The sequence below is a fragment of the Caballeronia calidae genome, assembly GCF_900044055.2.
Lineage (GTDB): Bacteria > Pseudomonadota > Gammaproteobacteria > Burkholderiales > Burkholderiaceae > Caballeronia > Caballeronia calidae.
This window is the reverse complement of sequence record NZ_FCOX02000002.1, coordinates 57672-113816: the sequence shown is the minus strand read 5'-3', so window position 1 is coordinate 113816 and position 56145 is coordinate 57672. Positions and strand designations below refer to the sequence as shown.

The following is a 56145-nucleotide window of genomic DNA, read 5'->3' as shown; positions in this document are numbered from 1 at the left end:
CGAACGGAACAGGCGCGATCATTGCTCAGCCAGCACGAATAAAACACACAGGAGATGACATGCCCGAAAGCCGCCACCCGGACGCCTGCAGGATCGGCGTCGCCTTCATCGAAGCGCAACTGACGGCGCTCGTCGCCTACGCGAGCCTGCTGTCCGACTGGATCGATCGCGGTGCGCCGCCGCCCGATTTTGCAAAGGCGCAGCCGCTATTGGCGCGCAAGCGTTCGCATCCGGAAGCGCACATGCATAGCGAAGCCGGCACGCCGATGAAAGCACCGCCACCCGAAGGCGACTTATCCTGGCCTTCGTTCGATACGGCCGAACAACGCATCGCGTTCGCGTTGATCGTCCCGAGCACGAATGCGATTCTCGCGGTCGCGGAATACTTCGACATTCATCGTTTCTCGGCCTCGCGTGCGCCGGAAGTCCAGTTCCTCATGCGCGTGCGCGATGCGGCCGTGAATGGCAACGTGTTTCACATCGCCGCCGACGAATACATGCCGCACGCCGCTTACGCAGGCCTGATCGTCGATCACACGCTTGACGGCACGCTGCTCTTCAGCGATGGCGTCAAGCCCGGCTTCATGGAATTCGGCGATACGGTCGGCCTGCTGCGCTATCTCGTGAAGCTCCTCACGAGCATGCAATCGGTGATCAGCGCGGGCGACGCGGGATAGACGACTCAGCGCGCGTCGCTCGCGGCGCGCTCCTGTCCGGGCGTCTTCGCGAAGAACTGCTTGTAGCAGCGGCCGAGATGCGATGCGCTCGCGAAACCGCATTGCATCGCGACATCGAGCAGCGAAAGCGACGACTCGCGAATCAGCTTTTGCGCGGCCTTTAGCCGCAGTTCGAGATAGAACTGCGATGGCCGCACGTTGAAATGCCTGATCCACATACGCTCGAAGGTGCGCGGCGAGATGCCTGCGAGCGAGGCGACGGTTTTCATCGGAATGGGGCGCTCGATGTTCTGTTCCATCAGCGTGACCGCATGCACGATGCGTCTGTCCTCCACGCCGTAGCGCCATTGAATCGCCATCTTCTGGCTTTCCTGCGCGGTTCGCATGCGCGTATGGATGAACTGATCGGCGACTTCGGCTGCGAGCTGATGCCCATGCTGACGCGCGATCAGATCCAGCATCATGTCGATGGCGGCAGTGCCGCCGCTGCATGTCATGCGATCGCCTTCGATGCAATAGAGATCGCGGCTTACGTCGAGCGATGGAAACTCGTCGGCGAGTTCCTTCAGCGCTTCCCAGTGAATCGTGCAGCGGCGTTTGTCGAGCAGGCCGGCGCGCGCGAGGATCATCGTGCCGAGGCTGATGCCGCCGAGCGTCGATCCCTGTGCCGCATAGCGCCGCAGGAATTCGAAGACCTGCGCGTTGCGATAGTTCGACACGCCGATGCTCGCGACGACGAACACATGACTCAGTTCCGGCGACGACGTGATTGCGAAGTCGGGCAGCAGCGCGAAACCCGAGCTGGACGAGACCGGCTCGCCATCGGCGCTGATCAGATGCCAGCTATAGAGTTCCTTGCCGCTCACGCGGTTGGCCGCCCGCAAGGGCTCGGTGACGGAGCTGAGCGCCATCATCGAGAAATGCGGGACGAGGAAGAAGCCCATGCGCTGGGGCTTGGTTTGTTCGTCGCCGACGGAAGCGGAGGTGCGCCCGGTTTTGATCGGGCGCGTGGCTGGCGGAATGTCGTTCGCGTTCATGGATCAGGCGTGAGCCTCGAGCACGAGGTCGAGCAGCGGGGTCACGTTCGCGTCTTCGGCGTCGAGTGCATCGATGGTGCGCGCCAGTTCACGCGCCATGTTCGCGCCACAGGCGGCGTCGGCGAAGGCGTGGAATTTGGCGCGTATCGCGTTTGCATCGAGTGGCAAGGCGGGATCGCCCAGCGCCTGCGTGGGGCCGGAATCGAAATGCCTTCCGTCGAACAAATCGATGCTCACTTCGGCGAAGCGCTGATCCGGAAAGCGCGTGGTGTAGTCCGCGCATTCCTCGGTACGGATGAGATGACTCAGGCGCAGGACTTCCGCATCGCGAAGGGCGTCGCCGTAGAGCGCATCGAAACGCACCGCGCCGTGCTTCAACGCAACCGCCACCGGAAACAGCAGACTGTATTGCGCCTCTTCGGTCGATACGGGCGTGGCGTGCGCCAGGCGCGTCGCATGATGAAACGTGCGCACGTTCACCGCGCGAATCTGCTCGCTCGTGAAGCCGTGCTTCGATCTGAGCGCGAGCGCCGCGTCGATGGCGGGATGCGCCCATCGGCAGACGGGTTGCGGTTTGAAGTATTGCTCCATGATGCGCCAGCGTTCGCCGAGATCGCTCCAGATGCCGCGGGTTGCTTCCTGTTCGATGGTCACGGCCGGCGCGCCCGTGAAGCCGCGCTGCGCGAGAAAAGCCGCGGAGAGGCCCGCCATGCAGCCCCAGCCGGAACCGTCCTTCACCATCGTCGGGTGATCGATGCAGCGCATCATCTGACTGCGCGGCCCGTGATACTCCGCGATGCCGAGCGCCTCGCGCGTCTGCCGCATATCGAGCGGCAGAATGCGCGCGGCGAGCGCTGCGGCGGCCAGGGCATTCCATGCGCCCGACGTATGATAATCGCAGGCGCTCGCGTGCAACGCAATGCCCGCCCGCGTGCCGAGTTCATAACCGAGCACCATGCAAGCGAGAAATTCGCGGCCGGTCATCTTGGGCCGTATGTCGGCGAGCGCGAGCAGCGCGGGCAGCACGGTCACGCCGACATGACCCTTGGTTTGCGCATGACCGTCGTGGCCATCGCAACTGTCGATCATCATCGCGCCCGCGAGACCGGCACCGATCGGGCTGGCGGCGCGGCCATCGAAAAGAATGCGCGAGCGCAGCGCGCCCGGTGCGAAGAACTCCGCAGCATGATCGCTCGCGATGCGCGACAACGCCGTCTCTCTTCCCGCAAGCGCAACGCCGAGCAGATCCAGCACGCAGAGCTTCGCCTGTTCGATGATCTTCGAAGGCAGCACATCGAACGTCAATTCATGAATGAACGCGATGGCGGATGTGCCCATCCATCAGTCTCCCGTATAGACCGGCGCGCGGCGCTCGAACGTGGCGGCGATGGCCTCGCGATGATCCGCCGTGCGATGCGCGATGCCCTGAAATGCCGCCGACATCTCCAGCAGGCTCGGCAAGTCCATGCGCTGACCTTCGCGCACGAGGCGCTTCGACATGCGCAGGATATCGGGCGCATTGCTCGCGATTTCACGTGCGAGCGTGAGCGCGGTGTCCATCAGCTCGGCATCGGGAACGACGCGCGACACGAGTCCCCATTCCTCGGCGCGTTTCGCATCGATTGCGCGGCCGGTGAAGATCATCTCGTTCGCGCGCGATAGCCCGACAGCACGCGGCAAGAGCCATGCGCCGCCATCGCCGGGAATGATGCCGACCTTCGCGAAGCTCTCGGCAAACAGCGCGCTTTCCCCCGCGATGCGGATATCGCACATCAATGCGAGATCGCATCCGGCACCGTGCGCAGGACCGTTGACGGCGGCGATGACCGGCACATCGAGTTCGTGAAACGCGCGCGGAATGCGCTGAATGCCACGCCGATAGTTCTCGCGAATATGCGCGGACGTGCCGGAAAACGTGCCGACTTCATCGCGCATATGCTTGATGTTGCCGCCCGACGAGAACGCTGGACCCGCGCCCGTCAGCACGATCGCGCGCACGGACATGTCGCCTTGCGCACGCTCCAGGCACGCGATGATTGCATCGACAACTTCTTTCTCGGTGATGGCGTTGCGCGTCTCGGGACGATTCAGCGTCATCGTGACGATATGGCCGTCCTGCTCGTACAGTACGGGTTCGCTCATTGCGAGGCTCCTGAAAGCATGCTTTGATAAACGGGTCCGGCGAGTACGTGACGCAGCACCTTGCCGCTCGGATTCAGCGGCAGCTTCTCGACGAAGAAGATTTTCTTGGGCCGCTTGTAGGGCGCGAGATCGTCGCCGGATTTGCAGAACGCGACTACGTCATCTTCCGTCAACGTCGACACGCTGCGCACGATGAAGGCCGTCACCGCTTGTCCCCACTTGTCATCGGGCACGCCGATCACGGCGGCTTCCTGCACGCCGGGGCAGTGATACAGCACTTCTTCGATTTCGCGCGGATAGATGTTCTCGCCGCCCGACACGATCATGTCGTCGGCGCGGCCCTGAAAGTGGAAATAACCTGCTTCGTCGATGCTGAATAGATCGCCGGTATAGAGCCAGCCCGACTTGAACTTCTTGTCGGTCTCGACCGGATTGTTCCAGTAGCCCGATGCGAGTTGCGGTCCCTTCACGATCAACTGGCCGACTTCACCTGCCGCGACGGTTTCGTTCGGCGTCACGACACGCTCGGAATCGTTGCGGATCACGCGGCATGTGCTGATGAGCGTGGGCTTGCCGCACGAGCCGAGATAGGTGAGCGCATCGCGTGGATGAAGAAGGAGCGTGAGGCTGGCTTCGGTCATGCCATAACCGTTGAAGATGTTCGGGCAGAACTCGTCGATCACGCGCTGCATCGTCTTCGCGGGAATCGCGGCGCCGCCGGTCGTGATCATGCGCAGGCTGTGCGTGTCGATCGACGCGAAGTCCGGATGGAACAGCATGTCCTGAATCTGCGTGGGCACGGCGAAGAGCGTCGTGATGCCGTAATGCGCGATAGCCTGCAGCGTCGCAAGTGGCTCGTAGCGCGGCAGTATCACGTTATGCGCGCCGACCATGAGATGCGGCACGAAGTACGCCTGCATGCCGCCGACGTGATACAGCGGCGCGATATGCAAGGCGGCATCGGTGCTCGTGAGGCTGTATTCCATCACGCAGTTCGTCGCGATGGACACATCGTTGCCGTGCGTGTGGATCGCGCCTTTCGGGCGGCCGGTGGTGCCGGACGTGTAGACGAGGGCGGAAATGTCGTCTGGCTGAAGACGCGGCAGCGGGGCATCCAGCGGCCCGGCGCCTTCGATCAACGCTTCGAACGCATAGTGATTCGACGGCATCTCCACGCCGTTGTTCATGCAAACATACGTGCGCAGGTCCGGCAACGTCTGCTCGATCTTCGCGACGACGGGCAGCATCGAGTCGTCGTAGATCAATGCGCGCGCGCCCGCGTCGCGCAGAATGAACGCAGCTTCGTTGGCGGAGAGGCGGAAGTTCATCGGCACCGCAATCGCGCCGAGCAACTGGCACGCCATATAGGCGGTCGGCGTCGCATCGGAGGTCTTCTGCAGGATCGCGACCCGATCCATCTGGCGCACGCCGAGATCGAAGAGCGCCTGTGCGAGACGGCGCACGCGCGCGCTCCATTGCGCATACGTGAGTGAAACGGCGCCGCAGGTCAGCGCGGGACGGTCCGGATACCTGGCAACCGTGTTTTCGAAAAGCGACGTGATCGTGAGCATGATGCGTGATGTTGCTCTCTAGAGAGTGATCCGGATGTCGGGAAGATCGCGGCCCGCGATCAGATACTTGGCGACCTCTGACGTACCGCCGACGATGGTGAGCGCCCGTGCATCGCGATAGAGCTGCTCGGCGCGGCCGTATTCCTTGGTGATGCCGTCGCCGCCGAGAATCTGCACGGTTTCATTCGCGCAATAGTTCGCGGTTTCGGTCGCGACGAGCTTCGCCATCGCGGCTTCCTTCATCAGCGCTTTGCCGTCGGCGCCGGCGTCATACATCTTCGTCGCGCGATAGGTGATGAGTTCCGATGCATCGATGCGCCAGCTCATCTGCGCGATCTTGTCCCAGATGAGTTGCTTGCAGCCGAGCGGCTGACCGAAGGATTGGCGTGTTTGCGCGTGCGCCGTCGCGATATCGAAGGCGCTGCGCGCGACGCCGAGACCCGAGCCGCCGAGAATCGCGCGCTCGAAGTTGAACATGCCGCGCATGATGCGAAAGCCGCCGCCTTTTTCGCCGAGAAGGTGATCCGCGCTCACGCGGCAATCGTCGAATCTGACTTCGCCGACGATGCAGCCGCGCCGCCCCATGAACGTATAGTTGCGAGGGAAACTAATCCCACGCGCATGCTTCGGCACCGCGACCGCGGTCATGCCGTCGCCGGTAAGACCATAGACGATATAGACATCCGCGACGGACGCATTGGAGATATAGCGCTTGAACCCGTTGATGACCCACTCGTTGCGCGTCTCGTCGAAGTCGATGCGCGTCTCCATGCCCGCCGAATCGCTGCCGACATTCGGTTCGGTCACGCAGATCGCGCCGATCGCCGTGCCTTCGAGAATCGGCGCGAGATAGGTATCGCGCAGACGCTCGCCCGCATGACGGTGCAGCGGATACGCGCATGACAAGGCCGTCGCGATCGTCGTCTCGAAGGCGTAGTTGATGTACGACGCTTCCTCGGAAAGAATGGTTGCGTGCGTGAGACCGGGATGCTCCAGCTTGCCCTGATACAGATCGGGGAACATCAGCTTCAGATAGCCTGCCGCGCCGAGCGCGCGCACGACATGCTTGACCGCATCCCAATCCTGCCGGTCTTCGATATCGGCGGCGCGCGGCAAAAGCTCGCGTTGCAGGAAGTCGCGGACTTCGGCGCGGAAGGCCCGGTCCGCATCGTTCAAAAGAAAATCACGCATGGTCGATTTTTGTGTTTGCCTGGATTCGCTGCGCATAGATGCGCGCATCGCGCACCGTCGGCAGAAGGAAGCGCGCGCGGCGGATCGCTTCGTAATCGAGCTCGCCGACGACGAGGCATTCCTCTTCGCCTTCCGCTTGCGCGATGGTCTTGCCGAAGGGATCGAGAATGCGCGATCCGCCCCAGAAGGTCATCATGCCCTCGGTGCCGACACGATTCGCCATCACGACAGGCACGCCGTAAGTGAGCGCATGGAAGCGCAGATTGATGTCCCAGCCCGATGGATTATCGAAGCCTTCGCCCACTGCCTCGCGCGCCGAGCTGATCGGTGCGGCGAGCAACGTGACGCCGTCGCACATGAGCCCGTGCAGGATCGCCGGATTCCACAGGTCGTTGCAGATGGGCGTCGCGATGCGCCATTCATCATCGATTGCATAGCTTTCCGGCTTCGGGCCCGCTGCGAAGTAGAGGCCATCGCGCAGCTTGCCGTAGGTGGCCAGCATCGTCTTGCGATGCACGTGAACCAGCTTGCCGTTCGCGACGGTAGCCTGGCTGTTGTGGAACTGACCGCCCGGCGCTTCCTCGATGAAGCCGAACACGACATGCATGCCCGCGCTCGCTTCGGCGAGTTGCCTGATCACGGGATCGTCGCGGGTCATGGCGAGGCGTAAGGCGTCCTTGCCGCCGCTATGACCATGCAGCGATAGTTCCGGAAAGACGAGCAGACGCACGCCGCGCTTCCTTGCATCTGCGATGTGCTGGATATGCCGCGCGAGATTGGCCTGCACGTCGCCGTACGCCGTGTCGGTTTGCGCGGCCGCCACCTTGATCGTGGTCATGAGATCGGTCCTTGGTTGTGCGCGGGCGTGAATCAGATCAGCCCGGACTCTTTGAGGAACTGATTCACGACATCGGAGAACGACTTCTTCTGCACGTCGACGCTCGCGTTGAGGCGTGCCATCGTGGGCGCGTCGAGCTTCGCGGACAGCGCGTTGAGCAGCGGCCCGAGCGTCGGGTTCGCGTCGAGCGTCGCTTTGCGGATCACGGGCGTCAAGGCGTAGGAAGGGAAATAGCCCTTGTCGTCCTTGAGCAAGACGAAGTTGAACGCAGGCACGCGGCCATCGGTGGCGAAGACGAGCGCCACATCGACCTGATGATCCTTCAAGGCCTGATACGTGAGGCCCGTGTCCATGCGCTTGACATCGCCCTGGCTGAACTCGAAGCCGTATTGCTTCTGCAGCGGACGCAGACCGTCGGGCCGCGCATAGAACTCCGAGTTGCACGCGAACGTGAGCGTCTTGCCGCCTTTCATCGCCTTCGCGAGATCGCTCATCGTGACGATGCCGAGCTTCTTCGCTTCGTCCTGATTCATCGCGAACGCATAGGTGTTGTTCGCCTTGGACGGATTCAGCCATACGAGGCCCTTCGCCGCATCGAGTTCCTTGACTTTCTTGTAGGTGTCTTCGGGCGAGAGACGGTCATTGATCTTGTTGTAGGTGATGAGCGACGTGCCGGTATATTCCCAGTACACGTCGACCTGACCGTTCTCCTGGGCCTGACGCAACACGGCGCTGCCCATGCCGTCTTTCTTCGTCACGGTGAAACCTTTGGCTTCGAGGTAACGCGTCGTCATCTCGGCCATCAACTGCTGTTCGGTGAAGTTCTTGCCGCCGACCACAACCGATGCCGCGCTTGCGGACACACTTGCGAGCATCGAAATAAGGATGCCGAACGATACCGCGAATAACTTTTTCATGGTCTCTCTCATGATTGAAAAATCAGGCTTGCGGATTCACGCCGCGTGAAACGAGCATGCGCTGCATCTGACCGATGAACGCATCGGTGAAAATGGCCAGCAGCGCGGTGGGAACGGCGCCCGCGAGCAGCATGCCGAAGTCGTTCAGATCGATGCCCGTGAAGATCAGCTCGCCGAGCCCGCCGCCGCCGATCAGGAACGCGAGCGGCGCCGTGCCGACCGTGATCGCGAGTGCCGTGCGGATGCCCGCGAAGATCACATAGAGCGCATTGGGAAGCTCGACGCGCCAGAGGATCTGCCACGGCGTCATGCCCATGCCGGTGGCGGCTTCGATCAGCGCGGGCGGCACCGCGCGCAAGCCTTCGTACGTGTTCAATGCGATCGGCAGAAGCGTCGCGACCCACAGGCCGAATATCGCCGGCACCGCGCCGATGCCCATCACGCTCATCGCAAGGGCGAGCAGCGCGAGTTTCGGCACGGCCTGCCCGGCATTGAGCGACTGCATGACGATGGCCGCGCCGCGCTTCTGCGAAGGACGGCTCAGATAGATGCCTGCCGGAATCGCCACGATGATGGCGAGTACGCCCGCCACCGCGACCATCATCATCATGTGCAAGCCCTGATAAACGATGTCGCTGCGATACTGGCTGATGCTGTCCCACCAGCTATCCGCATGCGCCTGCGTGCTCGATGCGGCAAGCAGCGCGAGTGACAAGACGCGTTTCATGCGTGCTCTCCTGCGGGAAGCTTCAACATGTCGACGATGCGCTCCTGACTCACATAGCCGACGAAGCGGCCGTCGTCGTCCACGGTCGGCATCCACGATGCGCCGCTCGCGAACATCGTTGAAACGACGGTGCGCAAATCGTCCGTCTGACTCGCGGTGGCCTGCACGGGAATCGCATGCGCCGCGGTGATCGGACCTTCGACCTTGAGCAGACGGTCGATCGTGAGATAGCCGTGCGGCTTGTTCGCTGCATCGACGAGCACGATCTGTCCGACGCCGTGTTTCTCCATCATCGCCTTGGCGCGCGTGCTGTCCTCGCCGACGCGCACGAGGCAGTCGCAGGCGGAGAGCGCATCGTGTGCGCGCAGCAGGCGCAGACGCTTCAGCGCGCGGTCCGTGCCGACGAAGCCCGCGATGAACGGCGTCGCGGGCCGCGCGAGAATGTTGTCGGGCGAATCGAACTGTTCGAGATGACCGTTGCGGAAGATCGCGATCTTGTCGGCCATCTTCACGGCTTCGTCGATATCGTGGCTCACGAACATGATCGTCTTCTTCACCTGCTTCTGGATGCGCAGGAATTCATCCTGGATCAGTTCGCGGTTGATCGGATCGATTGCGCCGAAGGGTTCGTCCATCAGCATGACCGGCGGATCGGTGGCGAGCGCGCGCGCCACGCCCACGCGCTGAGCCTGCCCGCCCGACAGATCCTTCGGGTAGCGCGTGAGATACGTGGCCGGATCGAGCGCGACGATCTCGAGCAACTCCGCCGCGCGGCGGCGCGCCTTCGTCTTGTCCCATCCGAGCAGCGTGGGCACCACGCAGATGTTCTCTTCGACCGTCATGTTCGGAAAGAGGCCGATCTGCTGAATCACGTAACCGATGCGGCGGCGCAACTCGACCACTTCGAATTCATCGGTATCGCGTCCTTCGAGATAGATCTTGCCGGACGTCGGACGCACGAGACGATTGATCATCTTGAGCGTGGTGGTCTTGCCGCATCCCGATGGCCCGAGCAGCACGCAGATCTCGCCCGCGCCGACTTCCATGTTGATGCCGTCGACGACCGCGCTCGCCGCGCCGTCATATCGCTTGGTAAGGTTGGAGAGCTTGATCATGATTTATTGCGCGTGTCCGGTTTGTTTGCGAAAGCCCGTCATGGCGGAGAGGCGCAGCGCGAGGCTGGCGGTGCGCGAAGGCGCGCGAAGTCCTTTCGGCGTGAGCCAGCGCTGCACCCACGAGAGACCGATATCGGCGGCGATGGCGAGCACGCTCACGAGGATCGCGCCCGCGATCAGCTGACGCGGATCCGATTGCGAAATGCCGCGGCTGATGAGCTTGCCGAGACCGCCCGCGCCGATATATGCCGCGATCGCCGCGATGCCCACGTTGATCACCACGGCCATGCGCACGCCGGCCATGATGATCGGCAGCGCGATGGGAATCTCGACCTTGCGCAGGCGCTCGCCGGTCGTCATGCCCATGCCGCGCGCGGCTTCACGCAACGCCGGATCGATGTTGGTGATCGCGGTGTAGGTGTTGCGCACGATCGGCAACTGCGAATAGAGGAAGAGCGCGATGACCGTCGGCAGAAAGCCAATGCCTTGGCCGATCACGGAGAGGACGGGGATCATGAGGCCGAAGAGCGCGACCGAGGGAATCGTCATGATGATCGCGGCGACATACAACACGATCTTCGCGAGGCGTTCGTTGATCGTGATGACGATGCCGAGCGGCACGCCGGTGACGATCGCGAGTCCGACGCCCACGCCGACGATCTCGATGTGCTCGCCGGTCATTCTGGCGATGCTCGCCAGGTTGTCCCAGATGAAGGCAAGGGTTTCCACTATGTCTCCTGAGCTCTTCGTTGAGAGCCATGTTTATGTTTGTGCTGCCATGGCCTAAACGATAGAGCGGAGCGGAGACATAGGGCTAACATCGACCCGACATTGTTTGTCACAAAAGCGGCATGGCGTGCGTGTGATCCTGTTTTGTTCTTTTAAATCAGCGGGCTATGAAAGTAGTCCGACTGTACGCGCTGGTCATTGCAATGCTGCGCCGCGGCGTGCGCGAAGGCTGCGCCACGCGAAGGCGACGAGCGCGGCGGTAACGATCATCGAGAAGAGATAGATGCCGGCGGGGCCCGCGCAACTCATCACGAAGGAAGCGGCAATGGGGCCGATGCTGCCGCCGAGCGCGAACGTCAGCAACAGCCCGGCGCTTGCGGCTACGCGTTGACGTGAAGCGATCCCGTCGTTCGCATGCGCGACCGATACGCCGTAGATCGTGAAGATGAGGCTCACATGGAGATACGCGATCGGCTGAACGAGCGCCGCGCCGTGAAAGACGAAGAGCGCCGTGCTCGCGAGCATCAGCGTCGATGCGATCGCGCAGATCACGCGCTTGCGGTCGAGCCTGTCCGACAGATACGCGACCGGCCATTGCGGCAGCAGGGCCGCGATCAACGCCACGCCCATGAAGTGCGATACCTCTTCGACGCTATAACCCGCGCCGCGCATGTACACGGGATAGAGCGCATAGAACGTGCTGTTGAGCAGGCCCGATGCGAAGCATCCCCATAACGCGAGTGGGGCATCGCGCCAGAGCGTCGGCAATGCGTTGAGCTTCGTTTTCGGCGGCGATTCGAGCGGACCGGCGGGCGCGCTGCGCGTATCGTCATCCGCGACGGACACGCGCGCGAGACTCGCGGGCACGAGCGACAACGCGAAGAGTCCGGCCACGAGACTGAACAACTCGAAGCCATTCGGACTCGCAATGCCGATGAGGAACTGTCCCGCGCCCACGCAGAGATACGTGGTGATGAGATACATCGAGAAGATGCGCCCGCGAAAGGCATTCGGCGCGACGCCGTTGAGCCAGCTCTCCATCACGGCGAAGATGCCGACGAGCGACACGCCCGTCATGAAGCGCAGCGTCATCCAGATGAACGGCTGTGCGCTCACGGCATAGCCGAGTGCGCTGCAAGCGGCGAGGGCCGCGAAGGCCGCGAACGCGCGATGATGCCCGACGCGCGCGATCAACGCCGAGCCGTGCCATGCGCCCAGCATGAAGCCGGTGTAGTAGGCGGCCTGCACGAAGCCGATCGTCGACGAGGGGAAGTTCGCATGCACCATGCGCAACGCGACGAGCGTGCCGAGCAGGCCGTTGCCCATGACGAGCAGTGCGAAGCCGAGCAGCAGACTGGCGATGGATGAAACGATGCGGCCGAAGGGAAGCCCGGCGTCGTCGCGCTGCTCGCGTTCGTTGGCCGGACTCATGTTGCCCAGTTCTTCAGTGCTCACGCTGTCCGCCTCGATGTTTGCGCGCCGGATCGACGGCTCACTATACGGACGGAGAAGCAGAGGCCTGTAGCACGGGAGCGACATCGGCTTGCACGCATGCGGCGTTGTATGGCGCAAATGCCCGGGCGCGGGTTTTGCGCAGCGTTCAGCGACATCATCCGGTCATATAAAAAATGGACGAATCGCTCAACCTTCTGATGAATCGAGTCGCGCGCCAGATCGCGGAGCGTGAGGCGGCGCTCGCATCCGTGCGTGAAAGCGCGACGCGAGCGACCACAAAGCACGACCGCGAACGCATGCTTCTGACGCTTGCGGTGCTCGAAGACGAACTCGCCGGATGGAAACGGATTGCTGCGCGCATCGAACAGGCGGTTCTGGTCGAGCCGCGGAATCATCGGGCCATTCGGATGCCTGCGTTGCGATAGCTGGCGTCATCGACGGGACAGACACGCGAGCGCATTTCGATCAGAATGATCGAACGGCATCAACGACTCGCCGGCCCGATGTGATGCAACTCCGCGCGCAAGAACACATCCTCTCTCTCGTGGCCCACGACGCCGCGATGCTGCACGTCGCGCCGCCACGCGTGCGCTTCGTCAACACATCGGGCGGACCTTGCTACGACGCCTTGTTCAACCGCATCGAGATCGATCGCGCGACGCTTGCATTGCCCGAAGCGTTGCTGCACATCGTCGTCGCGCACGAAGTCGGCCATGCGACGCAACGCAAAGCCATGCTGCTCGATTTCGCGCGGACGGGTCTGTGCATCGCGGCGCTGCTCGCCATTCCATGCTTCATGTTCGCGACCTCGCCCGACGAGGACTTGTGGCGTGTAAGCGTGCCCGGTTTCGGCTTCGTGCTCGCGTTCATCGCGTGCTCGAAGATATGGCGTGCGTACGGCGTGAAACGCGCGGCCGCTTTCGAACTCGATGCGGACGCGAAAGCCGCATCGATCTGCGGTCCTGAATCGGCGCTCGCGGCGCTCGAAGCGACGGCAATGCGCGGACACATCGACGCCGCGCGTCTCGAAGCGATGCGCTCGCGTCTCATGTCCAGCGCGCAATAATTGCCTCGTTCCGGCTTCCTTCGCCCGGCAAATACTGCCGTCTCGCTCCGCGTGTGCAGGGTTTTCACTTAACAGATAAGTGATCGCGCGGTTTATTTTGCCGATCGCTAGAAAGGAAGCGCGCTATTGCCGCGTGACGCCGTTTTCGGCAACGATATTCGCTATAGAATGCCAGCCTTCTAATAGCTTTCGTCGTCGAATCAGTCATGAAGCCGCTCGCCAACGATTCACCTGCGCCGCTCGCGCTCTCGCGAAGCGCACTGCAGACGGAATCGCAGCAGGACGTCATCGATCTCCTGCAAGCGGACCTGAGCGAGAGCCGCGTTCTGCACGAGCTATGTCTTCATCTGCTCGTGAATCAGGACGCCGCCGGCTTTTATCAGCGCACCGTGGACGCCGCGAAGGACCTGCTTCGCGCCGACTTCGGCAGTCTTCAATTGCTCAGCCAGCGCGAGGACGGCAGCGAAGTGCTGCAACTGATCGCGCAACACGGTTTCACGCCGCTCGCGCGCGAACGCTGGCGCGAAGTGAACGCCGATTCGGCGACCAGTTGCGGCGCGGCATGGGCGAGGAGCGAACGTGTCGTGATTCCGGACATCGAGGACAGTGAACTGGTGCGCGGCACGATCGACTACATGATCTTTCGCGAGACCGGCATCCGCGCGATGCAGACCACGCCCTTGCGTTCGCGCAGCGGCGTGCTGCTCGGCATGCTCTCTACACATTGGCGTACCGTGCACGAACCCGATGTGAAGCAACTGCGTCTGCTCGACGTGATCGCGCGTCAGGCCGCCGATCTCGTCGAGCGTGCCGTGCAGGAAGAAGCCTTGCGCGTGAGCGAGTCGCGCTTCAGGGCGCTCGTGACATCGGCGTCGTATTCGGTGTATCGCATGAGCGCCGACTGGACCAGCATGCGCGCGCTCGACGGCCGCGGCTTTCTCGCCGATACCTTGTCCGACAGCGAGGAATGGCTCGACACGTACATTCATTCCGACGATCAGCCGGCCGTGCTGCGCGCGATCGACGCCGCCATATCATCGCAGGGTCTCTTCGAGCTGGAGCATCGCGTGTTGCGCGCCGACGGCTCGTTCGGCTGGACGCTGTCGCGCGCGGTGCCGATCTTCGATAGCGCCGGGCAACTCACGGAATGGTTCGGCGCCGCGAGCGACGTCACCGCGCGCAAGGATGCGGAACGCGCGCTGCGCGAAAGCGAGGCGCGGCTCATCGAAGCGGATCGCATGAAGGACCGCTTTCTCGCGACGCTCGCGCACGAGCTGCGCAATCCGCTCGCGCCGATCCGCAACGGCCTGCAGATTCTGCGCGTGAGCAGGAACGCGGAGCAGGCGGGCAACGTGCTCTCGATGCTCGATCGTCAGGTCGATCACATGGTGCGTCTCGTCGACGATCTGATGGAAGTCGCGCGCGTGACGAGCGGCGCGCTCGAGCTTCAGCGCGATCGCCTCGATCTCGCCGATGCGTTGAAGGCCGCGCTCGAGCTGAGCCGTCCCGCCGTCGAAGCGGGCGGTCATGCGCTGCAAGTGTGCTTCGCGCCGGAGCGCCTCATCGTCGATGGCGATGGCGTGCGCCTCGCGCAAGTGTTCTCGAATCTCATCAACAACGCGGCGAAGTACTCGCCGACACCGGGCCTCATCCAGGTCTCGCTCGGCAGCGAGGGCGGCACGGCGGTCGTGCGTGTCACCGATCACGGCATCGGCATCTCGGCGGGCGATCAGGCGCGGCTCTTCACGCTCTTCGGGCGGCTGCGGCAGTCGGCCGGCATCGGCGATGGCCTGGGCGTCGGGCTCGCGCTCGCGAAGCATCTCGTCGAAATGCATGGCGGTGCGATTTCCGTCGAAAGTGAAGGCGTGGGCTCGGGAAGCGCCTTCGTCGTTTCGCTGCCGCTCGTGACGAACGACGAAGCCGTGATGCCGGACCGCACGCGCGCCGCCGTCAGCGCATGCGACGGCCTGAGGGTCATGGTCATCGACGACAACCGCGACGCCGCCGACAGCCTCGGCTCCGTGCTGAATCTGCTCGGCTGCGAGGCTTCGGTTTTCTACGGCGGCGCGGAGGCTCTGCACGCGATGGATCGGGTCGCGCCCTCGCTCGTGCTGCTCGACATCGGCATGCCGGAGATGGATGGCTATGCGGTTGCGCGCCGGATCCGCGCATCGGCCCTGCATGACACTGTGATGCTCGTCGCGGTGACGGGGTGGGGGCAGGCGGAGGATCGCATGCGCACGGCGCAGGCGGGCTTCGACGATCACCTCGTCAAGCCCGTCGATATCGAGGTGCTCGAGCGCGTGCTGAGTCTCGCGGCGCAGCGTATCGAAGCGGTCTGATCGCGCGTCGGGCGGCGCACATCAAAAGGCACACTTCCGTGCAACCAGAGGAACGCCGGCTCGATCAAGTTCATGTGCTTGCAAGCCGTACGGCCTCGCGGCCCTTCTCCGCATGCGGGCCGCTGAAGCAACAGTATATTGCACAAAAAAATGCAATTCGTCAGTGGCCGTGCATAAGGCCTTGATGCATCGGCGTTTTTGTCGGTTCGCAGTGATGCGCGAGGCGTGCCGGTGCTGCCTGACGTCGACGACAAGTGTCATCGATTCCGTCTACTATCGGGCCTGCTCTCAACTCACCGACGACCCGATGAAAGAAGACGACATCCGCAGGAATGCCTTCGCCATGCCTGTGCACAATCCCGCCTACCCGCGTCCGCCGTTCCGCTTTCTCAATCGCGAATACTTCATCATCTCCTACGAAACCGACCTCGACGCGTTGCGTGCCGTGGTTCCGGAGCCGCTGAAGGTGGATAGCAATCTCGTGCATTACGAATTCATTCGCATGCCGGACTCGTCCGGCTTCGGCGATTACACCGAAAGCGGCCAGGTGATCTCCGTCATCGATCCGGACGGCAACAAGGGCGGCTACACCCACGCGATGTATCTCGACGACGAAGGCCCGATCGCCGGCGGCCGCGAGATCTGGGGCTTTCCGAAGAAGCTCGCGTCGCCGCGTCTTTCCGTCGACGGCAAGGACACGCTGCTCGGCACGCTCGATTACGGCACGCAACGCATCGCGACGGGCACGATGGGCTACAAGTATCGGCCGCTCGATCTCGAAGCCGAGCGCAGGAAGCTCGCCGATACGCCGAACTATCTGCTCAAGGTCTTGCCGCACGTCGACGGAACCGCACGCGTGTGCGAACTGGTTCGCTTCTTCCTGCGCGATGTGTCCGTGACCGGCGCATGGGAAGGCCCCGCCGCGCTGGAGTTGCACGCGCATGCGCTCGCGCCCGTCGCGGATCTGCCGGTGCGCAGGGTCGTGGGTGCGCGGCATGTCATCGCGAATCTCACGCTGGATATCGGTGAAGTCGCCTACGATTATCTCGCCCCCGCCGACGGCCTCAAGCTCGCCGTCAATCAATAAGCTCAACCACTTCGATAACTTCGATAACTTCGACAAAGGAACAGGCACATGGCATTGCAAGGAAAAGTCGCGCTCGTGACGGGCGCCGCGAGCGGCATCGGTGAACAGACGGCGCGCAAGCTCGCGGCCGACGGCGCGGCGGTCGTCATCGCCGATCTGAATCTCGCGAATGCGCAGCAGGTTGCGGACAGCATCGTCGCCGCGGGCGGAAAGGCGATCGCCGTCTCGATGGACGTGACGAGCGAAGACGCCGTGAACGCGGGCATCGAAGACGCGGTCGCGAAGCTCGGCGGCATCGACGTGCTCGTGTCGAACGCGGGTATCCAGATCGTCGCGCCGATCGAGGAATACGCATTCGCCGACTGGAAGAAGATGCTCGCCATCCATCTCGACGGCGCGTTCCTCACGACGAAGGCCGCGATCAAGCACATGTACGCATCGGGCAAGGGCGGCTCGATCATCTACATGGGATCGGTGCATTCGCATGAAGCGTCGAAGCTGAAGTCGGCGTATGTCACGGCGAAGCATGGTCTGCTGGGTCTTGCGCGCGTCGTTGCCAAGGAAGGCGGTCCGCGCGGCGTGCGCGCCAACGTGGTGTGCCCCGGTTTCGTCCGCACGCCGCTCGTCGAGAAGCAGATTCCCGAGCAGGCGAAAGCGCTCGGCATTTCCGAAGCGGATGTCGTGAAGAACGTGATGCTGAAGGAAACGGTCGATGGCGAATTCACCACCGTCGCCGATGTCGCGAATACGGTCGCGTTCCTCGCGGGCTTCGAATCGAATGCGCTGACGGGCCAGTCGATCGTCGTGAGCCACGGCTGGTTCATGCAATAAGCATAAGGAGAACCCATGCGCAGCAGTCGACGCAACACACTCATGCAGGCGAATCAGGTCGCGCTGCCGGACTACGATGACGTTTGCCTCGTGCTGCAAGGCGGCGGCGCGCTGGGTTCGTATCAGGCCGGCGTGTTCGAAGGGCTTGCCGAGGTCGGCATCGATCCGACCTGGACGTCGGGCATATCGATCGGCGCGTTGAATACCGCGATCATCGCGGGCAATGCGCCCGAGAATCGCGTGGCCGCGCTGCGCGGGTTCTGGGACACGATCTGCCAGCCTGCGGATCTCATCGGGCACGTGGGCGCGTTCCTGCCCGCGACCTTCGGCTTCGCCAATCTCGGCCGCAAGTTCTCGAGCATGTGGGCGGCCGCGCGCGCGCTGACCGAAGGGCAAAAGGGCTTCTTCTCGCCGCGCGTGCAGGTGCCGAATTTCGCGCCGGGCACGAAGAGCAAGCGCCCGAGCGAGGTCAGCTACTACGACACGTCTGCCTTGCGCGCGACGCTGCTGCGGTTCGCGGACTTCGACCGCATCAACGATGGCGGCATGCGCGTATCGGTGGGCGCGGTGAATGTTCGCACGGGCAATCTCGTCTACTTCGACAACACGAAGATGCGGCTCACGCCCGAGCATTTCATGGCGTCGGGCGCGTTGCCGCCGGGCTTTCCGGCTGTCGAGATCGATGGCGAGTTCTATTGGGACGGCGGTCTCGTATCGAATACGCCGTTGACGGAGATCATCGGCGATTGCCAGCACAAGGACACGCTCGTGTTTCAGGTGGATTTGTGGAGCGCACGCGGCACGCTGCCCGGCGATTTTCTCGATGTGAACGAGCGCACGAAGGACATCCAGTATTCGAGCAGAACGCGCGCGATCACGGATTTCGCGTCGAGCTATCAGAAGCATGCGCGGCTCATCAAGGAGTTGCTCGAGCATATTCCCGAGAAGACGCGCCGCTCGCATCCGCTGTTGCGCGAGGCGCAGATGATCGCGGATGGCGGCGCGGTGAATGTCGTGCACCTCATCTACAAGAACAAGTTCTTCGAAGGGCACTACAAGGACTACGAGTTCAGCAACGACACGATGGACGAGCACTGGGCGAGCGGGCTGGAAGATATCCGCCGCTCGTTCGGGCATCCGGAGTGGTTCGAGATTCCGAGTCATGATCTCGGGTTCGTCACGCACGATGTGCATCGGTATGAGCCTGCGCCGAAGGCGACGGCGGACATGCCGAAGGCGGTGTCGCAGAAGCTGGATGATGTGGATCTGGTGGAAGGGGTTTGAAGCTGTCGCGGGATTCATTTACTCTGGCTGATCCCGTAAGGACGAATCGAGGCACGTCATGAGCGACTGGAAACCCGCGACCTATCCCTCCATCAGCCCGTATCTCGTCTGCGAGAACGCGGAATCCATCATCGCGTTTCTGCAAAGCGTCTTCGACGCCACATTGGTCCGCCGCTTCGACCGTCCCGATGGCTCGTTGATGCATGCCGAAATACGCATCGACGACAGCATCGTGATGATCGGCGGCGGCGCGACCGATCAGCAATCGGCGGGGCCGCATATCCACGTCTATGTGCGCGACGTTCAAGCCGTCTACGATCGCGCGCTGCAACACGGCGCGCAAAGCGTGCAGGCGCCCACCCGCAAACGCGCCGACGACGACTTTCGCGGCGGCTTCCGCGATGCCGCCGGCACCACTTGGTGGGTCGCGACACAGTAAGCGGCTACCGCTTTTTCCTCTTCGCGCGCATCGCCGGCGCGCCCAGACTCTCGCGCAATGCGTTGGTCAGCGTCTTGAGAAACTGATCGACAGCGGGCGGCAAGCGCCGCTCGCGCATCACCGTCACTTGCAGCAGGCGTTCGTTCAATAAAGGCTCGTCGATGGGCGTGGCGACGAGCGTCGGCGGCCCGGGATCGCCTCCGAGCGCGATCGCGCTGCCGAGCGTGATCGCGCCGGTCAGCGCGGCGAAGTGATGCATCGCGCTCGAGTTGTTGCTCGTCAGAACCGGCTCCAGATGCACGCCGCGCGCCGAGCAGCACCAGTCGATCAACTGGCGCACGGTGGTGCCTCGATCGAGCACGGCAGTGGGGTACTGAAGCACGTCGTCGAGCGTGATGCTCGTCTTGCCTGCCAGCGGATGCGTCGGCGGCAGCAGTGCGCAGACCGGCGCCTTCACGCTGTATTCGACACTCAACGCCGTCGATGTCGACGTCGAGAACGCGAGCCCGACATCGACCTCGCCGCTCGCCACCCAATGCTCGACCTGCCCCGGCGTGCCGGAACGCATCACGAAACGCGTGCCCGGATGCTCGCGATAGTGCGACGCCATCACGCTGGGCAGAAAGCAGCGCGTGAAGCCTTCCGTGCAGCCGATGCGCACGATGCCGCGCCCGAGCGCATGCATCTCCGATATCTCGTCGAGCACCGCGTCGCCATCCATCAGCGCCCGGCGCGCGTGCTGCACGAGCAGTTCGCCCGCTTCGGTCAGGACCATGCCGCGCGGCATGCGTTCGAATAGCGGCGTGCCCGCCTGTTCCTCCAGCTTGGCGATCTGCCGGCTGATCGCCGATACCGCGACATGAAGCGCTTCCGATGCCGCCGCGAGCGACCCGGCGCGCGCGACCTCCACGAAGTATTTGAGTGCGATGCCATGCAACACGATGCTTTCCTCGAGCCTTGCCTTTTTGGCAATGCTAGTCGCAAAATTTGAAATTGTCGCGAATTTTTGGCGTTTTTAGACTGACCGGAATTGCAGTGACCCATTTTCCGGAGACGTCGTGAAAGAACCTCAGAACAGTCGCGAGACCGCCATCGCCATCGCGTGCAAAGCCTTCGATTCGGGCGTGTTTTTCGCGGACCTGCAGCGCCGCGTCGCGTTCCGCACCGAGAGCCAGAACGGCGCGAATCCGGCGCTGAACGCCTATCTCACCGATGAAGTCAGCGACACGCTCGCGCGTCTCGGCTTCACGGCGCGCGTCGTGGAGAATGCCGTCGCGGGCGGGCCGCCGTTTCTGATCGCGGAGCGTCACGAAGCCGACGACCTGCCGACCGTGCTGACCTACGGCCACGGCGACGTCGTGCGCGGCTACGACGAGCAATGGCGTGCGGGCCTGAAGCCGTGGGAGATCGTCGTCGATGAAGACCGCTGGTACGGCCGCGGCACCGCCGACAACAAAGGCCAGCATTCGGTCAACTTCGCCGCGCTCGCGGCCGTGTTGCAGGCGCGCGAGGGCAAGCTCGGCTACAACGTGAAGGTGATCTTCGAGACGGGCGAGGAGATCGGCTCGCCGGGTCTGAACGAAGTCTGCACCGCGCACAAGGACGCGCTCGCGGCGGACGTGTTCATCGCTTCGGATGGTCCGCGCGTATCGGCGGAGCGCCCGACGCTCTTTCTCGGCTCGCGCGGCGGCGTGCCGTTCGAGCTCACGGTGAATCTGCGCGAAGGCGGGCATCACTCGGGCAACTGGGGCGGCGTGCTGCGCAATCCGGCGGTCGTGCTGTCGCATGCGATCGCGAGCCTCGTCGATCGTCACGGGCGCATCGCCGTCGACGGATTGCGGCCGCCGCCCATATCCGATGCCGTGCGGGAAGCGCTCGCCGATATCGAGCTGGGCCGCGACGACAGCTCGCCCGATATCGATCCTACCTGGGGCGAGCCGGGCCTCACGCCGACCGAACGTGTGATCGGCTGGAACGCGCTCGAAGTCCTCGCGATGAAATCCGGCAATGCCGATGCGCCCGTCAACGCGATTCCGCCTTCCGCGAAGGCCGTGTGCCAGTTGCGCTTCGTGGTCGGCACGGATTGGGAGAACGTGCAGGCGCATCTGGAGCGCCACTTCGCGGAACACGGCTTTACGGAAGTCAGCGTGAACGTGACGCGCGCCTCGCCCGCGACGCGCCTCGATCTCGACGATCCCTGGGTTCACTGGGCGCTCGATTCGATGCGCGCGACCACGGGCAAGAAGCCCGCGCTGCTGCCGAACCTCGGCGGCACCGTGCCCAACGATGTCTTCGCGAAGACGCTCGGCCTGCCTACGTTGTGGGTGCCGCATTCGTATCCCGCCTGCAACCAGCACGCGCCGAACGAGCACGTGCTCGCGCCGGTGATGCGCGAATCGCTCGGCCTGATGGCGGGCCTCTGGTGGGATCTCGGCGAGATGGGCGCGGCGATCGTCGCCACGCGCAACGCGCATTAATCCAATGCCATCCATGACACGCTGACATCATGAACAAAAAGCCCCTGAGCCTGACGCAGATCGTGCTTGCGACTTCGGTCGGCAACGCGCTCGAATGGTTCGATATCGCGATTTATGCGTTCTTCGCGGTCTATATCGCGAAGAACTTCTTTCCGGCCGCGAACGAGACGGCTTCCATGCTGCTCACGTTCGGCTCGTTCGGCGCGTCGTATCTGGTGCGCCCGATCGGCGGCATGGTGCTCGGCGCATATGCCGACAAACGCGGACGCAAGGCCGCGCTGATGATGTCGGTCGGCCTGATGATGATCGGCACGGCGATCATCGCGGTGATTCCGTCGTATGCGTCGATCGGTCTGATGGCGCCTGCGGGCGTGTTCATCGCGCGCCTGATTCAGGGCTTCTCGGCAGGCGGCGAGTTCGGTCCGTCGACGGCGATGCTGATCGAGCACGCGCCGAACCGGCGCGGTCTGCTCGCGAGCTGGCAGTTCGCGACGCAAGGCCTCGCCACCTTGCTCGCATCGATCTTCGGCTTCGCGCTGGCCAAGCTGATGCCCGCCGCGGAACTTGCCGCATGGGGCTGGCGGATTCCGTTCTTCTTCGGCTTGCTGATCGGGCCGGCGGGCTTGTTCCTGCGCCGCTATCTCCAGGACGCGGCCGATTACACCGAAGCGCAGCACACCGCGACGCCCGTGCGCGATGTCTTCGCGCGGCAGAAGACCTTGCTGCTGATTTCGATCGGCGCGTTGACGGTATCGACGGCGGTGAACTATCTGCTGCAGTACGTGCCGACGTTCGCGATGCGCGAGCTGCATCTCGATGCGTCGACGGGTTTTGCCGCGAGCACCGTCGCGGGCTTGATGCTGACCTTCGTCACGCCGTTCGCGGGTCATCTCTCGGACAAGATCGGCCGCGTGAAGCAGATGTCGACGGCCGCGTTGCTGCTGTTCGTGACGGGGTATCCGGCGTTCTCGTATGTCGTGTCGCATGTGTCGGTGGCGGCGTTGTTCGTGCTCGTCGCGTGGCTCGCGCTGCTCAAGGCGATCTACTTCGGCGCGCTGCCTGCGTTGATGTCGGAGATCTTTCCCGTGTCGACGCGCGCGACGGGTATGTCGATCGGCTACAACATCGGCGTGACGGTGTTCGGCGGCTTCACGCCGGCGATCATCATCTGGTTGTTGAGCGCGACGGGCAGCAAGGCGGCGCCGAGCTTCTACATGATGTTCACGGCGGTGATCAGCCTCGCGGCGCTGGCGGCGGTGAGCCGGGGAAAGGGCGGGACGAGGGAGATGCGCGTCGCGGCGTGATGCGCTTTTCGGCCGGATTTCCTTGCGGTTCGGGGCTGCGCGACGAGCTTCAGAAAACACAAAGGGCGCCTCGGCGCCCTTTGATGTTTTTGACAGGATCTCAGACGTGCGCGCGCTCGACTTTGGGCGCGCCCTTGGATCGTGCTTGCCACAGGTCGTAAGCGGCCTGCTGCGCCAACCAGAGGTCGGCGCGACCACCGTTCTCCACGCCGAGCCAGCCTTCGATACGAAGGGCCATTTCCGGCGAGATTCCGGCGCGCCCGTTCAATACGCGCGATAGTGCCACGCGCGTAATGCCGAGTTGCGCGGCTGCTTGGGTCACCGTCAAGCCGAGCTCCGGAAGGACATCCTCCCGAAGGGTTTCGCCCGGGTGCGGCGGGTTGAACATTTGAGTCATTGACTTAGCCTCAGTGATAGTCCTGGTAGTCCACGAGGACGACGTCGACGCCTTCGAACCTGAACGTCATTCGCCAGTTTCCGTTCACGCTCACGGAGTAGTGGCCCGCCAGGGAGCCGTCGAGTCCGTGAAGCTTCCAGCCCGGAAGGTTCATGTCCTGTGCCGACTGCGCGATGTTGAGTTGAGCCAGTTGACGTCTTAGTCTCGAAGCGTGATCGGGCCTGATGCCGGCCTTACTTCCGCTGAAAAAGAATTCCTCGAGTCCCTTGTGTCGCCATGACTTGATCATGGTCCTCCCGATACCTGAAAAGTTTTGCCATTTGAGCCACTCCACGGGATGTTGGCGACGTCGGGCCGAAGGCCCTTCGACATGTCTGCCGGCCGTTCGTACGGCGTATAGTGTATAGCGACACTATACGGATTGCGGAGCCGGAAATCAACACGACAGGACCAGGCCGTGCCGTCGGGTTTTGCGCCGTGACGTGAGATTTGCGCGTACAGATACGACAACTTCACTTATCGAGCGGTGATTTTCTTGCACACCCCTGTGAGAAAAAATCGACCGATTTCGGCGTTTCCCCCTATGTCTCGCCTCCCACGCTCGGTAGTCTACTCATCACACCAGTTGACCACACCCGTGCGCTACGCCTGGAGGAGACATGAACGTTGCAGAAACGCAGTCCGTCGAGCAATCGGCGATCAGAAAAGTGTCGTGGCGGCTCGTGCCGTTCGTCGCGCTGATGTTCTTCATCAACTTTCTCGACCGGACCGCGATTTCCTTCGCCGGCCCGAACGGGATGACCAAGGATCTCGGTCTTACCGCCGCGCAGTTCGGTTTCGCGGCGGGCGTGTTCTTCATCGGCTATATCGTGCTGGAAATTCCCAGCAATCTCGCGCTCCACAAGTTTGGCGCGCGCCGCTGGCTCGCGCGCATCATGGTCACGTGGGGCATCGTCGCGCTGCTGTTCACGTGGGTCAGCAGCATGAGCGGGCTCTATACGCTGCGCTTCCTGCTCGGGGTCGCTGAAGCGGGCTTCTTTCCCGGCGCGATTCTCTTCCTCAGCATGTGGGTGCCCGCCAAGCATCGCAGCCATATCCTCGCGTTGTTCTATCTCGCGCAACCGCTCACGATCGTCATCGGCGCGCCGCTCGCCGCGCTGCTGATCGAAGCGCACGGTCTCTTCGGTCTCGCCGGCTGGCGCATCATGTTCTTCGGCGTCGCGATTCCGGCGATTCTCGTCGGCGTGATCGCGTGGTTCTATCTGACCGACAAACCCGCCGACGCCAAATGGCTCACGCCCGCCGAACGCGACTGGCTCACGACGCGTCTCGACGAAGAAGACCGCGCAAAGGGCGCATCGGCGGCGAAGGGCCACGGCAATCCCGTCGCCGCGCTGATGAGCGGCCGCGTGTGGCTCTTCGCGCTGATGTACTTCGGCCTGATCTACGGTCTGTATGCGCTCGCGTTCTTCCTGCCGACGATCATCGGCGGTTTCGAGACGCGCTTCGGCACGCACTTCAACGTGTTCCAGAAGGGCCTCATCACCGCGGTTCCGTATCTGCCCGCGGCCATCGCGCTGTTCCTGTGGAGCCGTGACGCGACGAAACGCGGCGTGCGCTCGTGGCATATCGGCGTGCCGGCGCTGATCGGCGCGGTGAGCGTGCCGCTCGCGCTGCAGATGGGTTCGCCCGCCGCGACCATCGGCGTGATCACCGTGACGGCCTGCGCGATCTTCTCCGCGCTGCCGAACTTCTGGGCGCTGCCGGCGCGCTTCCTGTCCGGCGCGGCTGCCGCTGCGGGCATCGCGCTCATCAACACCGTCGGCAATCTCGCGGGCTTCGTCGCGCCGTACATCACGGGCATGGCGAAGGACATGACGGGCTCGTATCAACTGCCGATGCTGATCGTCGGCGCAATGATGCTGATGTCCGCCGCGCTCGCTTTCGCCATCGGACGCACGAGCCAGGAGCGGACGCCCGAAGCCGTCGCGGCGAACGCACATTGAATATTCAACTCACATCGGAGATATCGACATGAAGGAAAAGATCGCGCTGTTCGGCGCAGGCGGAAAGATGGGCGTGCGCCTCTCGAGCAATCTGTTGAAGTCGGACTATCGTGTCGCGCACGTCGAACCGGGCGCGGCCGGCCAGAAGCGGCTGAAGGATGAACTGGGCATTGAATGCGTTTCCGCCGATGCCGCGCTCGACGGCGCGCAGGTCGTCATCCTCGCCGTGCCCGATACGCTGATCGGCAAGCTGTCGCACGACATCGCGCCGAAGCTCAAACCCGGCACGATGGTCATGACGCTCGACGCCGCCGCGCCTTTCGCGGGCCATCTTCCGGACCGCAAGGACCTGACGTACTTCGTCGCGCATCCGTGCCATCCGGTCATCTTCAACTACGACCTCGACGAAAAATCGCTGCACGATCACTTCGGCGGCGCCCATGCGAAGCAGTCGATCGTCAGCGCGCTGATGCAAGGCCCGGAGGAAGCGTTCGATCTCGGCGAGGCCGTCGCGAAGGTGATCTACGCGCCGATCCTGCGCTCGTATCGCTTGACCGTCGATCAGATGGCGATTCTGGAGCCGGGCCTGTCGGAGACGATCTGCGCGACGCTGCTCTACGTGATGCGCGAAGCGATGGACGAGACCATCAAGCGCGGCGTGCCCGAACAGGCGGCGCGCGACTTCCTGCTCGGCCACATGAACATTCTCGGCGCGGTGATCTTCAACGAGATTCCCGGCGCGTTCTCCGACGCGTGCAACAAGGCCATCGAGTTCGGCAAGCCGCGTCTCATGCGCGACGACTGGAAGAACGTGTTCGATCGCGAGGAAATCGCGGAGAGCATTCGCCGCATCACGTGAGCATCGCGCGGCTCCATCGTTGAAACCGACTTTTGAGGGAATGACTGTGACCGAACGCATCCACGCCACATACTGGCTCGAAACCGGCGTCGACCCGCGCACTGCCGCCGAAACGATCGCGGGCGAGCAGTCGAGCGGCACCTTCATCGCGCTGCCCGGCGAGACGCCCGAACTCAAGGCGCGCTCGGGCGCGCGCGTCGAGCGGCTCGACGTGCTGGGCCATAGCGAGACGCCGAGCCTGACGGGCGGCGCCGCATCGAAGTGTTATACGCAATGCCTGCTGGAACTCTCGTGGCCGATCGAGAACTTCGGGCCATCGCTGCCGAATCTGATGTCGACGATCGCCGGCAATCTGTTCGAACTGCGGCAGGTGTCCGGGCTGCGGCTGACGGGCTTGCGTCTGCCGGCTTCGTTCGCGGCGGCGTATCCCGGCCCGGCGTTCGGCATCGAAGGCACGCGCAAGCTGTCGGGCGTGACGCATGGACCGCTCATCGGCACGATCATCAAGCCGAGCGTCGGGCTTTCGCCGCAGGAGACGGCCGAGCAGGTGAAGGCGCTGGTCGCGGGCGGCATCGACTTCATCAAGGATGACGAACTGCAGGCGGACGGCTCGCATTGTCCGTTCGACGAACGCGTGCGCGCGGTGATGCGCGTCGTGAACGATCACGCCGAACGCACCGGCAAGAAGGTGATGGTCGCGTTCAACGTGACGGGCGATCTCGACCAGATGAAGCGCCGCCACGATCTCGTGCTCGAACAGGGCGGAACGTGCGTGATGGCGGTGCTCAATTCGATCGGTCTCGTCGGCATGACCGAGCTGCGCAAGCATAGCCAGTTGCCGATTCACGCGCATCGCGCGGGCTGGGGTTATCTCACGCGCAGCGAAGCGCTCGGCTGGGATTACGCGCCGTGGCAAATGCTGTGGCGTCTCGCGGGCGCGGACCATCTGCATGTGAACGGCTTGCGCAACAAGTTCAGCGAATCCGACGAAAGCGTGATCGCGGCGGCGCGCGCGGTGCTGACACCCGTGATGGACGCCGCGCCGATGACCGCGATGCCCGTCTTCAGCTCCGGCCAGACCGGCTTGCAGGCGGCGGACACGTATGCGGCCATCGGTTGCGCGGACCTGATCCACACGGCGGGCGGTGGCATCTTCGGTCATCCGGGCGGCGTGGCGGCGGGCGTCGAGGCCTTGCGCGAGGCGTGGGTCGCGGCGATGGAAGGCGTGCCGCTCGCGCGTCATGCCGAACGCAATCCGGCATTGAAGGCTGCGCTGGGGTTCTGGAAATGAGCGGCGGGAACCAGGCTGCATGGCCCGACGGCCTTCTTCTGGCCTATTACGGCGACGACTTCACCGGCTCCACCGACGCGATGGAAGCAATGACCGCCGCCGGCGTGCCGACGCTGCTCTGTCTGCGGCCGCCCACGCCCGAACTGCTCGCGCGCTTTCCGGACGTGCGTTGCGTGGGCCTCGCGGGATCGTCGCGCGGGCGCAGTCCGCAATGGATGGACGACGAGTTGCCGCGCGCCTTCGCGAGCCTTGCCGCGCTGGGCGCGCCGATCCTGCAATACAAGGTCTGCTCGACCTTCGATTCGTCGCCGCAGACGGGGTCGATCGGCCGCGCGATCGATATCGGCGTCACGCACATGCGCGGCGCGTGGTCGCCGATGATCGTCGGCGCGCCGCGTCTCAAGCGCTATCAGGCGTTCGGCAATCTGTTCGCGGCGGTGGAGGGCGAGGGCTATCGGCTGGACCGTCATCCGACGATGTCGCGCCATCCCGTCACGCCGATGAACGAAGCGGACCTGCGCGTGCATCTCGCGCGGCAGACGGAGCGGCGCATCGGCCTGATCGATTTCGTGCAGTTGCGTTCGCCCGATGTTCACGAACGCCTGAACGCGCTGGCGAATGACGATACGCCCGTCGTCATGATCGATGTGCTCGACGAGGACACGCTCGCCGCGGCGGGAAAGCTCGTCTGGGAAGCGCGCGGTGAAGGCGTGTTCACGGCGTCGTCGTCGGGATTGCAATACGCGCTCGCGGCGCACTGGCGCGCGAACGGGCTCGTGCCGCGAACGCCGGGCTTGCCGCAGGCCTCTTCCGTCGATGTGATCGCCGCCGTCAGCGGAAGCTGCTCGCCGGTGACGGCGGGACAGATCCGCTGGGCGCGCGACAACGGCTTCTGCGTCGAGCGCCTGGACTTGCGCCGCGCGCTCGATGCCAGGTCGCGCGAAGCCGAAATCGAACGCGTGGTCGGCATCGCGGCGCGCGCCGTGAGCGAGGGCAGAAGCCCAATCGTGTTCAGCGCCGAAGGCCCCGACGATCCCGCCGTCCTCGGCTTCGACGACATCGCCGCGCAAGCCGCTCTGAATCGCGCCGAAGCCGCGCGGCGCGTCGGCGAAACGCTCGCCGACGTGATGCGCCTGCTGCTCGATCGCACGCCGTTGCGCCGTGTCGTGGTCGCGGGCGGCGACAGCTCGGGCGAAGTGGCGAGCCGGCTCGGCATCACGGCATTGAGCGTCGCGGCGGGCATGGCGCCGGGCGCGCCGCTGTGCCGCGCGTGGTCCGCCGATCCCGCGCGCGACGGCCTTGAAATCGTGCTGAAGGGCGGGCAGATCGGCGGCGCTTCTTTCTTCGGAAACGTGCGCGACGGCGCTTCGTGAGCGGCGCGCTTCGTGATAAGGTCGGCGCAAAGAATCATCGAAGACAGGCAATTCCGATGGCTGACATCATTCAGCGGCGCAAGCTGTATCAGGACGTACTGGACCGGTTGATGGACCGTATCCGCTCGGGCGAGATCGCGCCCGGCGCGCAGTTGCCTTCCGAGCGCGAGCTCATGGAAGCGTACGGCGTGGGCCGTCCCGCGATCCGCGAGGCGTTGCAGAGCCTGGAGCGCTCCGGCATCGTCGAGATCGCGCATGGCGAGCGGGCGCGCGTCGTCGTGCCGACGGCGCAGAGCCTCATCGCGCAGATCGCGATCGGCACGATGCACCTCCTGCGCGCGCAGCCGGACATGCTGGAGCATCTGAAAGCGGCGCGGCTCTTTCTCGAAACCGGCACCGCGCGCATGGCGGCTGAGAAGGCGACGGAGGACGACATCGCGAGGCTCGTGCAGCGCGTCGAAGCGCAGCGTGAAGCCGTGCATGATCGCGATGCGTTCCTCGCCTGCGACATGGCGTTTCATCGCGAGATCGCGCAGATCACGGGCAATCCGATCTATCCGTCGATCGTCGAATCGATTTTCAACTGGGCCTCCGAATACTATCGGCCGATGGTGCGCGCGCCGGGCGCCGAAGCGTTGACGCTCGCGGAGCACGAACGCATCGTCGAGGCGATCGCCGCGCACGACGGCGACGCCGCCGCGGACGCGATGCACGCGCATCTGTCGCGCGCGAGCGCGCTCTACGGCAAGCTCATCACGTCCTGAGCGCCGCGCCGTCCCGCGCGCGCGGGAACGCGGCCATGTCCTTCAGGCTCTCGTTCATCTCTTCGATCAGCCAGCGCTCCAGTTGCGCGACATCGGCATGCGCGCGCAGATGCGGCGCGACCCACAGCACGAGTTCGCGCGGCCCCGGTGCGAAGCCGAACGGCGCGACGAGCTTGCCGGAGACGAGATCGTTCATGACGAGCATCTGCGGCACGAGCGCGATGCCGAGCCCGCACACGGCCGCCTGGATCAGCAGATAGAAGTGATCGTAGCGATCCGCGCTCGCGCCGGCGACGGGCGCGATGTGCATCGCCCGAAACCAGTCCGGCCACGCCTCGGGACGCGTGCGCGTGGACAGCAACTTCGCGCGCGCGAGATCGGCGGGCGCCGCGAGACCGGCCGACTGCGCATACTCGGGCGAGCAGACCGGCCCGATCCATTCGTCGATGAGCTTGCGCGTGATCGCGTCTTTCGGCGGCTCGATCGTGCTCGCGCGGATCGCGACGCTGATCTTGTCGCGCACGAAGTCGATCTGGTCGTAGTTCATGTTGAACTTCAGCTCGGTCTGCGGATAGCGCCGATGAAACCCCGCGATGCGCGGAATCAGCCAGTTCATCATGATGGTCGCCGAGCACGACAGCGTGAGCGGCTCGGGCTTCAGCTGCTCGATGCTCGCGTCGATGAGACCGAACGCGGCCGTGAGTCCTTCGGCGAGGCGCCTGCCCTCGGGCGTCGGTTCCGACGACTGCGCCGAGCGCACGAGCAGCGTCAGGCCGAGCGTATCTTCGAGCGCCTTCACCTGGCGGCTGATCGCGCCATGCGTGACGCACAACTCCTGCGCGGCGAGGGTCATGCTGCGCAGGCGCGCCACGGCTTCGAACGCTCGCAGGGCGTTGAGCGACGGACGCGGCGTCTGCATGATCTTCTCCCTTGGTCGGATCGTTTCTCGTCGCGATACGGGCACGCCGATTGTAGTCCGCCCGCACCGCCCGGCGACGTGTTTGTATCGCACTGTATCGTCATCGCCGGGTGACACACGGCGTTGCATAAACCGTCGTCCGCGAAACATGCCAGATACGTCGTCTGGTTTTAATACCTCCAAGCCCGAACGATTTGCAACCCACGGCGAATCGTCGAAACGGCCTCTCATTACATTCTCTGGAGGTAAATCATGAAAATCATTCAATCGCTCATCGTTGCTGCCGCTGTTGCGCTGCCGGCGCTCTCCTTTGCGCAATCGAATCAGCCGCTCACCCGCGCCGACGTGCGCGCGCAACTCGTCGAACTGCAAAAGGCCGGCTACAACCCGGCGAGCGACCAGACGCAATATCCGCAAAACATCCAGGCCGCGGAGGCGCGGCTGAATGCCGCGAAGGGCATCGGCGCGTATGGCGCTTCGGTGAGCGGCAGCGCCGCGTCCGGCACGCGCGCGCCGGATAACGACGTCATCGGCCTCGGTCCGATTTTTGCGAAATCCTGAACGCGCGGTTCTGGTTGCCCGCGGCGCCCCGGACGGATCGGCCGTCCGGGCGCTCTGCTCAGCGCCGATACGTTTTTGTTAATAACGTGTTGCACCACGAAATCATGGCCATCCAAGCGATACACTCTCGCCTGCAAAAGCTCATTTTTGACGGTATATGACGTGCTGCGAATATGGGAGCGCGGAAAATGGGTATCATCCCCTTCCGCCATGCGCGGATCCCGCCGAGTGTAATAACGTATCGCAGTTTTTTTGAGTGCGACGCCACTGATTTTCGAGGCGCTTATGCCCACAGACGTAGACAACATCACCGACGAGCAAATCGCGTCGATTGCCGATCGCCTGACCGAAGAAGGTCGCAAGGTTTCCCCCGTCACCGTTTGGACGGAGTCGAAAGGCGGCTCGATCGTCGCCATCGCGGCCGGCCTGCAGCGCTGGCGCGAAGCGCGTCAGCCGGGCGTGCCTGAGCAGCAGGCGCCCACGGGACTTCCCGACGACCTCGCCGAAACGCTCGTCAATGTCGCGCGCCGGCTCTGGACGGTCTCGCGCGACGAAACCGAACGGTTCTCCGGCCAGCGGCTTTCCGCGGCGAACCAGCGGCTCGCGACCGCGCTCGCGGAGCGCGACGAGGCCCTCGCCGAATTCGTGAAGACCGGCGACGAAGCCGCGCAGAACCGTCAGCAGATGACGGACGCGCAGAGCGCGCTGCGTGCAGCGGAAGAGTCGGCCGCGCGCCTGCGTGACGAACTCGCGACGGCCACGGCGCGCGCGCAGACCGCCGAGACGCGCGTCGAGGAAGCGGCGCAGCGCGCGGCGACGGAGCAGTCCGAGCTTGCCGCCGTGAAGGCGTTGCTGGAGGAGCAGCGTCACGCGAACGAGGCGTTGAACGCGGCGCTGTCGGGCAAGGATGACGAGATCGCGCGCATCGCGGCGGAGCTGGATCAGGCGCGTCGGCAGCACGAGGAGGCGCACGCGTCGATCGCGGGCATCGCCGGCGAGCGCGATCAGGCGCGCCACGAGCACGCGGAACTGCATGCGCTGATGTCGGGCAAGGACGAAGCGCTCGCGCGCATCGCGGCGGAACTGGATCAGGCGCGTCAGCAGCACGAGCAGGCGCACGCATCGATCGCGGGCAAGGACGAAGCGCTCGCGCGCATCGCGGCGGAACTGGATCAGGCGCGTCAGCAGCACGAGCAGACGCACGCATCGATCGCGGGCAAGGACGAAGCGCTCGCGCGCATCGCAGAGGAGCGGGACCGCGCGCGTCAGGATCACGCGGAATTGCAGGCGCTGATATCGGGCAAGGACGATGAACTCGCGCGCATCGCCGGCGAGCGCGACGAGGCGCGACAGCAGCACGAGGCGTCGAGCCTGGCGGCGCAGGACAAGTCGGCGGAAGCCGAGCGCTGGTCGCAGGATGCGAGCGCCGCGCAGTCGCGCGCGCAGGCCGCCGAAGCGCAGGTGAGCGAAAGCCTCGCGCGCGTGGCCGCGCTGGAAGTCGAACTGAACGACGCGCGCGGCGCACTGGAGATCGAGCGCGAAAATGCGGCGGCGCGCAGCGCGGAAGTCTCGGCGCAGCGCGATCACGTGGAACGCGTCGGCGGCGAACTGGACGAAGCCTACAAGCAGATCAGCACGCTGAGGGAAGAAAAGGCCGAGCAAGGCGCCGAACTCGCGCGCGTATCGAACGATGTCAACGCATTGCGCGAACGTGCCGAGTCCGCGGAGAGAAACGCGACCGATCTCGCGAAGCGTCTCGTCGAGAAAGAGCAGGGCGAAGCGTCGGAAGTCGCTTCGCTGCAGCGTCAGATCTCCGCGCAGGCCAAGGCGCATTCGAAGGCCTACGACGACCTGCGCGCCAACGCCGAGCAATGGGTCACGTATGCGAAGGACTTGCGCCAGCGCCTCGACGTGGCCAACGAGAAGAACCTCTTCATCGACGCCCGCAGCACCGGCGAAGTCGCGCTGATGCGCAGGCTCGCGGTCGAACTGGAGCGCCTGAAGCCGGATCACGAACTGGTGTTCCGCGAGGCGCAGCAGAAGGTGATCGGCGACAAGATGGCGCAGCAGCTCGCGCAGAAGGGCTATCGCTACGATCCGGCCACCGCGGTGATGTCGAAGATCGAAACGTGACGCGCGTGTGACGTTGCTTATCTGAGCATGGATACGCAGACCATCACCGTGACGATCGATCGCGACTGGCGCGAGCTCTATGACGCCATCTGGCGTCCGGAAGTCTTTCCGACGTGGGCGTCGGGGCTCGCGCGATCGACGCTCGAAGACATGGGCGATCACTGGCGCGCGCACGGTCCCGAAGGCGAGGTGACGATCCGCTTCACGGACCACAACGCGTTCGGCATCATGGATCATCGCGTATATCTGCCCGACGGCGCGGAAGTCTACGTTCCATTGCGCGTCTATCAGAACGGCGCGGGCGCCGACGTTGCGCTCACGCTGTTCCGTCAACCCGGCATGACCGACGAAAAATTCGCCGCCGATGCCGACTGGGTCCGCCGCGACCTCGCCATGCTCGCCGCGCGACACGCAAAGCGCTGATCGCCGCTCACGGCGTCCACCGATACATCAGGATCTTCGCCCGCGGCCAGTGCGCTCATCGAAAGGATCAGGGGTTTCACTGCCCGCGTCCTGCTTGAAAGGCCGACGGCATGCGCGAAAAGCGTGCCGGGCGGACAAGCGTCCCGCACCACGGCGCCCGCATGATGGACGAGCGCGGACCGGCCAAGGTTTCCGACACCTTGAAAGCGGAGCGCGGCGGGACTAGGCTTGGCGAGGGTCCGTCAAGCGCGTTCGGACCGTTCATCCGCGCGAGGCCGACATGACCGCGAACGCTGCGCCATTCGATACCGAGCTGACCCGCGTGCTCGGCTGCCGTTATCCGATCATCTCCGCTGGAATGGGCGGGCCCGCGCGTGCCGAGCTCGCGTCGGCCGTGTCGAATGCGGGAGGCTTCGGCCTGCTCGGCATGGTGCGCGAATCGCCGGAGACGATCGCGAACGAAGTCGCCGCAGTGCGTGCCGCGACGGATGGGCCGTTCGGCGTGAATCTGATTCCCGCGGGCACGAAGCCCGATCTGCTGGCCGCCGAGCTCGACGCGTGCCTCGAATTGCGCGTTCCGGCGATGTGTTTCTTCTGGGACGTGTACCCCGATATCGTCGCGCGCGTGAAGGACAGCGGCGCGCTCGTGCTGTATCAGGTCGGCTCGCTCGAAGACGCGCTGCGCGCGGAAAAGGCGGGCGCCGATGTGATCGTCGCGCAGGGCGTGGAGGCGGGCGGGCACGTGCGCGGCTCGACCGGCATCATGACGCTGCTGCCCGAAATCGCCGCGCACACGCGCGTGCCGGTCGCGGCGTCGGGCGGCATCGCGACGGGCGCGGGACTGGTCGCGGCGCTCGCGCTCGGTGCGAGCGGCATTCATTGCGGCACCGTCTTTCTCACGACGCACGAATCGTACGCGCACGAGTATCACAAGCAGCGCGTGATCGATGCGCGCGCGGGCGACACCGTCCACACCGATATCTACGCGATCAACTGGCCCGCAGGTTCGCCGGTGCGTGTGCTCGCCAACAGCGTGACGGATGCGTCGAGCGGTCATCGCTTCGGCAACGATCCGTATGCGCTGCCGCGCGAGATCGTCGCGCACGACGAATGGGGCGCGGTCGAGAAGTACAGCACGGTTTCGCCGCTGCGCTCGACCACGGGCGATCTGGAAAAGATGGCGCTCTTCGCGGGGGAATCGTCGGCGCTGGTGAGCGAGCGGATGTCGGCGGGCGAAGTGGTCGAGCGTCTGATGCGCGAAGCCCACGAAACACTCGACGATCTGCTGGCGAGACACTTGCCCTGACACGCGCATTCCTTTCGGTAGAGCGCCGACAAGCTATCATGTGCGCTTTCCAAACATGCCGCACGAGCTGGAGAACCATATGGCTGGACCTCAGGAAAGCGTCAGCATGGCGGTGTTCTGCGATTTCGAGAACGTCGCGCTCGGCGTTCGCGATGCGAAGTACGAGAAGTTCGACATCAAACCCGTGCTGGAACGCCTGTTGCTGAAGGGAAGCATCGTCGTCAAGAAAGCCTATTGCGACTGGGACCGCTACAAGGGCTTCAAAGCGGCGATGCACGAGGCCAGCTTCGAGATGATCGAGATTCCTCACGTGCGTCAGTCGGGCAAGAATTCGGCGGATATCCGCCTCGTCGTCGATGCGCTCGATCTCTGCTATACCAAGTCGCACGTCGATACGTTCGTCATCATCAGCGGAGACTCCGACTTCTCGCCGCTCGTGTCGAAGCTGCGCGAGAACGCGAAGAAGGTGATCGGCGTGGGCGTGAAGCAATCGACGTCCGATCTGCTCGTCGCGAACTGCGATGAATTCATTTTCTACGACGACCTCGTGCGCGAGCAGCAGCGCGCCATGGCGAAGCGCGAGCAGCGCGAGTCGAAACGCGCGTCCGAGGAAGAGCGGCAGCCCAGGCAGGAGACGGAGTCGCGCAAGTCGCAGGCCATCGCGATCGCGGTCGAAACCTTCGAGGCGCTCGCATCGGAGCGCGGCGAAAGCGGCAAGATCTGGGCATCCGTATTGAAGAGCGCGATCAAGCGGCGCAAGCCGGGCTTCAGCGAAACGCAATACGGCTTCCGCGCGTTCGGCAATCTGCTCGACGAAGCGCAATCGCGCGGCCTGCTGGAAGTCGGCCGCGACGATAAATCCGGCGCGTTCGTGTTCCGCTCCGCGCAGGTCGCGGCGGTGGATGTCAGGCCAGCCGATGCGGTCGTCGCAAGAGAACACGAGGCGACGGGGAACGCAAGCCGTCGCGGCAAGCGCGGTGCACGCAAGCAGGCGCCGATGCCCGCGCCGGAACCCGTAGCCGTCGAAGAAGCGTCGGCGATCGTCGAGCCGCAACTGCCCGAGCCGCACATGCACATGCACGAGCCGCACGCCGAGGCGGAAGCGGAAGTCGCGCCCGCTCCCGCGCCTGCGCGGAAACGAGCCGCCGCGCCGCGTCGCGCGCGCAAGACGGCGGCGAAGCCCAGCGCGCCCGATGTGCAGCAGGAAGCCGTCGTCGAAGCCGAAGCGGTCAAGCCGGTGCGCAAGTCGTCGCGCGGCGGCCGTTCGCGCAAGACTGTCGATAAGACGAGCGAGCAGTAAGCAACGCGAGCCGCGTCGAGCGCGCAGGCCGGTGCCGTTCAACCCGGACCGTGCTCCGCCGTCACCGCGGCGGCGTCCCGCGCGTGCGCAGCCGCATGTTCTTCGGCACGCCAGCGTTGCCGCGAGCGATACATCGTCGCGACCGCGATGCGTGCCATCTTCACCCAGCCCGAATGCCGCGGGTCCGCGAGCATGCTGAGCGCACGCGCGTAATCGAGCGTGAGGCCCGGCGTCCAGGCCATCGTCGCGGCGCGCTTTCTCACTTGCGCCGCGACCCACAGCTCGGGCGTCGCCATGATGCGCAACAGCGGCTTCCATCCGCCGCCCTTGCCCCACACGCGCGCCGATGCGCCTTCGATCGCGGCTTCCAGCGCACGCGCGACGGAACTCGAACAGTTGCGATACGTAAGGTTATACGTCGTGTCGCGGCGATATTCCCGCCAGAAACGTTCGAGCCGCACCGGATCGTAGTTGCGGATGCGGACCTGCTGAGTCGACGGACACCAGGCCTTCGATTCGGTCGCATAGTCGGGCTGGAAGAGGCCGGGCACATCGTTCTCGCGTGTCGCGCGCAGCGTGCGCGTGAACTCGTTCGGCGAACGGTCGATCTCGACTGCGGGATACAGACTGATATACACGCCCTCGGGCGTTTCCAGCGCGGCGTGGCCGGTGGAGATGGTGCCGTTTCTATCGACCGCCGCGATATAGCGATCGACGATCAACTGCCTGCGCGGCTGCGACTTCGCCGTGCCGACGGGCGTCCACACATGGACGGTCAACGCGGGTTCATGCGGCGCGGGCGGTCCGTCCCAGACGGCGCCGGCGAATGACGATGAGGCGCGCATCGCGACTTCCGATGCAGCCACATCCGCCGGGTCTTCTGCCGCCGGATTCGCCGCCAGGCGCCGCACGCGCGCCGCGAGCAGGATCATGTTCCAGCCGCCGAAGAAAAGCCCGAACGCGACGCAGTACGCGACGGTGCCCGCATAGTGATCGGGATACGGCTGATAGAAGAAGATCGCGATGGCGATTTCGAGCACGCCGCCCGCTGTCGCGAGCCGCCATCGGCGAAAGCGGACCACGCGCGACGAGACGATCTGCAATGCGCCATCGACCAGAAAGAGCGTGCCGAAGATGAGCGACAGCACGAAGTTGCCATGTTCGCCGCCGATCAGCACGAGCAGCGCCGAGAGACAGAACGTCGTGCCTTTCGCGTAACGCAGCTTGCGCTGTCCGCCGATGCCGGTCCACGCGACGGCCAGCGTGGCGAGACCTTCGAGCAGCATCATGAGCGCGAAGGGCACGATGGGAAAGTAGAGCGCGCCGTCGAGCGCGTCGGTGAAGATGACCATGCCCAGCGCGATGCTGAGCAGCCCGAGCGTCATCACCGAGCGCCAGCGGCTGCGCAGATAGTCGACGCCGAGGAGAATCATCACGAGACGAACCATCGCTTCCTCCGTCTGATCGTTCGATGCCTGAAGCGGGACATGCGCGGCGGGACATGCGCGGTCACACACTATTTAAGGCATTGACGGATGAAGCGGCAAGCGCGGATGCGCCCGATTGCGCAGACGAATGCGCGCGGCCGTCATGCGCGATGCACGACAGCCGCGTATGCGTCACCTACTGAACCGCATGCATCGCGGCATCTTCGATCACCGCCGCGACCTGCTGCGGCTTCGATTCATACACGGAGTGGCTCGCGCCCGGAATGACCGTCATGTGACTGTGTGCGCGCTCGTAGTACCAGCGCTCGAGATCCGGATTGATGATCTTGTCGCCGCCCGCCACGATGCCCCAGCTCGGCTTCGAGGTCCACGCGGCCGCCGTCAGCGGCGTCGTGAAGACCTGCGCCGACGTGAGAATCTGAGAGCGGGATTCGAATCGGGCCTGTCCGAGCGGCAGATCCGCGGCGAAGTCTTTCGGGAAAACGGCGGGGTTCAAATACGTGTAGCCGTCCGCCGTCTTTTCCACGGCGCCCGTCTGCCTGGCCAGCAAACTGGGCGTTTTCTTGCCGAGCGCGCTTTCGTCCTCGCCCACGTCCGGCGCATGCGCCGCCACATAGACGAGTCCAGCCACGTTGGGATGCACACCGGCCTCCGTGATGACCGACCCGCCGTAGCTGTGGCCGACGAGAATCGCCGGGCCGTTCTGCAGGTCGAGCACACGTTTGGTCGCCGCGACATCGGCTTCGAGCGAGGTCAGGGGCTCCTGCACCATCGTGACGTGATAGCCGTCCCGGGTCAGGATGTCGTAGACCGGCTTCCAGCCCGATCCGTCGACCCACGCGCCATGGACGAGAACGATGTTCCTGACCGGCGCATGAGCGGCATCCCGAGCCATCGCGCCCGTCGATGCGAACAGACCGGCCGACAACGCCAGCACGGAAGCCGCTTGCAAGATTCGCTTCATGAAGAACTCCGCTTGTGCGAATGAGAGATCAGCGATCCGGATGCGGGGATCAGCTGCCGAAATACGGCTGGCAGAAATCGATCGGTCCGACGCAGGTGTTCTTCATCGCGGCATGCTTCGAGATACCCGATGCGCCCGTGCCCGCTTGCGCGCCGCCATAGGATTGCGCGGCGCCGGCATGTTGCGCGGCGAGCTTCGCTTCGGCCGCTTGAATGTCGGCGGGATAGTACGGATCGCTCGCGGCCGCGGGGTTGTAGCCCGCCTTTTCTACAGCGACGAGATCGGCGCGGACCTGTGCACGCGTGACGGGACCGTTCGACTGCGCGAAGGCGACTGCGGGAGCAGCGAGCGTGGCGGCAACGAGGGTCAGGCTGACGAGATACTTGTTCATGATCGACTCCAGGGTGGATTGAGATAGCTGCGTAATTGGGTATCCGAAATAAACAGGCTTATTCGGTTTCCCTCGGTAAGGCCGTTGGTCTGTCTTCGTATCGCGACCTTGATGACACTGTATAAGCGCGATCGCGCGTCGACTACACCTACGAAGGAGGGTGGCTGCACCAACGATCGGTGCATCGGCCAAACGTTCGCATGATGTTCGCGTCGATTGCCTAACCGTCCGTTCATGTCGCATGCGACGCGCGCATGAGCCGCCTCATGCGCGTGGCTGAACGGCTCATACGAAGGTGTTATCGAACGCGCCCGGATCGCGGGATTTAAACCTTGATATAGGTTGACTCAACCATTGGGCGGGGTCGTCAACCGTATGTACGGCTAGGCGGGGTGTTTGCGGTTGATTAACTTTGAGTCATCGCGATGCCGGTCTTTCGATCGGCTCGCATGCGCGATGTCGCGCTCTGCTGCGGTTTCCGCTCGCAGGCGCACTTCACGACGGACTTCAAACGCCTGATCGGCCCACGCCGAAGCACTGGCAAACAACGACGCCCGACGCATTCCGGGCGGGCCGATCGCACGCATTCGTTCGATAAGGAGCCGAACATGGCTGAAGCTGCAATCGCCCTCGATCCGTGGGCTCAAACGATCTTTCAATTGACGGCGCTGAATGACGGCGTGCGCTTCGAGGCGCCGTCGGTCAGGCGCCCGTTTGTTCAGAGCGTCGATCGTCGCGTGGCCGTGAAGCTGATCGAACGTCCATCGACGACGACCGCGACGATCGAATGGCGCGACTCGACGCGCTGCTGCTATGGCGATCAGGTGTGGCGCGCGATGCGTGCGCGCACCGCTGGCGTGTGCGCGATGAGCGGTTGCGAGATCCGTCCGGGCGATCGGGTGTATGGGCCGAATCCGCGGCCGGTGCCGGGCAATGCCGGAGCGATGATTCTGGCGTCGGTGCTGGATCAGGCGACGCCGTTGTGAACCGCGCACGCAACGCTTTCAACATGCACGCGCACCCGTCAGACGAATCTTCGAGACCGCGAATTTCACGAGCGTGCGAGACAACTCGAAGAATTGATCGAAGGAGAGAGGGCCAGGTGTACTGGAGACTGTCGGCTGCGCGCTCCCAGTTCTCAGCGAGGCCCGGTTCGATATCGACGTTCTCGCGATTCCCGCGCGATGCGCAACACACGATCCGCGGGCTGCAGGAACAAGACGAGCGTGCGCCCGTTCTTTGAAAACGGGCGACGGGATTTTTTCGGACGCGTGGCGAGGAAGCGTCCGAAAGCCTTTGCTCACAGCAGGCCGTGCTTTTCCACACGCGAACTCACCGCATCGCGTCTTCCACCAGTTCGATCCAGTGACGCACGCCGGTGCGTCCCGCGCCCGCGAGATGCGTCTGACAGCCGATGTTCGCCGTAACGATCATCTCGGGCGCGCCGCTTTCGAGCGCATCCATCTTGCGGTCACGCAGTTGCGTCGACAGTTCGGGCTGGGTGATCGAATACGTGCCCGCCGAGCCGCAGCACAGATGGGCATCGGGCACGTCGGTGAGGTCATAGCCGAGACGCGTCAGGATCGCTTCGACCGCGCCGCCGAGCTTCTGCGCATGCTGCAGCGTACACGGACAATGAAACGCGATGCGCCGTCGATCGGCGGACTTCAACGCATCGAGCGGCTCCGCGCCGATCACCTCGACGAGATCGCGCGCCAGCTCGCTCACGCGCGCCGCCTTCGCGGCGTAGTGCGGATCGTCACGCAGCAAGTGCCCGTATTCCTTGATGAACGCGCCGCAGCCGCTCGCGGTCTGCACGATCGCTTCCGCGCCGGCTTCGATCGCGGGCCACCACGCGTCGATATTGCGCCGCGCGCGCATCAGTCCCGCTTCCTGCGCGTTGAGGTGATACTCGGTCGCGCCGCAGCATCCCGCGCGAGGCGCATCGATCACGCTGATGCCGAGACGATCGAGCACGCGCGCCGTCGCTGCATTGGTATTGGGCGACAACGACGGCTGCACGCAGCCTTCGAGCATCAGCACGCGCCGCGCATGACGAACGGACGGTCTCGCCTTCGCCGCGACGGTGCTCGCCGGAATCTTCTGTCGAAGCGATGCCGGCATCAACGGACGCGCGATGCGTCCGGCCGTAAGCAGCGTATCGAACACGGCGGGGCGCGGGATCACATGACGCAAGCCGTTGCGCAACATGCGCTCGCGCGCGGGACGCGGCACGCGGCGTTCCAGCTCCGCGCGGCCGATATCGAGCAGCGCGTGATACGTGACACCCGAGGGACACGTCGTTTCGCAATTGCGGCACGTGAGGCAGCGGTCGAGATGCAGTTGCGTCTTGTCGGTGACGGGCTCGCCTTCGAGCATCTGCTTGATGAGATAGATGCGTCCGCGCGGACCATCCAGCTCGTTGCCCAACAACTGATACGTGGGGCACGTGGCATTGCAGAAGCCGCAATGCACGCATGAGCGCAGGATGTCTTCGGCTTCCTTCGCGCGTGCGAGCGTTCTGGCTTCGTCGCTGAGATTCGTTTGCATGGCGGTGCCTGTCGATAGCGTCAGTAGTCGGCGTACATGCGGCCGGGATTGAACACGCCGTGCGGATCGAGGCGCTCTTTCAATTGCCGATGAAAGCGCACGAGCGGTGCCGCGAGCGGATGAAACGGATCGACGGCGCGCCCCGGCGTGAAGCATGTCGCGTGTCCGCCCGCCGCGCTCGCGATGCCGCGAATGACATCGGCGCTTGCTTCGCTTTTGAGCCAGCGCTGCGCGCCGCCCCAGTCGAGCATGACGTCGCCGGGCATACCGATGAGCGGCGTAGCGTTCGGCAGGGACAGGCGCCACAGCGGGCGTTCATCGCTGAAGAAAGAAAGACGCTGCTCGCGCAGATCGGACCAGAACTGCGCGTCGGCATGATCGCCGCCGATGCGGTCCACCGCCGCGCGCACCGAGCCCGTGCCGCCTTCGAGACGCACATGCAGGCGGCCATCCACATGACATGCGCCGCTCACCGGCAATGCCGCCTTGCGCCATGAAGCAAGTTCGCGCATCGCTTCGCCTGCTTCCAACGCGAGCGAAAGGCATCGCGTTTCGCGCGGCTTCGGCAGCACTTTCATCGAGACTTCGGTGATGAGGCCGAGACAGCCGAAGCTGCCGCTCATCAAGCGCGATACGTCGTAACCGGCGACGTTCTTCATCACTTGCCCGCCGAAGCGCAAATGCTTGCCCTCGCCCGTGACGATGCGGCAGCCGAGCACGAAGTCGCGCACCGAGCCGGCCCACGGGCGGCGCGGCCCTGAAAGCCCGGTCGCAACAACGCCGCCGATCGTCGCGTTTTCACCGAACGTGGGCGGCTCGCACGGCAGCATCTGACCGGCTTCGTCGAGGATCGCGTTCAGTTCGGCGAGCGGCGTGCCCGCGCGCGCGGTGATCACGAGTTCGCTCGGCTCATAGCTCACGATGCCGCGATGCGAACGCGTGTCGATGTCTTCGCCTTCGACGCTTCTGCCGAGAAACGCCTTGCTGTCGCCACCGCGAATGCGCAGCGGCTGCTTGCGTGCGATCGCGCGTTGCACATGATCGACGAGGCGTTCGCTGTCGTCGATGGAGATGAGGTCGCGTCGCATCAGAAGCGCTCCAGTTCGGGATGGGGCAACGCGCCGTGATGCACGTGCATCGCGCCGAACTCCGCGCAGCGATGCAGCGTCGGCACGTTCTTGCCGGGATTCAGCAGCCCGGCCGGATCGAATGCGGCCTTCACGGCATGAAAGAATGTGAGCTCGTCGCCGTTGAATTGCGCGCACATCTGATTGATCTTCTCGCGGCCCACGCCATGTTCGCCCGTGATGCTGCCGCCCACTTCGACGCACAATTCGAGGATGCGCGCGCCGATGGCTTCGGCGCGATCCATCTCGCCGGGCGCGTTGGCATCGAAAAGAATGAGCGGGTGCATGTTGCCGTCGCCCGCATGGAACACGTTCGCCACGCGCAGCCCGTACTGCGCCGACAAGTCCGCGATGCCGCGCAGCACGCGCGACAGTTCACGGCGCGGAATGGTGCCATCCATGCAGTAGTAATCGGGCGAGATGCGGCCCACTGCAGGGAACGCGTTCTTGCGGCCCGCCCAGAAACGCTGGCGTTCCGCTTCGTTCGCGGCGAGGCGAATGTCCGTCGCGCCGGCTGCGCGCAGCAGGGCTTCGACGCGTGCGCAATCTTCGTCGACGTCCGATTCCGCGCCATCGACTTCGCAGAGCAGCAACGCTTCTGCATCGACGGGATAGCCCGCGTGAATGAAGTCCTCGGCGGCGCGGATCGCGAGGTTGTCCATCATTTCGAGGCCGCCGGGAATCACGCCTGCCGCGATGATCTGCGCGACGGCGTCGCCGGCTTTCTCGATGTCGTCGAAGCTCGCGAGCAGCACCTTCGCGCTCTGCGGCTTCGTGAGCAGCTTGACCGTCACTTCGACCACCACGCCCAGCATGCCTTCCGATCCGGTGATGAGCGCGAGCAGATCGAAGCCGGGCGCATCGAGCGCTTCGGAACCGAGCGTGAGACGTTCGCCGTCGATCGTGACGATCTCCACGCGAAGAATGTTATGGACCGTGAGCCCGTACTTGAGGCAGTGCACGCCGCCCGCGTTTTCCGCGACATTGCCGCCGATCGAGCATGCGATCTGCGACGAAGGATCGGGCGCGTAATAGAGGCCGTGCGGCGCGGCGGCCTGGGAAATCGCGAGATTGCGCACGCCCGGCTGCACGCGCGCGATGCAGGCTTCGGGATCGATTTCGAGGATGCGGTTGAAGCGCGACATCACGAGCAGGATGCCTTTCTCGAGCGGCAACGCGCCGCCCGACAGCCCCGTGCCCGCGCCGCGCGCGACGACCGGCACGTCATGCGCGTGCGCGTACTTCAGGAGCGCCTGAACCTCGTCGATGGTGCCCGGCAGCGCGACGAGCATCGGCGTGATGCGATACGCGGAGAGGCCGTCGCATTCGAAGGGACGCAGGTCTTCTTTCGAATGCAGCAGTTGCAGGTCGGGAAGCAGCGCTTGCAGATCGCGCACGATCGCGGCTTTGTCGTGATCGGCGAGCGGCCCGTCGAGCCGTTCGTCGTAGGCGTAGGTCATGCGGTGTCTCCGGTGGGGCGCGGGTTCGTGCCCACGTGTGCTTTTCGGCGATTCTTCCGGGTCGGTGAACGGTTGTCGATGGTTTTCACACTGGTATTACCAGTTTTTGTGCGCTGTCCGGGTTGCGCGATGCGGTGGAATCGTCCGTGCTATTGAGCGTGGAGAAAGTAAATCCGCGTCTCTCGTGCTAGGATTTAAAGCTGGTAATACCAGTGGTGAGCGCGATGAAAGAAGCAGACGAGAGCAAACGAAAACTGGCGGATGTGGTCGTCGAACGCATCGAGGCACTGATCGTCGATGGCGTGCTGAAGGTCGGGCAGACGCTGCCGTCCGAGCGGCGGCTGACGGAAAAGCTCGGTGTATCGCGCACCGCGCTACGCGAAGGTCTGAAGATACTGCGAGCGAGAGGCTTGATCGAAACGTCGCAGGGAAAGGGCTCGTTCGTCGCCAGGCTGACGGCCGAGCCCGCGCAGACGCCGATGATGCATCTGCTCGGATCGCAGCCGCGCACGCTTTACGATCTGCTGGAAGTGCGCGAGATGCTGGAAGCGGAGGCGGCACGGCTGGCCGCGCTGCGCGGCACGCAGGCCGATCACATCATGATCCGGCGGCGCTATGAAGAGCTCGTCGCGGCGGATACGCACGACACCGATGCATCGACGCACGCGCGGCTCGATCACGCGTTTCATCTGGCGATCTGCGAGGCGTCGCACAACGCGGTGCTCGTGCATACGCTCGGCATGTTGAACGATCTGATGTTGAGCGCGGTGTTCGCGTCGGTGAACAATCTCTATCACCGCGAGCCGCAGAAGCGCCTGATCGATCGTCAGCACGCGCGGCTCTACAACGCGGTGACGGGCAAGCTGCCGGAGCAGGCGCGCCGCGCGGCGAGCCAGCATGTCAAGAGCGTGCGCGAGAGTCTCGCGGAGATCGAGCGCGAGGAAGAACGACTCGTGCGCTCGACGTTGCGGCTCGAAGGCTGGGCTTGATGACGTCCAACGTTATGGCGCGAGCCAGCCGCGCCGGATCGGCCACGACAGCAGCTTGCGATAAAGCGCGATCAGCAGGCGCATCAACGCATCGCCCGCACGCGCCCAGAGCGGCACGATGGACGCATAGGCCACGCACGCGACGCCCACCGCGCCCGCCATATCGAGCGGGTAATGCACGCCGATACGCACCCGCGCCCATGCGATTGCAATACCCGCGAGCGTGACCAGCAAACCGCAACGCCACAGCCTTCCAAGCAGAAACGTCAGCGCGACGCTCGCGAACAAGGTCGCATGATCGCTCGGAAACGACGAATCCGGCGCGTGTTCGATGAAGGTATGACCGAGGCCGATCATGAACGGCCGTGGATGCATCCACAGCAGGCCGATCAGCTGATTGAACCCGAGCGCGAGAAGCGCGACGCAACACGCGCGGACGGCGGCGCTTCGCTGTTGGCGATCGCCGAACAGCCAAAGCAACGTGAGCAGCACCGGGATCAGGAAAACGAAATCATTGGCGATGGCCAGCGCGATGTCCATTTGCCATGGCGGCGTAGCGGGCGTCGCGTTGATCGAGAGAAACCACGCGTGGTTCAGCGCTTCAAGTGTATTCATGCGGAAGGTTCGCGGGCTACGAAGGATGGAGCAATCGTAGCGGGCGAACCTTATGCGAGACTTAGAAGGACGCGAGCGCCGCGCGCAGACCCAGCAGATAGCTTTCCACGCCGAACCCGCAAATCTGGCCCTTCACGACTTCCGCGAAGACGGAGTGATGCCTGAACGCCTCGCGTGCATGAATGTTCGACATATGGATCTCGACGACGGGACACTCGAGTATGGCGAGCGCATCGCGGATGCCATAGCTGTAGTGCGTCCACGCGCCCGCATTGATCAGCACCGCGTCCTGCCGCGCTTCGAACGCGCGATGAATGCGCTCGCACATCGCGCCTTCGCTGTTGGTCTGAAAGGATTCGATCGTTACGCCGAGTTCGGCCGCAAGCGTCTGTAAACGCTCATTGATCTGTGCGAGCGTGATCGTGCCGTATTGCACGGGATCGCGCCTGCCGAACATGTTGTGATTGACGCCGTGAAGCATCAGGACTTTTTTCATCTGCGTGTTCCTTGGCTATTCATTCGAGCGGCACGGTGAGACGGTCGATCACGGATCGCGTCTCGGGCCGCACGCCGCGCCACCACGCGAAAGCTTCGGCGGCCTGTTCGACCAGCATGCCGACGCCATCGGCGATGCCGAGCACGCCCGCGTTGCGCGCGAGCCGCAAGAAGGGCGTGAGGCGCTTGCCGTAGGCGAGTTCGTACGCCGTGCCGCGTGGACTGAACACGCTCGGCGCGACCGGCGGAAGCTCGCCCGACAGACTCGCCGACGTCGCGTTGACGACGAGATCGAAGCTGCCCATCGCTTCGAGTTCGTTGTAGCCGCTGGCACGCAGCGGCACGCTCGCGCGGACTTGCGACACGAGGCGCTTCGCCTTGCCGTAATCGCGATTCGCGATGACCAGCTCCTTCGGACCCGCCGCCAGAAACGGCAGCAATGCGCCGCGTGCCGCGCCGCCGGCGCCGAGCAGCAGCACGCGCTTGCCGGCGAGCGGCATGTTCAGATTCACTTCGATATCGCGCAGCAGACCCACGCCGTCGAAGTTCTCCGCGACGATGCGCCCGTTCTCGAACTTGAGCGCATTGGCCGCGCCCGCGAGCGTCGCGCGCTCGCTGCGTTCATCGGACATCGCGAAGGCTTCGAGCTTGAACGGCGCGGTGATGTTGATGCCTTTCGCGCCGCTCGCGATGAACGCGTGCACGGTGTCGGCGAAGCCGTCGCGCGGCGCTTCGATGGCTTCGTACGCGATGTCCTGTTGCGTCACCTCCGCGAAAAGCCCATGAATCAGGGGAGATTTCGTATGTCCGATCGGATTGCCGATCACGGCATAGCGGTCAGTCATGCTTGGCCTCGCTTCGAATAGAGCACGCCTTCGGTCTGCATCGCGTCGATATCGGCCTCGCTGAAACCGAGCGTGCGCGCGATCTCGGCGTTGTGTTGACCGAGGTCGGGCGCGACGTCCCGAATCGTCGTGTCGCAATCGGAAAAGCGAAAGGGCAGGTTGGACATGCGCAGCTTGCCGTAGCGCGGATGCTCCTGCTCGATCACCATCCCGCGCGCGGCAATCTGCGGATCGTCGATCACTTCGTCGATGCGTTGCACCTTCGCGCAAGGCACGTCGATGCCATCGAGCAACTCGAGCACTTGCGCCACCGGGCGGCTCGCGACCCACGGTTCGACGACCGACAGAATCTCCTTGCGATTCGCATTGCGGCCATCGAGATGATGCAAACGCGTATCCGCGCCGAAGCCTTTCGGTCCGCCATGCGTTTCGATCAATGCGGCGAAGCGCTTCCATGCATCGTCGACTTGGGCGGCAATCACAAGATCGCCATCGGCTGCGCGGAACACGCCGTAGAGCGTGGATGTCGGCATGTCGTGGCCCGTCTGCTCGGGCAACACGCCTTGCAGCGTGTAGCACTGCACCGCGTATTCGTGCATCGATACGAGCGTGTCGTAGAGCGCCATGTCGATATGCTGACCGCGTCCGCTCCTCTCGCGGCCGAGCAGCGCCGCATTGATGGCCGCGACCGCGTGAATGCCGGTGTACATATCGCCGAGCGAAATGCGCAGGAGCGGCGGACGTTCGCCGGGCGTGCCGATCATCTGCATGATGCCGCTCTTCGCCTCCGCGATGAGACCGAATCCCGCGCGATGTGCGTCCGGTCCGGTATGTCCATAAGCGGAGATCGAGCAATAGACGAGCGTCGGGTTGCGCGCGGACAGTTCTTCATAACCGAGCCCGAGCTTCTTCAGCGCGCCCGGCCGATAGTTCTCGATGAACACGTCCGCCGAATCACACAGACGCTGCATGAAGGCCTTGCCGCGCGGGTCTTTCATGTCGACGCTCACGCCGCGCTTGCCCATGTTGAGCTGGAGGAAGTAGCCGCTTTGTTCGTCATCGAGCACGGTGGCGTGCTGGCGGCCCGCATCGCCGCTGCCGGGACGCTCGACCTTGATCACCTCCGCGCCGAGCGCGGCGAGACAGCGGCCCACATACGGACCCGCGAGAAAGTGGCTGTAATCGACGACGCGAATGCCTTCGAGTGGACGTGCCTGCATCAGAACGCTCCCGGACGGCGCGGCACCATCAGACGATGTTCGCCACGTTGAACGGTCTCGCCGTTCTGATTGATCAGCTCGGACGGCAGCACGACGATGCCCCAGCCGGGACGGCTCTTGCTCGCGCGCATCGCGCCGACGCGAAACTTCACGTGCAGCACGTCGTTCACCTTGATCGGCAGAAGAAAGTCCCACGTCCAGCCGAGCGACATGCCCGGCAGGAAGCGATAATCGCTCTGCGTCTTGAGGCCATCGGCGATGGAGAGGCCGAACAGGCCATGCGCGACGATGCAGCCGAAGTGGCTCGCATTGGCATAGTCCTCGTCGAAGTGAACCGGCGTGTGATCGCCGGTCAGCTCCGCATACGCGAGAATGCGCGCCTTCGTTACGGTATAGGTCGGGCTTACGCACACGTCGCCTTCGGTGGCGTCGTCCCAGTACTTTTCGATGATCGTCATGTCACGCCTCCGCGCGCGGGTCGATGGCCAGCGCCCGCGCGACACACGTGGCAGGTCTGGCCTGAATGAATTCGATGGCGAGGCCATCGGGCAGACGCAGCCAGTTGCGGCCTTGCGGCATCTCGCTCACGTCGTATCGATGCGCGGCGCTCAGTGCGGCTTCGAGGTCCTCGCACATCACGCCGAGATGCGCGAGGCGTCCTTCGGGCGCGGTGTATTGCGGGTCGTGAATGAACTGCATGCCGCCGAGCGTCCAGTATTGACGCGGCGCTTCGCGCGTGCCGTCGACTTCGCGCATCGTCATGCCGAGCACGTCCTCGAAGAAACGGATATGCCAGCGGATGTCCTTCACCCAGATCGCGACGTGTTCCAGATAAGCCTTCGGCGCGCTCATGCCGCTGTCTCCTGTTGTTGTCGATCGGCCATGGCGCGCTCGACGCCCTTGATGCACGACACGAGCGTCGCGTTGACGGGCGTCGGCACGCCGTGACGCTGGCCCCAGCGCACGACCGAGCCGTTGATGAAGTCGATCTCGGTGATCGAGCCGCGTTCGAGGCTCTGCAACATCGAGGTCTTGAACGAGGACGGCAGGCCATCGGCCGCGAGCGTCCATGCGTCTTCGGCCGCGCGCGTGGCGAGCGTGACGCCGGCGGCTTTCGCGACCGTCATCGCTTCTTCGACCGCGGCGAGCGCGGTCGCCTTGAGCAGCGGCTCGCGATAGAGCTGTCCGTAAGTGAGACCGGTGAGTCCCGTCAGCGCGCCGGTCGCGACATTGACGAGCAGCTTGTCCCACATCGTGCCGACGATGTTGTCGCTGACCGTGGTGATGAGCCCGGCATCGTTGAAGACACCCGCGATAGCGTTCGCGCGCTGCGTGACGCGGCCATCGAGTTCGCCGATATACGTCGCCTTGCCCGCGACGCCCGACTGAATATGCCCCGCGCCCAGCAGCACGCCGCCGACATAAGTCTTGCCCGCCATCACGCGTTCACGTCCGACGATTTCGGCGAGGACGTCTTCGTGCCCGAGTCCGTTTTGCAGCGAAAGCACGATCGTTTCAGGACCGACGAGCGCGAGTGCACTGCGCATCGCCGATTCCGTATGAAAGGACTTGACCAGCACGACGACCACGTCGACCGGCCCGGCTTCCTCGGCGCGCGTCGTGGCACGCACGGCGACGGTTCGCGAGCCGTTGACGTCGTCGACTCGCAGACCGTCGCGGCGCATCGCGTTCACATGCTGCGCATCGCGGTTCAGCAACCAGGTTTCGTTTCCGGCTTCGGTCAGCGCGGCGCCGATTGCGCAGCCCAGCGCGCCTGCTCCCAATATTGCGATCTTCAATGGCGTCTCCTTGAGATGGAGATCAAGATACGGGCGCGGCATCATTTCGGCAATGCAATGGCTACAATGACGTCATTGCACTACGCAATAATGAGAACGCGCCATGGATACGACCGAACTTCCCGATATCAAGCTCCTGCAACTCTTCGATCTTCTCTACGAAGTGCGCAGCGTCACGCGCGTCGCGGAGCAGCTCGGTCAGAGCCAGCCGACCATCAGCATCTGGCTCGGCCGGCTGCGCGAGCACTTGCAGGACCCGCTCTTCATCCGCACGCCGGGCGGCATGGCGCCGACGCCGCAAGCCGATGCGCTCATCGGCACGTGCCGCGAAATCCTCGAATCGCTGCGGCGCTTCACGGCGTGGGAAATCGCCTTCGATGCGGCCACCGCGCAGCGGCGCTTCCGCATTTGCATGACCGACGCGAGCCACGTCACGCTATTGCCGCGTCTGCTCGCGCACATGCGCGCACAGGCGCCGGGCATCCGTCTGGAAGCCGCGCGCATCGACGGCAATACGGAGCGCGCGCTGGAATCGGGCGAGGCCGATCTTGCCATCGGCTATGTGCCGTGGCTTTCCGGCGGCATCTATCAGCAGCAGTTGTACGAGCAGGACTGGGTGTGCCTGACGAACCGGCATCATCCGCGGCTGCGCGCGAGAATGAGCGCGAAACAATATCGCGCGGAAGGGCATGTGGGGATCGCGGCGGGAACGGGCGCGCAACTGCTCGATCAGGCGCTCGCGCGGGAGCACGTCGAGCGGCGCGTCGTGCTGGAATTACCGGGGTTTCTCGGATTGGGCGCGATCATTCAGACGACGGATCTGATCGCCACGTTGCCGCGTCATATCGGCGAAACGCTCGCGCGCGCGAACGATCTCGCCGTGCATACATGCCCGATTCCCGTCGATGGCTTCGCCGTGCGTCAGCACTGGCACGCGCGCTATCACCATGAAGCAGGCAATCGATGGCTGCGCGGCGTGGTGTCTCAGCTCTTCGGTTCACGATGATCCACGCCCACGAGCCGCGCACCGAGCCGCTTCGCGAGCGCCTCGCCGCCTTGCTGCATCACGTAGTCGTGGTTCCATTCGAAGAGCGGACGCGCGACGGGCGCAAGCAGGTTCATCCAGCCGCGTCCGGTGCGCACGAGCCATTCGTATCGCACGATGGTGACGTCATCGCGCGATGAAAACTGCCAGCGTCCCAAGCCTTGCACATCGCCGCTCGCTTCGCCTTCGAGCAGCACGAGCGGCTCGACGCGCGTGACGCGCATGTCGAAGCGCACGCGATACGGCAAACGTCCCTTCCACGTATAGCGATGCAACGCGCCGACGCCATCGTCCGCGCCGCTTTCCACTTCGATCACGCGCTCGACACACGTCCACCATTGCGGCCATGCGGCCGGATCGTGAATGGCGTTCCATACTTCGTGAAGCGGCGCTTCGATCTTCCAGACGGTAACGAACCGATATTCGCTCGCGCGCACGATCGCCTCCCGATCGCTTATTTCGTCTTCGAGTTCTGTGCGATGGCTTCGTCGCTTTCCCAGCCGCCGCCCAGCGCGCGGAAGAGATTCACCTGATCGACGGCGACCTGTCCTTCGGCGGCCGCGACTTGCGCCGCGACGCCGGTGAGCGTGCGCGTCGCATCGAGATCGTTGAGGAAGGACTCGCGTCCCGCGCGATACAGCCGGTTCGTTTCATCGGCCGACTGGATCGCCGACTTGTACGCAGTGCGCAATGCATCGGCGCGCGTGGTATCGGATGCGTAGACCGCGAGGCTGCTCTGCGTTTCCTGCAATGCTTTCAGCACGACGCCGTCGAAGCGCGCGAGCGCGCCGCTCGTCGCCGCTTCGGCCTGATGCACGCGCGCGCGCTGACCGTTGATCGGAAAGGTCCAGCTGATGAGCGGCCCGAAGGCCCAGCGGTTCGTGTTCGCGCCGAACAGGTCCTCCGCGATACCGACCGATCCCACCGATGCGCCGATGCTCACGGACGGATACAACGCCGCTGTCGCCACACCGATGCGCGCCGTCGACGACGCGAGCTGCCGTTCGGCCTGACGCACGTCGGGACGGCGCTTGAGCAGCGCGGCGCCATCGCCGACGGGAATCGGCGCGCGCAGCTTCGGCAGCTTCCTGCACGCGAGCGCGACCTGGGGCAAGTCCGATGGCGCACGCGCGAGCAGCATCGCGAGCCGGTATTGCGCGACGCGCCGGCGCGCGACGAAGCGCGGGATATCGGCGGCGAGCGTATCGGCTTGCGTCTGTCCGCGCGTGACTTCCGATTGATTGCCGCGGCCCGCATCGCGCAGACGCTGCGTGAGCTTCACGCGCTCCTTCTGCAACGCGAGCGACTTCCGCGCGATCTCGAGCTCTTCCGCCGCCGAGCACGATTCGACATACGCGTGCACGACATCCGCGACCACCGTCACACGCGCGAGATCCTGCGCCGCCTCGACGGCTTCATCGTCCGCGTTCGCCGCTTCCACGCCGCGCCTGAGCTTGCCGAACAGATCGATCTCATAGGAGATGGAGAGATCGAGCGCGCCTTCATTCACGACGGGCAGCTTCTCCGTCAACAGATACTGTTCCGCCGATTCCTGCGCACGCTGAAACGCCGCCGATGCCTTGCCTGAGAATCCGCCTTGCTTGTTCGCGAACTCGACTTCGGCGCGCGAGCGCGCGAGATTCGCGGCCGCGACGCGCAGATCCGTGTTCGATGCGAGCGCCTGCGTCACGAGCTGATCGACGACGGGATCGTCATAGAGACGCCACCATTTCGCCGGCACCGCGCCTTGCGTGACGGGCGCCTGATCGACGCCATCGATGGCCGCGTTCGCATACGGCGCGTTGACGGCCGCGCTGTCGGGCAGCGTGTAGTTCGGGCCGACAGTCGTGCAGCCGAATAGCACGAATGCCGATGATGCCGCTATGGCGATCGCTTTCATGATGCGCATGCCGTTCATTGCGATGCGCCCGACACGCTGGAGGTCGGCGCAGGCGCGGACGCGGGCGACGTTTCCGACGCCGCGCGTCTGCCGATCTTCGGCCCGATGCCGCGCACCGATACCGTCGCCGTGCGGCCCGCGATCATGCGGAAGTCCGCGGGAATTTCATCGAGCGTCACGCGCACGGGAATGCGCTGCGCGAGGCGCACCCAGCTGAACGCGGGGTTCACGTTCGGCAGGAGGCTCGGGCTTTGCTGGCGGTCGCGATCCTCGATCGCCGCGACGATGCTCTGCACATGGCCGCGCAGGATGTTCGGCTCGCCCATCACCTGAATATCGACGGGCTGGCCGATATCGATGCCGCGCAGCTTCGTTTCCTCGAAATAGCCATCGACGCGGAACGAATGCATGTCGACGACCGAGAGCACCGCGCGACCCGCCGCGACGTACTCGCCGGCGCGCGGCGCGCGATCATTCAGATAACCATCGACGGGACTGAGTACCTCCGTGCGTTGCAGATTGAGGCGCGCGGTATCGATCGCGACTTCGGCATCGGCGAGCGCGGCCGTTGCCTGCTCGACGCGCGAATGCGTTTCTTCGACGATCTCACGCGCGACGAGATTGCCGAGCGCGCGATTGCGGGCATCTTCACGGCGCGCCTGGTCGAGCGTCGCGCGGCGTTGCTGCGCGGTGGCCTGCGCGTTGCGCAATGTGAGCGCATAGCGCGCCTGATCGATCACGAAGAGCACGTCGCCTTTCTTGACCTGCTGATTGTCGACGACCTTCACGTCGGTGATGAGACCGGACACGTCGGGCGCGACCTGGATCACATCGGCGCGCACGTGGCCGTCGCGCGTCCACGGCGCGAACATGTAGTAATCGACGAGCTTCCACAACACGACCGCCGCGATCGCGACGACGATGAGCGTAAGCAATATCTGCCCGAGAGAGAACCAGGTTTTTTTCACGAGATGAGCCGCTGCGAAACGATGACGACAACGCCCAGCACCAGAACATAAATGCCGAGATCGAAAATGGAACGGTGCCACACGAAACGATAAAAGCCGACGCGTGCGAGCACGGTGCGGATCGCCAGATTCACGAGGTAGGCGATGAACATCAGCACGAGCACGGCGGGCACGAACACGCCGAGAATGTCGATTTCGCCGATCATGTGTGGCGTTCCGATGAATGAAGAGAGACGAACATCATGCCGGCTCCGCGCGCGGTGGCGTTCCGTTGGCGGTGTCAGGCTGCGCCTGCGTCGCGGGCGGATGCAGCGACAGACGCATGCCGACCAGCGCATGCAGCGTATCGCGCAGCCATTTCTCCGCGACGACATCGTTGCCCGGCGATTGCGCGATCGCGCGCGATGTGACCTGGGCGCTCGTCGCATCGATGCGGCGGATCAGTTCGGGCGGCACGGGCTGGCGCGTGCGTCGCGCGATGCATTGCTCGAAGTAGCGGCGCAACGCGTCGAGCACATCGTCGATCGAAGTCTGCAACTCCGCGGGAAGCTTGGAGCGCGTGCGGCGCAGATCGAGCGCATTCAGCGCGACGCGAAAATCGCGGAAGCTTTCGATCGACGGATGACGATGCGAGTCCGTCGCCGCATGACGCGGCAGCAATTGCATCAGACGGTCGAGCATGCGCGCATAGAGATTGCGCTGATCTTCGATGACGGCCGCAGTCGACGCGCTCAGCACGATATCCGCCCACGCCGAACGCGTGAGACGCTCGGCAGCGAGCTCCGCGCCGAAGGGGCGCGTCGTGCGCGTCCACAGATAAGCGAAGAGCAGGCCCGCGACGCCCGCGAGGTTGCTGTTGAGAAACACGAAGAAGTTCGCTTCGTACGCGCTCTGAATGCTGATGAACGTGGCCGTGTTCACCGCGACGAGCATGGTGACGAGACTGAAGCGCGGGTTCGTCGTCAGCGTGCCGATGACGAGGAACGGTCCGGCGAAGATCACGACGAGCATCGCGAAGTCATGCACGTTGGGCAGCACGACGAACACGTAGAGCCCGGCAAGCACCACGCTCATGCACGTTGCCACGAAGAACTTGAAGAGCTGCGGCGCGGGTTCGTCGAGCGCGGCGAAGAAGCAGCAGGACACGCCGGCGAGCGCCACGGCGGAGGCGCCGTCGTTCCAGCCCGACTCGATCCACAACCCGCACGCGACGATGATCGCGCTCACCGCGACGGCCGTCGAAAACAGCATCATGCCGCGATCGAAGAAGCGCGCCGTGCCGCCGAGACGCCAGTGCCGAAAGTGCGGACGCCATTCGCTCGACTCGTTGAGGATGGCCGCGCGCAGCGCGCGAATGTCCTGCCAGACGTCGATGACCTGGCCGAGACGCCACAGCGCATTCGACAGCAGCGCGCCGTCCATGGTCGCGAGCGCTTCGACCGACGGCCGCATCGCCGCGATGCGCTCACGCAGCGCGTCCGGTTCGGGTGCGTTCTGCACATCGACTTCGCTGCGCGGCACGGGCGCGCTCACCCATGCCGCGACATCCCTGAGCAGCGCTTCCAGCCCTTCCGGATGCTTGCCGTGCTTGTCGATCAGTTCGATCAAGGGATCGGCCATCGATGAAATCAGCGGCAGGAAGATCTGCATGCGGCCCTGCAACGCGCGGGCACGCCGGACGATGTCGGGCCGCGTGTGATCGTAGGTCAGCTGGCTCAGCAGAAGCTCCAGACCGTTGACGGTCGACGCGAGCCGCTGGCGCGCCGCC

Annotated in this window: 56 protein-coding genes (1 of these 56 cut by a window edge); 22 read left to right on the top strand and 34 right to left on the bottom strand. The window is 64.3% G+C overall.

From position 1 onward, the window contains the following. Positions 1–59 precede the first annotated feature (59 nt). Entirely contained in the window at positions 60–677 is a 618-nt protein-coding gene (locus AWB78_RS02715; RefSeq protein WP_062601990.1) for a hypothetical protein, read from the top strand. A 5-nt stretch (positions 678–682) separates the two neighbouring features. Here AWB78_RS02715 and AWB78_RS02710 read toward each other — a convergent pair whose 3' ends face one another. The 12 genes from AWB78_RS02710 to AWB78_RS46240 all read right to left on the bottom strand — a co-directional run bounded on the left by AWB78_RS02710 (position 683) and on the right by AWB78_RS46240 (position 12794). Continuing rightward, the gene (locus AWB78_RS02710; protein WP_082883219.1) at positions 683–1714 is read right to left on the bottom strand and encodes a GlxA family transcriptional regulator; all 1032 of its coding nucleotides are present in this window, start codon (positions 1712–1714) and stop codon (positions 683–685) included. 3 nt (positions 1715–1717) lie between these two features. Beyond that, positions 1718–3052, bottom strand: a complete 1335-nt coding sequence (locus AWB78_RS02705) for an MmgE/PrpD family protein (RefSeq protein ID WP_062601988.1) — start codon at positions 3050–3052, stop codon at positions 1718–1720. A 3-nt stretch (positions 3053–3055) separates the two neighbouring features. After that, positions 3056–3856, bottom strand: coding sequence for a crotonase/enoyl-CoA hydratase family protein (locus tag AWB78_RS02700; RefSeq protein ID WP_062601983.1), 801 nt, complete (start codon positions 3854–3856; stop codon positions 3056–3058). Then, on the bottom strand, positions 3853–5427 hold the full coding sequence (locus AWB78_RS02695) for a class I adenylate-forming enzyme family protein (protein ID WP_062601981.1): 1575 nt from the start codon (positions 5425–5427) through the stop codon (positions 3853–3855). The genes AWB78_RS02700 and AWB78_RS02695 overlap by 4 nt, the downstream gene beginning before the upstream one ends. A gap of 18 nt (positions 5428–5445) precedes the next feature. Continuing rightward, entirely contained in the window at positions 5446–6618 is a 1173-nt protein-coding gene (locus AWB78_RS02690) for an acyl-CoA dehydrogenase family protein (protein WP_062601980.1), read from the bottom strand. After that, on the bottom strand, positions 6611–7456 hold the full coding sequence (locus AWB78_RS02685; RefSeq protein ID WP_062601977.1) for a nitrilase-related carbon-nitrogen hydrolase: 846 nt from the start codon (positions 7454–7456) through the stop codon (positions 6611–6613). Before AWB78_RS02685 ends, AWB78_RS02690 begins: the two co-directional genes overlap by 8 nt. Before the next feature lie 32 nt (positions 7457–7488). Further along, positions 7489–8373: a glycine betaine ABC transporter substrate-binding protein gene (locus tag AWB78_RS02680; protein ID WP_062601975.1), complete on the bottom strand. Its 885-nt coding sequence runs from the start codon at positions 8371–8373 to the stop codon at positions 7489–7491. A gap of 22 nt (positions 8374–8395) precedes the next feature. Then, on the bottom strand, positions 8396–9100 hold the full coding sequence (locus AWB78_RS02675) for an ABC transporter permease (protein WP_062601972.1): 705 nt from the start codon (positions 9098–9100) through the stop codon (positions 8396–8398). Beyond that, positions 9097–10215, bottom strand: coding sequence for an ABC transporter ATP-binding protein (locus AWB78_RS02670; RefSeq protein ID WP_062601969.1), 1119 nt, complete (start codon positions 10213–10215; stop codon positions 9097–9099). Before AWB78_RS02670 ends, AWB78_RS02675 begins: the two co-directional genes overlap by 4 nt. A gap of 3 nt (positions 10216–10218) precedes the next feature. After that, positions 10219–10944 (bottom strand): ABC transporter permease, encoded by a 726-nt coding sequence (locus AWB78_RS02665; protein WP_062601967.1) that lies wholly within the window; start codon positions 10942–10944, stop codon positions 10219–10221. A 195-nt stretch (positions 10945–11139) separates the two neighbouring features. Continuing rightward, positions 11140–12399 (bottom strand): MFS transporter, encoded by a 1260-nt coding sequence (locus AWB78_RS02660; RefSeq protein ID WP_157697396.1) that lies wholly within the window; start codon positions 12397–12399, stop codon positions 11140–11142. After that, complete coding sequence (locus AWB78_RS46240; protein ID WP_157697395.1) at positions 12396–12794, bottom strand: hypothetical protein; 399 nt, start codon at positions 12792–12794, stop codon at positions 12396–12398. The genes AWB78_RS02660 and AWB78_RS46240 overlap by 4 nt, the downstream gene beginning before the upstream one ends. Before the next feature lie 113 nt (positions 12795–12907). Between AWB78_RS46240 and AWB78_RS02650 the strand changes: the two genes are divergently transcribed. The 6 genes from AWB78_RS02650 to AWB78_RS02625 all read left to right on the top strand — a co-directional run bounded on the left by AWB78_RS02650 (position 12908) and on the right by AWB78_RS02625 (position 19448). Continuing rightward, a complete protein-coding gene (locus tag AWB78_RS02650) occupies positions 12908–13465 on the top strand; it encodes a hypothetical protein (protein WP_062601961.1) in 558 nt (185 codons plus the stop codon). 206 nt (positions 13466–13671) lie between these two features. Further along, positions 13672–15807, top strand: a complete 2136-nt coding sequence (locus AWB78_RS02645; RefSeq protein WP_062601959.1) for a hybrid sensor histidine kinase/response regulator — start codon at positions 13672–13674, stop codon at positions 15805–15807. A 307-nt stretch (positions 15808–16114) separates the two neighbouring features. After that, positions 16115–16894, top strand: coding sequence for an acetoacetate decarboxylase (locus AWB78_RS02640; protein WP_062601956.1), 780 nt, complete (start codon positions 16115–16117; stop codon positions 16892–16894). 48 nt (positions 16895–16942) lie between these two features. Then, positions 16943–17725 (top strand): 3-hydroxybutyrate dehydrogenase, encoded by a 783-nt coding sequence (locus tag AWB78_RS02635; RefSeq protein ID WP_062601954.1) that lies wholly within the window; start codon positions 16943–16945, stop codon positions 17723–17725. A gap of 15 nt (positions 17726–17740) precedes the next feature. Beyond that, a complete protein-coding gene (locus AWB78_RS02630) occupies positions 17741–19009 on the top strand; it encodes a DUF3734 domain-containing protein (protein WP_062601952.1) in 1269 nt (422 codons plus the stop codon). A gap of 58 nt (positions 19010–19067) precedes the next feature. Continuing rightward, the gene (locus tag AWB78_RS02625) at positions 19068–19448 is read left to right on the top strand and encodes a VOC family protein (protein WP_062601950.1); all 381 of its coding nucleotides are present in this window, start codon (positions 19068–19070) and stop codon (positions 19446–19448) included. Positions 19449–19452: 4 nt separating this feature from the next. Here the strand turns inward: AWB78_RS02625 and AWB78_RS02620 are convergent, their stop codons facing one another. Then, entirely contained in the window at positions 19453–20388 is a 936-nt protein-coding gene (locus AWB78_RS02620; RefSeq protein WP_062601948.1) for a LysR family transcriptional regulator, read from the bottom strand. A gap of 118 nt (positions 20389–20506) precedes the next feature. Here AWB78_RS02620 and AWB78_RS02615 point away from each other — a divergent pair, with 118 nt between their 5' ends. Continuing rightward, the gene (locus tag AWB78_RS02615) at positions 20507–21925 is read left to right on the top strand and encodes a M20 family metallopeptidase (protein ID WP_062601946.1); all 1419 of its coding nucleotides are present in this window, start codon (positions 20507–20509) and stop codon (positions 21923–21925) included. 26 nt (positions 21926–21951) lie between these two features. Beyond that, on the top strand, positions 21952–23229 hold the full coding sequence (locus AWB78_RS02610) for an MFS transporter (RefSeq protein ID WP_062601944.1): 1278 nt from the start codon (positions 21952–21954) through the stop codon (positions 23227–23229). A gap of 100 nt (positions 23230–23329) precedes the next feature. Here AWB78_RS02610 and AWB78_RS02605 read toward each other — a convergent pair whose 3' ends face one another. After that, entirely contained in the window at positions 23330–23626 is a 297-nt protein-coding gene (locus tag AWB78_RS02605; RefSeq protein WP_062601942.1) for a HigA family addiction module antitoxin, read from the bottom strand. Positions 23627–23636: 10 nt separating this feature from the next. Then, positions 23637–23915 (bottom strand): type II toxin-antitoxin system RelE/ParE family toxin, encoded by a 279-nt coding sequence (locus tag AWB78_RS02600; protein WP_062602399.1) that lies wholly within the window; start codon positions 23913–23915, stop codon positions 23637–23639. A 370-nt stretch (positions 23916–24285) separates the two neighbouring features. Between AWB78_RS02600 and AWB78_RS02595 the strand changes: the two genes are divergently transcribed. Genes AWB78_RS02595 through nanR form a run of 5 tightly spaced genes read left to right on the top strand, consistent with a single transcriptional unit; the run spans position 24286 to position 29919 of the window. Further along, the gene (locus AWB78_RS02595; RefSeq protein WP_062601937.1) at positions 24286–25632 is read left to right on the top strand and encodes an MFS transporter; all 1347 of its coding nucleotides are present in this window, start codon (positions 24286–24288) and stop codon (positions 25630–25632) included. Positions 25633–25660: 28 nt separating this feature from the next. Further along, positions 25661–26491: a phosphogluconate dehydrogenase C-terminal domain-containing protein gene (locus AWB78_RS02590; protein WP_062601935.1), complete on the top strand. Its 831-nt coding sequence runs from the start codon at positions 25661–25663 to the stop codon at positions 26489–26491. A 40-nt stretch (positions 26492–26531) separates the two neighbouring features. After that, a complete protein-coding gene (locus tag AWB78_RS02585) occupies positions 26532–27782 on the top strand; it encodes a ribulose-bisphosphate carboxylase large subunit family protein (protein ID WP_198399194.1) in 1251 nt (416 codons plus the stop codon). Next, a complete protein-coding gene (gene oiaK / locus AWB78_RS02580) occupies positions 27779–29155 on the top strand; it encodes a 3-oxo-isoapionate kinase OiaK (RefSeq protein WP_062601933.1) in 1377 nt (458 codons plus the stop codon). The genes AWB78_RS02585 and oiaK overlap by 4 nt, the downstream gene beginning before the upstream one ends. Before the next feature lie 56 nt (positions 29156–29211). After that, positions 29212–29919, top strand: a complete 708-nt coding sequence (gene nanR, locus AWB78_RS02575) for a transcriptional regulator NanR (RefSeq protein WP_062601931.1) — start codon at positions 29212–29214, stop codon at positions 29917–29919. Here nanR and AWB78_RS02570 read toward each other — a convergent pair. Further along, a complete protein-coding gene (locus tag AWB78_RS02570) occupies positions 29909–30838 on the bottom strand; it encodes a LysR substrate-binding domain-containing protein (RefSeq protein WP_062601930.1) in 930 nt (309 codons plus the stop codon). The two genes, nanR and AWB78_RS02570, sit on opposite strands and share 11 nt — an antisense overlap. 252 nt (positions 30839–31090) lie before the next feature. On the opposite strand from AWB78_RS02570, the gene AWB78_RS02565 reads away from it, so the two are divergent. The 5 genes from AWB78_RS02565 to AWB78_RS02545 all read left to right on the top strand — a co-directional run bounded on the left by AWB78_RS02565 (position 31091) and on the right by AWB78_RS02545 (position 36561). Continuing rightward, complete coding sequence (locus AWB78_RS02565; protein WP_062601927.1) at positions 31091–31399, top strand: DUF4148 domain-containing protein; 309 nt, start codon at positions 31091–31093, stop codon at positions 31397–31399. A gap of 285 nt (positions 31400–31684) precedes the next feature. Next, a complete protein-coding gene (locus AWB78_RS02560; protein WP_062601925.1) occupies positions 31685–33532 on the top strand; it encodes a DNA-binding protein in 1848 nt (615 codons plus the stop codon). Positions 33533–33559: 27 nt separating this feature from the next. After that, on the top strand, positions 33560–33955 hold the full coding sequence (locus AWB78_RS02555) for a hypothetical protein (protein ID WP_062601922.1): 396 nt from the start codon (positions 33560–33562) through the stop codon (positions 33953–33955). A 280-nt stretch (positions 33956–34235) separates the two neighbouring features. Further along, positions 34236–35261 (top strand): NAD(P)H-dependent flavin oxidoreductase, encoded by a 1026-nt coding sequence (locus tag AWB78_RS02550; protein ID WP_062601919.1) that lies wholly within the window; start codon positions 34236–34238, stop codon positions 35259–35261. Positions 35262–35340: 79 nt separating this feature from the next. Beyond that, the gene (locus AWB78_RS02545) at positions 35341–36561 is read left to right on the top strand and encodes an NYN domain-containing protein (RefSeq protein WP_062601917.1); all 1221 of its coding nucleotides are present in this window, start codon (positions 35341–35343) and stop codon (positions 36559–36561) included. Positions 36562–36599: 38 nt separating this feature from the next. Here AWB78_RS02545 and AWB78_RS02540 read toward each other — a convergent pair whose 3' ends face one another. From AWB78_RS02540 to AWB78_RS02530, 3 genes are all read right to left on the bottom strand, one after another. Further along, the gene (locus AWB78_RS02540; protein ID WP_062601915.1) at positions 36600–38009 is read right to left on the bottom strand and encodes an HdeD family acid-resistance protein; all 1410 of its coding nucleotides are present in this window, start codon (positions 38007–38009) and stop codon (positions 36600–36602) included. Between the two features lie 175 nt (positions 38010–38184). After that, positions 38185–38973, bottom strand: a complete 789-nt coding sequence (locus tag AWB78_RS02535; protein WP_062601912.1) for an alpha/beta fold hydrolase — start codon at positions 38971–38973, stop codon at positions 38185–38187. A 49-nt stretch (positions 38974–39022) separates the two neighbouring features. Next, positions 39023–39364, bottom strand: a complete 342-nt coding sequence (locus AWB78_RS02530; protein ID WP_062601910.1) for a DUF4148 domain-containing protein — start codon at positions 39362–39364, stop codon at positions 39023–39025. 608 nt (positions 39365–39972) lie between these two features. Here AWB78_RS02530 and AWB78_RS02525 point away from each other — a divergent pair. Beyond that, the gene (locus tag AWB78_RS02525; RefSeq protein ID WP_062602395.1) at positions 39973–40350 is read left to right on the top strand and encodes a DUF3331 domain-containing protein; all 378 of its coding nucleotides are present in this window, start codon (positions 39973–39975) and stop codon (positions 40348–40350) included. Positions 40351–40696: 346 nt separating this feature from the next. On the opposite strand, the gene glcF is transcribed toward AWB78_RS02525, so the two are convergent. The 3 genes from glcF to glcD are packed head-to-tail and all read right to left on the bottom strand — an operon-like array spanning position 40697 to position 44501. After that, entirely contained in the window at positions 40697–41914 is a 1218-nt protein-coding gene (gene glcF, locus AWB78_RS02520) for a glycolate oxidase subunit GlcF (RefSeq protein WP_062601908.1), read from the bottom strand. 20 nt (positions 41915–41934) lie between these two features. Beyond that, positions 41935–43002, bottom strand: a complete 1068-nt coding sequence (gene glcE / locus AWB78_RS02515; protein WP_062601906.1) for a glycolate oxidase subunit GlcE — start codon at positions 43000–43002, stop codon at positions 41935–41937. Next, on the bottom strand, positions 43002–44501 hold the full coding sequence (gene glcD / locus AWB78_RS02510; RefSeq protein ID WP_062601904.1) for a glycolate oxidase subunit GlcD: 1500 nt from the start codon (positions 44499–44501) through the stop codon (positions 43002–43004). The genes glcE and glcD overlap by 1 nt, the downstream gene beginning before the upstream one ends. Positions 44502–44725: 224 nt before the next feature. On the opposite strand from glcD, the gene glcC reads away from it, so the two are divergent. After that, positions 44726–45490: a transcriptional regulator GlcC gene (glcC, locus tag AWB78_RS02505; protein ID WP_062602393.1), complete on the top strand. Its 765-nt coding sequence runs from the start codon at positions 44726–44728 to the stop codon at positions 45488–45490. Between the two features lie 12 nt (positions 45491–45502). Here the strand turns inward: glcC and AWB78_RS02500 are convergent, their stop codons facing one another. The 7 genes from AWB78_RS02500 to AWB78_RS02470 form a co-directional block, all read right to left on the bottom strand. Continuing rightward, on the bottom strand, positions 45503–46105 hold the full coding sequence (locus tag AWB78_RS02500; RefSeq protein WP_062601902.1) for a phosphatase PAP2 family protein: 603 nt from the start codon (positions 46103–46105) through the stop codon (positions 45503–45505). A 61-nt stretch (positions 46106–46166) separates the two neighbouring features. Further along, positions 46167–46601, bottom strand: coding sequence for a type II 3-dehydroquinate dehydratase (gene aroQ, locus AWB78_RS02495; protein WP_062601899.1), 435 nt, complete (start codon positions 46599–46601; stop codon positions 46167–46169). Positions 46602–46620: 19 nt separating this feature from the next. Continuing rightward, on the bottom strand, positions 46621–47445 hold the full coding sequence (gene aroE / locus AWB78_RS02490; protein ID WP_062601897.1) for a shikimate dehydrogenase: 825 nt from the start codon (positions 47443–47445) through the stop codon (positions 46621–46623). Next, positions 47442–48665, bottom strand: a complete 1224-nt coding sequence (locus AWB78_RS02485) for a CaiB/BaiF CoA transferase family protein (RefSeq protein ID WP_062601895.1) — start codon at positions 48663–48665, stop codon at positions 47442–47444. Before AWB78_RS02485 ends, aroE begins: the two co-directional genes overlap by 4 nt. Beyond that, positions 48665–49123 (bottom strand): MaoC family dehydratase, encoded by a 459-nt coding sequence (locus AWB78_RS02480; RefSeq protein ID WP_062601893.1) that lies wholly within the window; start codon positions 49121–49123, stop codon positions 48665–48667. Before AWB78_RS02480 ends, AWB78_RS02485 begins: the two co-directional genes overlap by 1 nt. Before the next feature lies 1 nt (position 49124). Further along, positions 49125–49517: a VOC family protein gene (locus AWB78_RS02475; RefSeq protein ID WP_062601891.1), complete on the bottom strand. Its 393-nt coding sequence runs from the start codon at positions 49515–49517 to the stop codon at positions 49125–49127. Next, entirely contained in the window at positions 49514–50464 is a 951-nt protein-coding gene (locus AWB78_RS02470) for a ketopantoate reductase family protein (RefSeq protein ID WP_062602391.1), read from the bottom strand. The genes AWB78_RS02475 and AWB78_RS02470 overlap by 4 nt, the downstream gene beginning before the upstream one ends. Positions 50465–50567: 103 nt before the next feature. Between AWB78_RS02470 and AWB78_RS02465 the strand changes: the two genes are divergently transcribed. Continuing rightward, entirely contained in the window at positions 50568–51470 is a 903-nt protein-coding gene (locus tag AWB78_RS02465) for a LysR family transcriptional regulator (RefSeq protein WP_062601883.1), read from the top strand. Here AWB78_RS02465 and AWB78_RS02460 read toward each other — a convergent pair. The 5 genes in view from AWB78_RS02460 to AWB78_RS02440 are tightly spaced (at most 34 nt apart) and all read right to left on the bottom strand, a layout consistent with a single transcriptional unit that may run on beyond the window. After that, positions 51449–51946: an SRPBCC family protein gene (locus AWB78_RS02460; RefSeq protein ID WP_062601881.1), complete on the bottom strand. Its 498-nt coding sequence runs from the start codon at positions 51944–51946 to the stop codon at positions 51449–51451. The genes AWB78_RS02465 and AWB78_RS02460 overlap by 22 nt on opposite strands. Before the next feature lie 17 nt (positions 51947–51963). Continuing rightward, entirely contained in the window at positions 51964–53409 is a 1446-nt protein-coding gene (locus AWB78_RS02455) for an efflux transporter outer membrane subunit (protein ID WP_232477591.1), read from the bottom strand. 14 nt (positions 53410–53423) lie between these two features. After that, entirely contained in the window at positions 53424–54377 is a 954-nt protein-coding gene (locus AWB78_RS02450; RefSeq protein ID WP_062601877.1) for an efflux RND transporter periplasmic adaptor subunit, read from the bottom strand. Further along, entirely contained in the window at positions 54374–54583 is a 210-nt protein-coding gene (locus tag AWB78_RS02445) for a DUF1656 domain-containing protein (protein ID WP_061159180.1), read from the bottom strand. The genes AWB78_RS02450 and AWB78_RS02445 overlap by 4 nt, the downstream gene beginning before the upstream one ends. A 34-nt stretch (positions 54584–54617) precedes the next feature. After that, positions 54618–56145, bottom strand: partial view of an FUSC family protein gene (locus tag AWB78_RS02440; RefSeq protein ID WP_062601875.1) — the 3' portion only. The gene runs 581 nt beyond the window's last position; the window shows 1528 of its 2109 coding nt (coding positions 582–2109); the start codon falls outside the window, past its right edge — the gene reads right to left on this strand; it ends in the stop codon at positions 54618–54620.

Excerpts from the sequence above, each read along its gene's own strand:
- AWB78_RS02715 (WP_062601990.1), top strand. The coding sequence starts at position 60 with ATGCCCGAAAGCCGCCACCCGGACGCCTGCAGGATCGGCGTCGCCTTC.
- AWB78_RS02710 (WP_082883219.1), bottom strand. The coding sequence starts at position 1,714 with ATGAACGCGAACGACATTCCGCCAGCCACGCGCCCGATCAAAACCGGG.
- AWB78_RS02705 (WP_062601988.1), bottom strand. The coding sequence starts at position 3,052 with ATGGGCACATCCGCCATCGCGTTCATTCATGAATTGACGTTCGATGTG.
- AWB78_RS02700 (WP_062601983.1), bottom strand. The coding sequence starts at position 3,856 with ATGAGCGAACCCGTACTGTACGAGCAGGACGGCCATATCGTCACGATG.
- AWB78_RS02695 (WP_062601981.1), bottom strand. The coding sequence starts at position 5,427 with ATGCTCACGATCACGTCGCTTTTCGAAAACACGGTTGCCAGGTATCCG.
- AWB78_RS02690 (WP_062601980.1), bottom strand. The coding sequence starts at position 6,618 with ATGCGTGATTTTCTTTTGAACGATGCGGACCGGGCCTTCCGCGCCGAA.
- AWB78_RS02685 (WP_062601977.1), bottom strand. The coding sequence starts at position 7,456 with ATGACCACGATCAAGGTGGCGGCCGCGCAAACCGACACGGCGTACGGC.
- AWB78_RS02680 (WP_062601975.1), bottom strand. The coding sequence starts at position 8,373 with ATGAAAAAGTTATTCGCGGTATCGTTCGGCATCCTTATTTCGATGCTC.
- AWB78_RS02675 (WP_062601972.1), bottom strand. The coding sequence starts at position 9,100 with ATGAAACGCGTCTTGTCACTCGCGCTGCTTGCCGCATCGAGCACGCAG.
- AWB78_RS02670 (WP_062601969.1), bottom strand. The coding sequence starts at position 10,215 with ATGATCAAGCTCTCCAACCTTACCAAGCGATATGACGGCGCGGCGAGC.
- AWB78_RS46240 (WP_157697395.1), bottom strand. The coding sequence starts at position 12,794 with ATGATTCCGCGGCTCGACCAGAACCGCCTGTTCGATGCGCGCAGCAAT.
- AWB78_RS02650 (WP_062601961.1), top strand. The coding sequence starts at position 12,908 with ATGCAACTCCGCGCGCAAGAACACATCCTCTCTCTCGTGGCCCACGAC.
- AWB78_RS02645 (WP_062601959.1), top strand. The coding sequence starts at position 13,672 with ATGAAGCCGCTCGCCAACGATTCACCTGCGCCGCTCGCGCTCTCGCGA.
- AWB78_RS02640 (WP_062601956.1), top strand. The coding sequence starts at position 16,115 with ATGAAAGAAGACGACATCCGCAGGAATGCCTTCGCCATGCCTGTGCAC.
- AWB78_RS02635 (WP_062601954.1), top strand. The coding sequence starts at position 16,943 with ATGGCATTGCAAGGAAAAGTCGCGCTCGTGACGGGCGCCGCGAGCGGC.
- AWB78_RS02630 (WP_062601952.1), top strand. The coding sequence starts at position 17,741 with ATGCGCAGCAGTCGACGCAACACACTCATGCAGGCGAATCAGGTCGCG.
- AWB78_RS02625 (WP_062601950.1), top strand. The coding sequence starts at position 19,068 with ATGAGCGACTGGAAACCCGCGACCTATCCCTCCATCAGCCCGTATCTC.
- AWB78_RS02605 (WP_062601942.1), bottom strand. The coding sequence starts at position 23,626 with ATGACTCAAATGTTCAACCCGCCGCACCCGGGCGAAACCCTTCGGGAG.
- AWB78_RS02600 (WP_062602399.1), bottom strand. The coding sequence starts at position 23,915 with ATGATCAAGTCATGGCGACACAAGGGACTCGAGGAATTCTTTTTCAGC.
- AWB78_RS02595 (WP_062601937.1), top strand. The coding sequence starts at position 24,286 with ATGAACGTTGCAGAAACGCAGTCCGTCGAGCAATCGGCGATCAGAAAA.
- AWB78_RS02590 (WP_062601935.1), top strand. The coding sequence starts at position 25,661 with ATGAAGGAAAAGATCGCGCTGTTCGGCGCAGGCGGAAAGATGGGCGTG.
- AWB78_RS02585 (WP_198399194.1), top strand. The coding sequence starts at position 26,532 with ATGACTGTGACCGAACGCATCCACGCCACATACTGGCTCGAAACCGGC.
- oiaK (WP_062601933.1), top strand. The coding sequence starts at position 27,779 with ATGAGCGGCGGGAACCAGGCTGCATGGCCCGACGGCCTTCTTCTGGCC.
- nanR (WP_062601931.1), top strand. The coding sequence starts at position 29,212 with ATGGCTGACATCATTCAGCGGCGCAAGCTGTATCAGGACGTACTGGAC.
- AWB78_RS02570 (WP_062601930.1), bottom strand. The coding sequence starts at position 30,838 with ATGCAGACGCCGCGTCCGTCGCTCAACGCCCTGCGAGCGTTCGAAGCC.
- AWB78_RS02565 (WP_062601927.1), top strand. The coding sequence starts at position 31,091 with ATGAAAATCATTCAATCGCTCATCGTTGCTGCCGCTGTTGCGCTGCCG.
- AWB78_RS02560 (WP_062601925.1), top strand. The coding sequence starts at position 31,685 with ATGCCCACAGACGTAGACAACATCACCGACGAGCAAATCGCGTCGATT.
- AWB78_RS02555 (WP_062601922.1), top strand. The coding sequence starts at position 33,560 with ATGGATACGCAGACCATCACCGTGACGATCGATCGCGACTGGCGCGAG.
- AWB78_RS02550 (WP_062601919.1), top strand. The coding sequence starts at position 34,236 with ATGACCGCGAACGCTGCGCCATTCGATACCGAGCTGACCCGCGTGCTC.
- AWB78_RS02545 (WP_062601917.1), top strand. The coding sequence starts at position 35,341 with ATGGCTGGACCTCAGGAAAGCGTCAGCATGGCGGTGTTCTGCGATTTC.
- AWB78_RS02540 (WP_062601915.1), bottom strand. The coding sequence starts at position 38,009 with ATGGTTCGTCTCGTGATGATTCTCCTCGGCGTCGACTATCTGCGCAGC.
- AWB78_RS02535 (WP_062601912.1), bottom strand. The coding sequence starts at position 38,973 with ATGAAGCGAATCTTGCAAGCGGCTTCCGTGCTGGCGTTGTCGGCCGGT.
- AWB78_RS02530 (WP_062601910.1), bottom strand. The coding sequence starts at position 39,364 with ATGAACAAGTATCTCGTCAGCCTGACCCTCGTTGCCGCCACGCTCGCT.
- AWB78_RS02525 (WP_062602395.1), top strand. The coding sequence starts at position 39,973 with ATGGCTGAAGCTGCAATCGCCCTCGATCCGTGGGCTCAAACGATCTTT.
- glcF (WP_062601908.1), bottom strand. The coding sequence starts at position 41,914 with ATGCAAACGAATCTCAGCGACGAAGCCAGAACGCTCGCACGCGCGAAG.
- glcE (WP_062601906.1), bottom strand. The coding sequence starts at position 43,002 with ATGCGACGCGACCTCATCTCCATCGACGACAGCGAACGCCTCGTCGAT.
- glcD (WP_062601904.1), bottom strand. The coding sequence starts at position 44,501 with ATGACCTACGCCTACGACGAACGGCTCGACGGGCCGCTCGCCGATCAC.
- glcC (WP_062602393.1), top strand. The coding sequence starts at position 44,726 with ATGAAAGAAGCAGACGAGAGCAAACGAAAACTGGCGGATGTGGTCGTC.
- AWB78_RS02500 (WP_062601902.1), bottom strand. The coding sequence starts at position 46,105 with ATGAATACACTTGAAGCGCTGAACCACGCGTGGTTTCTCTCGATCAAC.
- aroQ (WP_062601899.1), bottom strand. The coding sequence starts at position 46,601 with ATGAAAAAAGTCCTGATGCTTCACGGCGTCAATCACAACATGTTCGGC.
- aroE (WP_062601897.1), bottom strand. The coding sequence starts at position 47,445 with ATGACTGACCGCTATGCCGTGATCGGCAATCCGATCGGACATACGAAA.
- AWB78_RS02485 (WP_062601895.1), bottom strand. The coding sequence starts at position 48,665 with ATGCAGGCACGTCCACTCGAAGGCATTCGCGTCGTCGATTACAGCCAC.
- AWB78_RS02480 (WP_062601893.1), bottom strand. The coding sequence starts at position 49,123 with ATGACGATCATCGAAAAGTACTGGGACGACGCCACCGAAGGCGACGTG.
- AWB78_RS02475 (WP_062601891.1), bottom strand. The coding sequence starts at position 49,517 with ATGAGCGCGCCGAAGGCTTATCTGGAACACGTCGCGATCTGGGTGAAG.
- AWB78_RS02465 (WP_062601883.1), top strand. The coding sequence starts at position 50,568 with ATGGATACGACCGAACTTCCCGATATCAAGCTCCTGCAACTCTTCGAT.
- AWB78_RS02455 (WP_232477591.1), bottom strand. The coding sequence starts at position 53,409 with ATGAAAGCGATCGCCATAGCGGCATCATCGGCATTCGTGCTATTCGGC.
- AWB78_RS02445 (WP_061159180.1), bottom strand. The coding sequence starts at position 54,583 with ATGATCGGCGAAATCGACATTCTCGGCGTGTTCGTGCCCGCCGTGCTC.